Source organism: Brevundimonas sp. FV1ye4L (genome assembly GCF_058681255.1).
On the sequence record NZ_CM178734.1, the window covers coordinates 1914292 to 1970565 of the forward strand.

Here is a 56274-nt window from a genome sequence, read left to right on the forward strand (position 1 = left end):
ACATCCGTCTGACCGGCGACACCGACGAGATCGAGGCCAATGTCGACAAGGTGCGCGGCCTCGTCCTGCGCGTCGAGTTCGTGAAGAAGGCCTAACCGCCCCCTCTTTCCAAACGGGACGTCAGCCGCCATCTAGCGGCCTATGACCGACACCCTCGCCGCCCCCGTTTCGACCGCCGCAACTGGCAAGATCCCCGTCACCGTCCTGACCGGCTATCTCGGCGCGGGCAAGACCACCCTGCTGAACCGGATCCTGACCGAGGATCACGGCAAGCGGTACGCCGTCATCGTCAACGAGTTCGGCGAGATCGGCATCGACAACGACCTGGTGGTCGGCGCCGACGAGGACGTGTTCGAGATGAACAACGGCTGCGTCTGCTGCACGGTGCGCGGCGACCTGATCCGCGTGGTCGCCGGCCTGATGAAGCGCCAGCGCCCCGGCAAGCCCGCCTTCGACGCCATCATCGTCGAGACCACGGGCCTGGCCGATCCCGGTCCGGTGGCCCAGACCTTCTTCGTCGACGAGGACGTCAAGGCCAAGACCCAGCTGGACAGCGTCACCACCCTGGTCGACGCCAAACATGTGATGGCGCGGCTGGACGACTCAAAAGAGGCCCGCGAACAGGTGGCCTTCGCCGACCGCATCATCCTGAACAAGGTCGATCTGGCCACGCCCGAAGAGCTGGACGCGGTCGAGGCCCGGCTGCGGTCGCTGAACCCTCTGGCCCCCATCGTCCGGGCCGAACGCTCGAACGTGCCGCTGGACCAGGTGTTGGGGCTGCACGCCTTCGACCTGGATCGTATTCTGGAGGTCAAGCCGGACTTCGTGAACCCGCCCCACGGCGCCGATGGTCATGTCCACGACGAGCATTGCGGCCACGACCACCATCATCATGACCATGACCATGACCACGGGCATGACCATGATCATCACGACCACGCCCACGGCGCGCACACCCATGGCGCGCGCGGCCACGCCCACCAGGACGACATCAAGGGGATTTCCCTCTCGCTGGACCGGCCGCTGGACGGGGCGAAATTCACCGCCTGGCTGGACCGGCTGCTCGGCGAACAGGGTCAGAACATCTTGCGCGCCAAGGGCATCATCGACGTCCAGGGCGAGAACCGCCGCCTGGTCTTCCAGGCCGTCCACATGATCCTGGAGGGCGACCTGCAACGCGAATGGGGCGAGAGCGAACGCCGCTGGAGCCGCGCGGTCTTCATCGGCCGCGAGCTGGACGAGGCCGCGCTGCGAGCCGGGTTCGAGGCCTGCGCGGCCTGAGGATCACCGTCCGGGCCGCGAGGCCCGGACGGATCTCTCAGATTAGAACGGCAGCAGGTTGCGCTGGCGGCTGTAGCTCATGGTGCCGACATTGGCGCCCAGACGCAGGCCGACGCCGGTGCGGATCGGCGCCAGCACGATGCCGTCCGCCTGCTGATAGTTCACACCCAGGCCGGCGATCAGATAGGCCGTACCCTCAACGCCAGGGTAGCGGCGATAGATCATGTCGGGGTGGTACAGGCCATAGACCAGGGTGAAGACCCGGCTGGCGTTGCCGCCCCAGTCCCAACCCACCGAAGCCCCCTGCCAGAAGACCTCCTGCGAGGCCGACAGGTCCTTCATGTGCAGGGCGCCGCGGCCATAGCGCGCGCCCACCACGACCGCGCCCGAGCCCTCTTCGCCCGCGATATAGGCGGTCGGCCGGTCGCCCTGATCGGCGAAGATCCGTTCGATGGCGCCGCCCACGGCCTCGGCCGCGATCCCCAACTCCTTGGACCCCGCCGCGACCAGTTCGTCGAAGCTGTAGGACTGGGCCTGGTTGTCCGACTGGATCGGATAGTTGGGATTGGCGGGCGCGGTAGCGCAGGCGCCCATCGACGAGGCGCCGGCGGCGGTGGCCAGGCCGGAAAGGATCAGTTGGCGGCGATGCATGGGGGCGCTCCGAGAACGGCGAGAGGACAGCCGGCAGGTTCGCCGGGTTTGTAACAGAGTCCCCGACCTTTGCGGCAGCCTTGCGGCTTCAAGGTTAACGGGGGCTTACGGGGCGCTGTAGCGCTTCCTTCTCCCCTTGCGGGAGAAGGTGGCCGAGCGGAGCGAGGTCGGATGAGGGGTCGCTCCCCGCCGCCTGCGTGACCCCTCGCCCGACCGCGCCAGAACGACGGCTTCGCCGCCGTGCGCGGTCTCCCTCTCCCGCAAGGGGAGAGGGAGACTCAATCAGCCTCGCAGCTTGCCGCCCTGCTTCTCCACCGCCGCCACGATCTTGGCGGTCAGAGCCTCGATCTCGGCCTCGGCCAAGGTCGCCTCGCGGGGTTGGATCACCACTTCCAGGGCGACGGACTTGAAGCCCTCCTCCACGCCCTTGCCGCGATAGACGTCGAACACCCGGACATCGGCGATCAGGGCCTTGTCGGCGCCGGCGGCGGCGCGAACCAGATCGCCCACCGGCTTGGCGTCCTCGACCACGAAGGCGAAGTCGCGGGTCAGGGGCATGAAGGCCGACAGGTCGGCAGATCCCCGCGCCTTGCCCGACTTGCCGCGCGGCTCGGGCACAGCGTCCAGCACGATCTCGAAGCCCAGCATCGGACCGTCCGCGTCCAGGGCCTTCAGCACGCGCGGGTGCAGTTCGCCGAATTCGACCATCACATTCTTGGGGCCCAGTTGCAGCCGGGCCGAACGGCCGGGATGCCACCAGTCGCGGTTCTGACCCTGGGCCAGTTGCAGCGAGGCGACCGGGGCGCCGATCTCTTCCAGCAGGGTGGTCAGATCGGCCTTCAGGGCGAACAGGGCGTCCTCTCCGGCGCCGGCCCAGTGCCGGGCGGCATGGGGCGCGACCAGGCCGGCGATGACCGTCCGCTGATCCTTGGGACCGTCGCCCAGATAGATGGGGCCGATCTCGAACAGGGCGGCGTCGGCGAAACCGCGCGCGGCGTTGCGCGCCGCCGCCTGGATCAGGTTCGGCAGGGCCGAGGGCCGCATGCAGTCCAGATCAGCCGCGATGGGGTTCTCCAGCACCAGCCGGTCATCCCCGCCGCCGAACAGGGCCGCCGTGGATTGCTTGGTGAAGGACCAGGTGACGGCCTCGGCATAGCCCAGGGCGGCCAGGGCGCGACGCGCCGTGCGGACGCGGGCCTGGCGGGGGCTCAACACCCCGCCGGCGGGCCGGGCGACTTCGGGCAGGGGCGTGTCGGGCAGGTTGTCGAAGCCCTCGATCCGCGCCACTTCCTCGACCAAGTCCGCGCGCCCTTCGACGTCGCGCCGCCACGACGGCGGGGTCACGGTCCAGGGCTCGGCCTGATCGGCGGGGCCGGCGGTGACCTTGAAGCCGAGCTGGCCCAGTATGGTGCCGATCCGGTCGTCGTCCAGATCCATGCCGCTGAGACGTTTCACATAGGCGGGGTCGAAGGCGAAGGGCGCCGGGCTGGCCGGGGGTTCGCCGACGAAGACGATCTCGGACGGCTCGCCGCCGCACAGGTCCAGGATCAGGCGGGTGGCCAGTTCCAGCCCCGGCGTGACCGAGACCGGATCGACGCCGCGCGCGAACCGGTACTGGGCGTCGGAATGGATGCCGAGCGCGCGGCCGGTCTGGGCGATCACCAGCGGGTCGAACCAGGCGCTTTCGATAAAGACGTCGGTCGTGGTCTCGTCGCAGCCGGTCGACTCGCCGCCCATGACGCCGCCCAGGCCGATGGGACGCTCGCCCCCGGCGTCGGCGATGACGCAGTCGGTCACGGCGGCCGTATAGGTCTTGCCGTCCAGGGCGATCAGATGCTCATGCTCGCCGCCCTCGATATGGGCGGTCCCGGCCGAGACCTGTCCGCCGCGCACGACGATCTCGGTCCCGACCAGCTTGGCCACGTCATAGACGTGCAACGGCCGGGCGCGGTCGTAGGCGATCAGATTGGTCACATCGACCAGGCGGTTGATCGAGCGCAGGCCGATGGCGGTCAGGCGTTTTTGCAGCCAGGCCGGCGACGGGCCGTTCTTCACGCCCCGGATCACCCGACCGGCGAAGACCGGGCACATCTCGGGCGCCTCCAACCGCACGCTGATCGGCGACGGGAAGCCCCCGCGCACCACGGCGATGTCGAAATGCTTCAGCTTGCCGACGCTGGCGGCGGCGAGATCCCGCGCGATGCCGGCGACGCCCAGCCAGTCGGGCCGGTTCGGCGTGACTTCGAAATCGATCACAGGTTCCGCACCGAACAGACCGGCGACCGGCGTCCCCACCGGGATCTCGGGCGGCAGTTCCTGAATGCCATCGCTCTCATCCGCCAGCTCCAGCTCGGAGGCGGAGCACAGCATGCCGTTGGACACGACCCCGCGCACCGGCTTCTCGACCAGGGTCACGCCCAGGCCGGGCACATAGGCGCCGATGGGGGCGTAGATGGTGGTCAGGCCCGCCCGCGCATTCGGCGCGCCGCAGACGATCTCTTTCACGCCATCGACGGTCTCGACCTGGCAGACCTGAAGCCGGTCGGCGTTCGGGTGACGCTCGGCCGACAGGATCTTGGCCACGGTGAAGGGCGCCAGCTTGGCGGCGGGATCGAGAACCTCTTCGACCTCCAGCCCGGCCATGGTCATGGCCTCGGCGATCTGATGGACGTCGACCTCAGTCTCGAGATGATCCTTGAGCCAGGAAAGGGTGAACTTCATGCTGCGGCCCCGCCCAGCCCCGCAATCATCTCGTCAAGGAAGCTCTGCGGACCGGTAAAACCGACGCCCAGGAAGCGGCAGCGAATGAATTTGCAATCCTTGACCGTGACCGTACCGGTCACCCGCTCAGGGCCGACGGGCTTGAGCATCAGGCTGCGAGGGTCGCCCTGAGCGTCGCCCATATTGCAGCCGTCGAAATTGCAGCCCGACAGGGGCAGCAGGACCGCGGGGCCTTCGATCAGGCATTCTATGAAGGTGCGGCCCTCGATGTTCGCCTGGCCGACGCGGCGGGTTTCCAGAAACAGCTGCGGCAGCCAGATCGAACCGTTGCGATATTCCGGCCCGGGGCCGATGGCGTCGAGGGTGATCGGGGCGGCTTGGATGTCAGTCATGGTAATCCTCGAAGATCAGCTCAGGCCCGAGGCCGGATTGGGGGCCGCGAAGGCCGAGAAGCCGTAGTGCGCCAGCCAGCGCGTATCGGCGTCGAACATGGGGCGCAGGTCGGGCACGCCGTATTTCAGCATGGCCAGGCGATCCACCCCCATGCCGAAGGCGAAGCCCTGATATTCGTCCGGGTCGATGCCGCAGTTCTTCAGCACATTGGGATGCACCATCCCGCAGCCCAGGATCTCCAGCCAGTCGTCGCCGGTGTTGAACACCAGTTTCCCGCCTGACCGGTCACAGCGAATATCCATCTCCGCTGAGGGCTCGGTGAAGGGGAAGTGATGCGGACGGAACCGCGCCTGGACCTCGTCCAGCTCGAAGAAGCGGGCGATAAAGGTCTGAAGCGTCGTCTTCAGGTGGCCCATATGGATGTCGCGGTCGATCACCAGGCCTTCGATCTGGTGGAACATCGGCGTGTGGGTGGCGTCCGAATCCTTACGGAAGGTGCGGCCCGGCGCGATGATGCGGATCGGCGGCGTCTGGCTCATCATGGTGCGGACCTGCACCGGCGAGGTGTGGGTGCGCAGCACCTTGCGCTCGCCCGTCTCGGGATCGGGCTTCAGGAAGAAGGTGTCGTGCATCTCCCGCGCCGGATGCTTGGGCGGGAAGTTCAGGGCGGTGAAATTGTGGAAGTCGTCCTCGATGTCCGGACCTTCCGCCACGGCGAAGCCCATTTCGGCGAACAGGGCGATCATCTCGTCCATCACCTGCATGGTCGGGTGGACCCCGCCCTTCCTGCGCGGCCGGGCCGGCAGAGTCAGGTCGACGCGCTCGGCCTGAAGCCGCGCGTCCAGCTCGGCGGCCTCCAGCTCGGCCTTCTTGGTCGTGATGGCGGCGGCGACGCGGTCGCGCAGGCCGTTGATCATCGGCCCCTGTTCGCGGCGTTCGTCGGGGCTCATGGCCCCCATGCCCTTCAGCAGCCCGGAGACGGAGCCGGACTTGCCCAAGGCGGCGACGCGCACCTCTTCGAGGGCGGCGACGCTCTCTGCGCCGCCGACGGCGTTGATCAGTTCGAGTTCGAGTGTGGCGAGATCGGTCATTTGGCCCGTGCATTAGCGGGCCGGGGGCCGTTCGTCACCCTTGAAGGCGCGCGGCGGGATCGATCAGGGCGCGGAGGCGATGGCGGCAAGCTCCGTCGCCGGCGCCTTGTTCGCCGCGACGATCCAGGCGGGTGGTTCCGGCTCCCAGCGGATGGGCTTGCCCTCGGTGCTGTTCCAGCGGTGCAGCCACGAGATTCCGTTGGCCCGGACATAACGATCTTCATGCGCATAGATCGGGTCCGACAGGGCCTCTTCCAGCGTCACGAACCGATAGCCGCGCGCCAGATACAGGGCGTGGATCTGCGGATAATAGGCCTGGTTCAGGCTGTTGGCGTGCAGCAGCAGGACCTGTGCCGGCTCGCGCCCGCCGGTCAGTTCGGCGCTGTAGGGTTCGAAGAAGTCCAGCGCCGTGGTCATATGCGCCACATAGGCTTCGCCCACCCTGCGCTTCAGCGTCTCGTCGCCCAGTTGCTCGGCCTTGCGATAGACATCGGCGAACATCCAGTCGTTGTTGTCCAGAGTGACGGGCGCGACCGTATAGCCGCGCTGGGCCAGGCCGGCGGCGATGGCGTCATGCTTTTCCTGGGTCTCGCCGGTGAACAGATAGGGGTGGCGGAACCAGTGCAGGGTCCGCCCCCGCGCCTCCAGCGCCCCCCGCGTGATCGGCGCGCCCGCATCGACATCGGCCAGATAGGCCTCGGCCGTCGTGCGGTGGATATTGATGTGGCTGAAGCTGTGGTTGCCCAGATCCAGCCCGCCGTCCAGCCAGACGTTCAGAGCCGTCGGCAGGGTCGAACCCCGGGTCGGCTCGCACACCTTGCCCTCATTGACGAAGGCTGTGCCATGGGTATCCAGCGGCTCGAGCATGGCCACGAACTCCGTGGTCAGCCGCATCAGTTGGGCCGGATCGCACAAGGCCTCGTCCGCCGCCTGATACGGCAGGTCGTCGAACGTCACCGCGACCCGTCGCTCCTGCGCGAGCGCCGGCATGGTCAAGGCCAAAGCCAACATCAGGCCGAGGATTGGAACACGTTTCATCATGCACTCAGCCTAGCCCAAACTGCGGCTGGAGAACACCAAAGCAGCATTCCGTCTGAATGCGGACGACTTGTCCGAAACGCGCCGCGAAAGGTTCATGAACGGCAAAGCCGTTGTTAAATATCACCGGTTAAGCCCCCGTCGTGGACATTTAGGGGGGCCGAATGCCGCTGATTGGTGATTTCGTTGACTTGATCGCGCCGGTGGCGCCGTCCACCCCGTGCGCCGAGGTTTTTGAACGGTTCCAGACCGAACCCAACACCCTGGCCCTGGCCGTGGTGGCGGAAGACGGCCGCCCGGTCGGCATCATCGAGCGCAACGCCTTCACCCTGCGGATGGCGGCCGAGTTCGGACGGGCGCTCTACGCCAAGAAGCCGGCCGAAAGCCTGATGGACCGCAACGCCCCCATCGCCGAGGCGGCGACCAGCGCCGAGACCTTCTTCCAGGCCTATGGCGCGGCCGAACTGGGCGCCCTGCTGAGCGGCTTCGTCATCGTGCAGAACGGTCTCTATCGAGGCGTCGGCACCGCCCTGCAGATCGTCCAGGCTGGGGCCGCCCTGCACCGCCAGCGCGCCGAGGAAATGGGCGCCCTGGCCCGCGATCTGGCCTATGCCGAGGCCGAGGCCGTCGCCTCCAGCCGCGCCAAGTCCGAGTTCCTGGCCGTGATGAGCCACGAGATCCGCACCCCGCTGAACGGCGTCCTGGGCGTCGCCGCCTTGATGGACAAGAAGCTGGAGCAGGAAGAACTGCGCCCCTATGTCCGCACCGTCATCGATTCCGGCCAGAGCCTGCTGCGGTTGCTGACCGACGCCCTGGACATGTCGCGCGCCTCGGCCGGAATGCTGACCCTGGAGGAAGAGCCGCTGAACCTGTCGGCCGTGGCCTTCGACATCGACGCCCTGTGGCGGGCCCGCGCCGAGGAGAAGGCGCTGAGCCTGACCGTCCGCACCGACTTCGAGTCCAGCCCCTGGGTCCGGGCGGATGGGATGCGGATCAAGCAACTGCTGAACAATCTGGTCGGCAACGCCCTGAAGTTCACCCAGACCGGCGGCGTCATCGTCACCCTGGCCAGCCATATGACGCGCGACGGTCTCCGGGTCGAACTGACGGTGGATGACAGCGGCCCCGGCGTGCCCGAGGCTGCGGCGGCGACCATCTTCGACCCGTTCAACATCGGCAAGGCTGGACGCGAAGGCGCCGGCGCCGGTCTGGGCCTGGCCATCTGTCGCCAGATCGCCGAGCGCATGGATGGGACCATCGGTCTCAGCGTGTCCCCGCTGGGCGGAGCGCGCTTCCACGTCGTCCTGCCCTTGAACGCCTGCCCGGCCGACGAAGCGGGCGCCGCCCCGCTCATGGCCGAGCCGACGCCGCACGACACCCTCCATGTGCTGGTGGTCGACGACAATCCCACCAACCGCTTCGTCGCCGCCAAGCTGCTGGAGATGTTCGACTGCACCGCAGAAATGGCCGAGAACGGTCAGGAAGCCCTGGAGGCGGTTCAGACCCGGCGCTTTGACCTGGTGCTGATGGACATCAAGATGCCGGTCATGGACGGGGTCGCCGCCACCCGCGCCATCCGCGCCCTACCCGGCCCGGCCGCCCACCTGCCAATCCTAGCCCTGACCGCCAACGCCGACGAACGCGACGAGTTGGACTATATCGCCGCCGGCATGAACGGGGTGGCGCAAAAGCCGATCCAGCCCGACACACTGCTGAACGCCATGCGGCTCGTGCTGGCCGAGGCCGAGGCCGACCGCACGGTCGAGAGCGCGCCCGAAACCTCAGCGGCCTAGTCCCGCGCCCCAAAACGCAGAACGCCCGCCCCGGCGAACCAGGGCGGGCGTTGATCCTTGTCGCGACGGCCCCAGCTCAGGCCGCCACCCTTAGGCCAGAGCGGCGCGGACCTTGTCGGCGACGGCCTTGAAGCCGATCGAGTCGGCGGCGATCGAGGCCAGAACCTTGCGGTCCAGTTCGATGCCGGCCTTGTTCAGGCCGTTGATGAACTGGCTGTAGGTGAAGCCTTCGATACGGGCCGCAGCATTGATGCGCTGGATCCACAGGGCGCGGAAGTTGCGCTTCTTGGCGCGACGGTCGCGATAGGCGTATTGCCCGGCGCGGTCGACGGCGGCCTTGGCCGTGCGGATCGTATTCTTGCGGCGGCCGGAGAAGCCCTTGGCCTGCTCAAGAACCTTCTTGTGCTTGGCGTGCGAAGTTACGCCACGTTTAACGCGAGCCATGTCGCTATTCCTTCAAATTCTTTGGGTTGAGATCTATCGTACAGCGCGCGCCGATCAGGCGTACGGCATGTAGGACTTGATCTTCTTGGCGTCGGCGTCGGCCATGACCGAGGTGCCGCGGTTCTGGCGGATGTATTTCGAGTTGTGGCTGATCAAGCGGTGACGCTTGCCCGCAACCCCGGCCTTCACCTTGCCAGTGGCCGTGAATTTGAAGCGCTTCTTGGCGCCCGACTTCGTCTTCAGTTTCGGCATTTCAGTCTCCTTTTTGGAGGGCTACCGTCCTTCGGACTACTTGAGCCCGAGGGGATGACCTTCCAGAGTTTAAGAACCGCCTAGGCATGCCTGTTCGCCCGGCGGTTCGGTACGCGAAGGCGCGGCTTCTACGTGAAGACCGGCGCCATTGCAAGATGAGTCACGACGGGGCCTTGGCGTCGGCGCCGCCGTTGCGAATGACGCGGCCGGCGTTCAGCGCCATCACCGCCGCCGGGATGGTCAGAAGCGCCCCGATCAGGAAGGGCCAGTCGTGCCCCAAGCCCGAGAACAGCGCCCCGGCGACCATGGGTCCGAAGATCCGCGCCACCGAGCTGGAGGCCATGTTCAGCCCCAGCATCGCGCCCTGTCGGTCGGGCGGCGAGGCCCGGCTGATCATGGCCGAAATATTGGGCATGGCCAGCGACATGCCGCAGGCGCCCAGGGCCATGACCAGAGGAATTACCCACCCCTGGACCACCGGCAGGGACAAGCCGCCCAGCTCCAGCCGGGTCGCGGGAAACCAGGCGACCGGCGCCAGCACCTGCAGCACCAGCGATGCGCCGAACAGCAGCATGCCGGTCGCCAGCACCCGCGCCTCGCCGAACCGCCGCGCCAGCCGTCCGGCGAAGAACCCCTGGTTCAGGGTCGAGATCACCCCCACGATCATGAAGCTGAGGCCCACCTCGCGCGCGCCCCAGGCGTAGCGGCTCTCGGACCACAGGCCGAATACCGCCTCCATGGCCGAGAAGCCGGCCATATAGATCAGGGTGACGATCAGAACCCGCGACACCACTGGATTGCTCCGGGCGTCCTTCAGCCCCGCCAGGAAGGGCGGGCGCGCCGCCGTGGGATCGGCCTTGGCCCGGCTTTCGCGCAGGAAGACGATCACCCCGAGCGCCGCCAGGGCCGCGAGGGCCGCAGCGAGGAAGATCGGCAGCTGATAACCCAGCCGTCCCAGTTGCGGCTGGGTCAGCAGTCCGCCCAGCCCCGGCCCGACGATGAAACCCAGGCCAAAGGCCGCGCCGATCAGCCCCATCCGCCCTGCCCTCTGCTCCGGCGGCGTCACATCGGCGACATAGCCCTGGACGGTCGAGATATTGCCCGCCCCCAGTCCGGTGAACAGCCGCACCGCGATGGCCAGCCAGATATTGGGCACGAAGGCCAGCATCAGATAGCCCAGCGCATTGGCCACAAGCGTGACCAGCAGGACCGGCTTACGACCGATCCGGTCGGACAGCCGCCCCCAGAAGGGCTCGGCGAAGAACTGGCCCAGCGAATAGGCCGAAAACATCAGGGTGATCTGCCACGCCTCGGCCTTCAGGCTCTGGGCGAAGAAGGGCAGCAGCGGCACCACCAGCCCGAACCCGACCAGATTGATGAAGACCACCGAGAACAGCACCGCCAGGGCGGGCGCACGGACGGCGGGAGGCGGGGGCGTCTGGCTCATGCCCCACGCTTAGCGCGACGCTTGGCCTGCGAGAAGCGCCCTCGCGTCACCGCCACCTCGACCGCTCAATTCGGCCCGACGGGATTGTTCGCTTCCAAGAACCGCACCGTCTCGCGCAGCATCTGTTGGCGAGTGTCGGCGCGTGACAGCCAGTGGTCCTCGCCCGGCAGCTCTATGAACTCCACCGGTTTGCCGGCTCTGCGCATGGCGTCGGCCATGACCCGGCTCTGCTCGATGGGCACCACCGTGTCGTCCTTGCCGTGGATCAGCAGCAGAGGCCGGTCGACTGTTTCCGCGAGACGGGCCGGCGACAGCACATCCAGCGCCCGGTCGTTCAATCGCGCCGCCCCCATGAAGCGGTTCCAGTAGCGCACCGTCTGGCTGTCGTTGCGGCCCTCCTGCCGCGCCTCCCAGTTGACCATCCGGCGCAGGTCCGACACCCCGGCGACAGCCACTCCGCAACGATAGACGCCAGCGTCCAGCGTCAAGCCCGCCATGGCCGCATAGCCGCCGTAGCTGGCGCCGACGATACAGACCCGTTCGGGATCGATGATCCCCTCGGCCGCCAGCCAGCGCACCCCATCCGACAGATCGGTCTGCATCTTGCGGCCCCACTCGCCATAGCCAGCTTCCAGGAAGGCCAGGCCGTAGCCGGTGGAACCGCGGAAATTCGCCTGGAGCACCGCATAGCCGCGCGACGCGAGCGCCTGCGCCCACCAGTCAAAGCCGGCCACGTCCCGGGACGCCGGCCCGCCGTGGGCCAGCACCACCAACGGCAGGTTTTTCGGGGCATCGACGCCCGGCGGCAGGGTCAGATAGCCGGGAATGTCCAGGCCATCGGCCGCCGCATAATGGATCGGACGCATCTCGCCGACCTGAGCAGGCAGGATGGTCGGATAGGCCTCGGCCAGAACATCGGCGGCCCCACGCGAGAAATCGACCAACTGATACAGGCCCGAATCCCCGATGTCGTTGAACACCACCACCCGATCCTGCGCGTCGTTCCAGGACGTCAGCAGCGGCCTCTTTCCCGCAAAAGCCCGTTCTATGGCGCCCCAACGCCGCGCGGCAGCCGGATCGATGAACTCGTAGTGCGTGCCGTCCTCCTCCGTGCGGCCGCCGCCGATCAGCAGGCGCGTGCGCGGATGATGGACCAGAAAATCGGGGTGATGTTCGAACGGCAGCCGGCTCCACTCGCCCGTGTCCACATTGACTTCGAACAGGACGTCCGATGTCTCGGAATCCTCGTCCTCGGGCGCCAGATCGGGCCGGTCGGCTCCAATGATCACCGTGCGCGGCGTGCGCCCCATGCCGAGCAGGCTGGGCGTATCCACCGGCGCATCGACCACCCAATTCTCATGGAACCCGCCCCCCTTTGGCAGTCGCAGCGACCAGCGCCCCCCGCGTTCGACATAGCGGGCCATGGCGATCACCTGGCCTTCGCCGTCCAGAACATAGTCCTCGATCTCGCGGTCCATGGACTTGACCGCCCGCCCCCGGCCCGTGCGCAGGCTGATCCGGTGCAGGTCGATCTGGCCGCTGTTGATATTGACCCCACGAGCGAACAGCGTCGGACCTTCTTCGGTGCTGCGGATCGAGGCGGGACCGTACAAAACGGCCAGAACATCCGGCGTCCGGTCCAGCACCTGGACCAGCTTCTTTTTCTCCAGATCCAGAATCTGGCCGAAGAACAGCTCGGATCGAGGCACGCCCAGCATGGGGATGCCCTGCGTCTGCGAGGTCACGACCAGAACATGCCCCTCGCCGATCCAGCGCAGATCGCGGACCTTGATGGCGCCGACGTCCGCAGCGAACAGATGCTCGCCCGTGCTCATCCGAGTCACGGCGATGGCGCGAATCTCGTCCACCACGCTAATCCTGGCGACCAGATCGCCGCTGGGCGACAGCTCGATATATTCGATGGCCGGCGTAGCGCTATAGGCCTCCAGCGGCGGCGGCGCCTGAACCTCCGCCGCGGCGTTTCCCGCACACAGCCCCATTGCGATCGCCAAGGCGACCGCCTTCACCCCTGAACTCAACACCACGCACGTCCTCCCCCGAGTCGAACCTCCTTTTCAGCTGCCCCGCGTACAAGTTGCAAGAGGTCCACGCTCTGCGCGCGAAAAAGAAAAGCCCCGACCGGGTCCGGTCGGGGCTCTTCACATCAGCAATGGATCGTGTCGATCAGCGCGGGGCCAGGATCATGATCATCTGGCGGCCTTCCATCTTGGGCGAGAACTCGACCTTGGCGACTTCCTCGAAGTCGGCCTGGACCTTGTTCAACAGCTTCATGCCCAGTTCCGGGTGCGCCATTTCACGACCGCGGAAGCGCAGGGTGACCTTCACCTTGTCGCCCTCTTCGAAGAAGCGGTGCATGGCCTTGGCCTTCACCTCATAGTCGTGGGTGTCGATGTTCGGACGGAGCTTGATCTCCTTAAGCTCGACGACCTTCTGGCGCTTGCGCTGCTCGGCCTTCTTCTTCTGCTCCTGGAAACGGTGCTTGCCGTAATCGAGGATCTTGGCCACCGGCGGTTCGGAGGTGGAGACGATCTCGACCAGGTCCATCCCGGCTTCCTCGGCGGCTTCCAGAGCGGCGGAGGTGGGCATGACGCCCTGTTTCTCGCCATTCTGATCAATGAGCAGAACGCGAGGGGCGCGGATATCCTGGTTCATACGCGGCCCGTCTTTCACGGGTGGCGCTTGCATGGGACGGCGAATGGGCGTCGTTTCCTTATGTGGTCAAAGAAGGCGTGTGTCGTGATGAGCGAATGCACGCGGCTGTCGCCACGTTCCCCTCAAGCCCGCAATATGCGCCGGGAAGCCCGGTTTTTCAAGGCTTGGCGGGCGTTCCGGCGATATAGGCGTCATGAAGCGCCAGCACCGCGTCGAAGACGTGATCGACGCTCAGATCCTCGATGGGAGCGAACTGGCCGCGCGTCTCGTTCGAGGCCGCCGTGCGCGTCTTCGGTCCCCAGGGACCGTACAGCCACCACTCCGTCGGGCCGAACAGGCCCAGTGTCGGCCGCCCCAGGGCCGCCGACACGTGCATCAGGCCGGAGTCATTGCCGACGAACAGGTCGGCCCGGTCGATGGCGGCGGCCGAGGCCAGGATGTCGCCCTTGCCGACGAAGTCGATGCCGCGCGCTCCCGCAGCTTCCAAGGCCGGGGTCGCCGGCGGCCGGTCGCCCGGCCCGCCTACCGGCATGAACCGCCAGCCGTCGAAGCGCGGCTCGGCCTTCAGCTTCTCCACCAGGGTGCCCCACCGGTCGGCGGGCCAGCTCTTGCCCGGCTGGTGCGCGATGGGGGCCAGGGCGATGATGCGACCGGGACCGGCGCCGCCCGCCAGCTGCGGATCGATGACGGCGGCGGCCTCGGCCCGCGCCTGATCGTCCAGGAAGATTTCGGGGTCCAGCGGCGTCTGCGATCCCATCAGACGCGACACCATCTCGATCTTGCGCAGCCCCGTCTCCCAGGACCGATTGTAAACGATGCGCCGCTTGGCCGGGACCAGATAGCTCAGGGCCGAACCGCGGATGTCGATCACCAGGTCCCACCGCGTGCCGACCGCCTGTTTCCACAGATCGACCCAGTGTCCGGCCATCTTCTTCTTGTCGAGCACGATGGTGCGCACGACGCCGGGCGCCGAACGGAAGAAGGGCGCGGGCGGACGGCCGCAGGCGACGGTGATCTGCGCTCCCGGAACCTGACGCGCGATCTCGCGGATCACGCCCGAGGAGATGACGCAGTCGCCGATGCGGTTGGAGGTGACGAACAGGACTTGGGACATGTGGCCTTATCGACCGCCGTGACGGAAGATCAAGTCGCTATTGCTTGGTTTGCTTGAACTCGCCCGTCGCGTCGGAGGTCGGAGATTTCAGCTCTCGCGCCATCGTGTCCCGGATTTCGTCGAGCGCCGATGCGCTGCTTGTCTCCAGGCCCGCCGCCACCAGCGCGTCGCTCAGGTGACGCGCCATGTCAGCAAGCATCACTCCCCAAACCGTCGCTTCGCGCAATCCACTGTCTCGGTATGTCCCAACATTGAGGACACAATGGAGGCCACGGTTCGCCACCCAGAGCCGAGCCATTTCCACGGACATTTCGTCCTCCAGCGCAGCAGGCGGAATTCCAATTGATTTCATCAGCGTCTCTCACGACACGAGGAGGGAACAGGCAACTTCGGACGCTCCATGGAACACCTTACACGCCCCGATGGCGAGACACTCGCCTTCAAATGTGTCGATGGCTCCGGCCCGACCGTCGTCTGGATCGGCGGCTTCCGCTCGGACATGGAGGGGACCAAGGCCCTGGCCCTGGAGGCGGCGGCGCGCGAACGCGGCTGGACCTTCCTCCGTTACGACCATTTCGCGCACGGCCAGTCCTCCGGCGACTGGCGCCAGGCCACGATCGGCCGCTGGCGTGAGGACGCGGTCGCCTTGATCGACAGCCTGTCGGGCCCGATCATCCCGGTCGGCTCGTCGATGGGCGGCTGGGTCGCCCTGCTGGCGGCTCTGGCGCGGCCGGAACGGATCAAGGGTCTGGTCCTGGTCAACCCGGCCCAGGACTTCACCGAACGACTGATGTGGCCCGGCCTGGCCGATCACGAGCGCCAGGCCATCCTGCGCGAGGGCGAGACCCTGATCGTCGAGGAGGGCCTGGGCGAATACGTCCTGACCCGCCGGATGTTCGAAGAGGCGCGCGACTGGCTGCTGCTGGACGGCGTCATCGACATCGCCGCCCCAATCCACATCCTCCAGGGCCGCGCCGACGACGTGGTCCCCTGGCGCCACCAGGTCGAACTGGTCGAGCGTTTGAACGGCGGCCACGTCCGCCTGGACCTGATCGACGGAGGCGACCACCGGCTGTCCAAGCCGGCCGACCTCGATCGACTGGTCGCGGCGGTAGAGGGGATGCGGGGCTAGGCCCTACCCGCGGTCATCCGGTCATCCTGAAAGGCGTGGCCAGGCCGTCGACAGACGGCGTTGGGTGTCAGCGCATCGTCGGAATGACGAAGGAGCTGTCCGAGTGCTCCAGCGCCGAATCGGGCCAGCGGGCCGTCACGGTCTTGGTCTTGGTCCAGAAGCGGACGCCCTCCATGCCGTGCTGGTTGATGTCCCCGAAGGCCGAGCGCTTCCAGCCGCCGAAGGTGTGATAGGCGACCGGCACCGGGATCGGCACATTGATGCCGACCATGCCCACATTGACCCGGGCGGCGAAGTCGCGGGCCGCGCGACCGTTCTGGGTGAAGATGGCGACGCCGTTGCCGTACTGGTGGTTCGACGGCAGGGCCAGGGCCTCCTCGAAGGTCTCGGCGCGGACGATCTGAAGCACCGGGCCGAAGATCTCTTCCTGATAGGACGACATCTCGGGCTTCACATGGTCGAACAGCGACGGGCCGATGAAATAGCCCTTCTCATGCCCCTGCAGGCTGAAGTCGCGGCCGTCGACGACCAGTTCGGCGCCTTCCTGCACCCCCCTCTCGATCCAGCCGGCGACGCGGTCGCGGTGCTGGGCCGTAACGACGGGACCATAGTGAGCGCCGGCGTCGGTCGAGACGCCGACCCGCAGCGAGGGGATTTCGGCGACCATTCGCTCGCGCAGTTCGTCGGCGGTCTTCTTGCCGACCGGCACGACCACCGGCAGGGCCATGCAGCGCTCGCCGGCCGAGCCATAGGCCGCGCCCGCCAGATCCTTGATGACCTGATCCATATCGGCGTCCGGCAGGACGATGCCGTGGTTCTTGGCCCCGCCCATGGCCTGAACCCGTTTATGGTTGGCGGCGCCGGTCTGATAGACATAGTGGGCGATGTCGGACGAACCGACGAAGCTGACGGCGTGGACCAGCGGATGGGTCAGGATGGCGTCGACCGCCGTCTTGTCGCCATGCACCACGTTCAGCACCCCATTGGGCGCCCCGGCCTCCAGCATCAGCTCGGCCAGACGCACCGGCAGGGACGGATCCCGCTCCGACGGCTTCAGCACGAAGGTGTTGCCGACGGCGATGGCCACGCCGAACATCCACATCGGGATCATGCCGGGGAAGTTGAACGGGGTGATGCCCGCCACCACGCCCAAGGGCTGGCGCATCGAATAGACGTCTATGCCGGGGCCGGCCCCTTGGGTGTATTCGCCCTTCAGGGCATGAGGGATGCCGCAGGCGAACTCGATCACTTCGAGCCCGCGCTGGATGTCGCCCTTGGAGTCGGCGATGACCTTGCCGTGCTCGCTGGACAGCAGTTCTGCCAGCTCATCCATCCGCGCCTCGACCAGGCGCTTGAAGTCGAACATGACGCGGGCGCGGCGTTGCGGATTGGTGCTGGCCCAGCCGTCGAAGGCGTTTTGCGCCGCCTGGACCGCCCGATCGACCTCGCTGACGCTGGCCAGCTGGACGCGGGCCTGGACCTCGCCGGTATTGGGATTGAAGACGTCGCCGAAACGGCCGGACGCGCCTTCGAAAGCCGCACCGTCGATGAAATGGCGAATGTCGCGCACCATACCTGAGATTCCCTATGACGTTCTTGCTGTTACGACCGTCATAGCAGGCAAGATTGGTCTCTTGCAGCCCCAAGCAGCGGAAAACGCTCCCCACACTCAACGGCCGACGTGCGCGCTTTAAGATAACGACAACAGTTCTCAAACAACAGGGCCCGCTCCACCCTCATGGACGTAGGGTCATTTACGTACACAAGTGTAAAAATATTTCCGCTAATGATTGTCACGAAGCTTGACTGTCACCGTACTGAAATAGTTGTTCCAACTCCCTTCTAAGTTGATATAAAACCCTTCAATTCAACCACCGACGTTAACTCGCCCTCTAGCGGCGAAGCGTCGGTCGGGACTGGGCGGGAGGCCAGGACGTGGAGTCTTTTGCAGAAAGCATCCTCATGGATGCCCCTATGGCTATTGTCGCGATCAACGGGTGCGGCACGGTTCGCTGCGCCAATGCCACTGCTGAGCGATTTTTCGGTCGATCCTTGATCGCGCCTGCCGTCGATATTCGCGAGTTGCTCGAGGATTTCGACGTCGCTGCGCTGGCCTCGCCCTCGGCGGTCGAAGATATCAACGCCGCAAGCCGCAGCGCCGGAAAAGACCTGCACAGAAGGGCGAGGCGCGTCGATGGCGGGCAAGCCTTCGTCGACGTGCAGGCTGCGCGGTTCTCAATGGCGGGAGAAGACCTGGTCACCCTGTTCATCCAGGATATGACGGCCTCCGTCGCGGCCGAGGCGGCGCTTCAGGACGTCAAGCTGCAGATCATTCACAACTGGCGGCTGAACTCACTCGGAGAAGTGGCGTCAATGCTGGCCCATGAACTCAATCAACCGCTTGGCGCCGCTGTCAATTATCTTGCGGCTGCGGACTCAGCCCTAGGCCGGCGCGAGACTACCACCGAGGTGGCGGACATGATGCGAGCGGCCCGAGGTCAGGTCGAGCGTGCAACAGACATCATACGGCGCCTCCGGTCACTCCTGACCCACGACAAGGGATTCCAGACTCGAGAGAATGTCGCCGAGGTGATCAACGAGATCCTGCCGATCCTGCACGTTCATGCACGAGAAACAAAGGCCGAGATCACCGCCCGGATCGATCCGGGCGACTTCACCCGTTGCGACCGCGTCCAACTGCAGCAAGTCGTGTTGAATCTGGCCAGGAACGCCATGGACGCGCCGACCACAGGCGCGGCGCGCAAGGTAGAGATTTCGGGCCGGCCCACACCCCAGGGATACCTCATGGTGGTCAGCGACAATGGTCCGGGCGTGCCGTCGGAAATGGCCGAAAAGCTGTTTGAACCGCTCGTCAGCAGCAAGCCGGGCGGAATGGGACTTGGCCTTACGATCTGCCGAACCATTGTCGAAGCCCATGGCGGCGGCATTAATCTCGCACCAAGTCCACTCGGCGGCGCCGCGTTCGCCTTCACCCTCAACGCCAATGTGCATGATCTTCATCTTCCCGGCGACGCTCCCGAACGGGACGTCAACCAACACAAGTACAGGCAAGGCCCTGCAAAGGCCGCAGGAAGGCGCTCATGATCACGACTACAGTCGGCAAGCCTCTGTTTCGTCGCCAATTATCGACGCCGAGTAGGTACTTGCCACTATTGAACGCCGCATAGGCTAAACTAGAAATGGTGTATGGGATCACGTGGAATCATTGCCGCCGAACTCCTGCCGGCTGACGACAAGGCGGCCGCGACGCTGATCGCCTTCGACACCCTTATTCAGCAACTGGATCAGCTTCTCGACCATCGGTTCGTTGATGGAAACCTGAGTGAATCGACGGTCCAGGCCTTGAATATCGTCGAAAGGGCCGGCCGGCGCGGCCTCAGGCAGTGTACGCTGGTCGACGCCATGAACCTGCCCGCAGCGACCATCTCACGAATGGTCGATGGCCTCGTCAAGAACGACCTGATCAACCGCAGCGCCCATCCGACGGATCGGCGTGTCACGATGCTCTCCCTGACGGCGGTGGGCGAGCAACGTCTCGCGCGTCGTCGCGCCGACTACCGCGGCTTTGCTGCGGCTCTGCCTCCCGAGGCGGTCGAGGCCATGCGCACGATGTCGCCGATGTTGGACGACTTCATCCAGTCCCTTGCGACGACCGCTCGGGAAGAAGCCGCTTAGGACAAAGGTTGCACACAGCAACCTTTTCACACCTCAACTCAGATTAACCCTGACTTAGGCCTAACCGCACATCCTTTCCGGAGCATACGAAAGGGTGAGCATGTCTGCAGATATGGAACTTCAGAAGCGGTTGGATTTTCTGAAGTTGGACGCTCGCGCCAAAACGGCGCTTTCTCAAACGCGACCTGCGATTGAAGCTGCCCTGGGGCAGAGCCTGGACGCATTCTATGATCAGGTCCGCGCCACCCCTGAAGTCGCGAAGTTTTTCAACTCCGAAGACCATATCTCGGGCGCGAAAAATGCTCAATCCAAGCACTGGTCCCTTATCGCCTCGGGGGATTTCACGCCCGAGTATGTCGAGGGTGTGCGTCGAATCGGACTTACCCATGCCCGGATCGGGCTCGAGCCGCGCTGGTATATCGGTGGCTATGGACTGATCCTCAACGGTCTGATCAAGGCCATCGTCAAGGCGCACTCCAGCAAGCGCGGCCCGTTCGGCCGCAAGGACGACGGAGACGCTTTGGGCGAGGCCATCGCCAGCGTGGTCAAGGCCGCCATGCTGGACATGGACATCGTCATCTCCCTTTATCTTGAGGCGGCCGAAACCGCTCGGCGAGAGGCGGACGAGAAGCGCGCCCAGGCCGAGGCCGAACAGAACCGCGTGGTCGCCGCCACGGCGGACGCCCTGACTGCACTGGCCCAGGGCGATCTGACGGCGCGGATCCACACCGACTTCCCCGGCAGCTACGCGCGGCTGAAGGAAGACTTCAACGCGGCCATGGCCCAACTGGACGCCGCCATGGCGGAAATCTCGGGCAACACCCAGGCCATGCAGGCCGGGGCAAGCGAAATCAGCGAGGCCGCCGACGACCTGTCGCGACGCACCGAACAACAGGCCGCGACCCTGGAAGAAACGGCCGCCGCCCTCGACGAGATCACCGCCACGGTGAAGAAGACCGCAGAAGGGGCCCACCAGGCCGCGACGGTCGTGGAGACGTCGCGCGTCGCGGCGGAGAAGTCGCGGGAGATCGTGCATCGCGCCGTCGACGCCATGGGGGCGATCGAATCTTCAGCCGACAAGATCGGTCTGATCATTGGCGTCATCGACGAGATCGCCTTCCAGACCAATCTTCTGGCGCTAAACGCCGGCGTCGAAGCGGCCCGCGCGGGCGAGGCCGGTCGCGGCTTTGCCGTAGTCGCCTCCGAGGTCCGGGCCCTGGCTCAACGCTCGGCGGAAGCGGCACGAGAAATCAAGTCCCTGATCACGGCCTCATCCGTTCAGGTGAAGTCAGGCGTAAGTCTGGTCGGGGAGACGGGTGAAGCCCTGTCGGCCATCGTCGCGCGGGTGATGGAAATCGACCAGTTGATGTCCGAGATCACCGCCTCCACCCAGGAACAATCCACGGCGCTTCACGAGGTCAATACAGCGGTAAACCAGATGGATCAGGTGACGCAGCAGAACGCGGCCATGGTCGAGGAATCCACAGCCGCCAGCCACAATCTGACGCAGGAGGGCGCGCGTCTGGCCTCGCTCCTCGCACGGTTCCAGGTCACAAACCAAAACAGTGCGGGACAGGCCGGCAGGGCAACAGCAAAGCCTTCCCACAGCGCGCCGTCGCCGCGCTCCTCACGCCCGGCCCAACCGGCCATGCGGCAAATAGGGTCCGCAGCGCTCGCCGCAGCGCCCCAAACAAGCGATTGGGAAGAATTCTAACCCAGGCGCGTCACCACTCTATGGGCCTTCCGTCCCAGGCGAAAAAGCGGCCGCTATCAGACGGCTGCAGCCCATCGACGACCCGTAGAAGCGCCTGAGCCGCGTCAGTCGGCGACAACCGGCCGGCGACCGGCGAACGCGCGGGAAAGGGAGCGCTGAGGCGGGTTTCGACCGTTCCCGGATGTAGCGCGGCACAAATCCCCAGCGGATGGGTCCGTCGGTGTTCAACGGCTAGCGTGGCGATGAACATGTTAAGCGCGGCCTTGGAGGCCCTGTAGCCGTACCACCCCCCCAGCCGATTGTCCGAAATACTGCCCACGCGCGCGGACAGGGCCGCAAAGACACTGGGCCGGTCGCGGGGCGTCAATGGCAGAAAATGCTTCGCCACCAAGGCCGGTCCGACGGCGTTGACGAGAAACAACTGCTGGAGGGCAGAGGCGTCCAGAGCCCGCATCGTCTTCTCAGGCGTCAGGCCCTGACCTTGAAGCAAACCGGTCGCGACGATGACGCGCGACGGCAGTCCCTGGAGAGCGACGGCCTCTGCCGCGCGGGCGATCTGCGCCTCGTCGGTGATGTCCGTCTCGATGAAGCGCCAAGCCGCGTCGTCAGGCCAGTCGGACGGCCTGCTCCGCCCCAGCCCGATCATGCCGTCATAACGATTCTGCGCCGCCAGTCCTTGCAGCAAGGCGGCCCCGATACCGCCCCCGGCGCCGACCACAACGGCGAGATTTCCTGTCCCGGTCATCAGCCCCTCAGTCACTTTCAAATATGGCGTCGATCCGCCGCGCGAGAACCTTCATTTCGAAGGGCTTGGTCAGAATATGCATCCCCGGGTCGAGATCCCCGCCGCTCAAGACAGACGTCTCGGCATAGCCCGTGATGAACAGCACCTTCAGTCCAGGCCGACCGACCCGCGCTGCGTCAGCCAACTGCCTGCCGTTCATCCCACCGGGCAGTCCCACATCGGTAATGAGAAGATCGATGGCTCGCCCGGAGTTCAGGATGGCCAAGCCTTCACGACCATCCCCCGCTTCCAACAGCTTATAACCGTCGTCCGCTAGGCCCTCCGACAGCAGCATACGTATCGTGGCTTCGTCATCGACGATAAGCACCGTCCGCTGTCCCCGCGAGAGCGTAGATGCGGGCGCATCTTCGACGTCTTCGCCAAGGTCGAGTGCGCCGAGATATCGAGGCAGATAAAGGCAGATCGCGGCGCCCTCGCCCGGTCGGGAAAAGATCTGAACCTGCCCGCCTGACTGCTGGACGAAGCCATAGATCATCGACAGGCCGAGGCCGGTGCCCTGGCCGAGGGGCTTGGTGGTGAAGAAGGGATCAAAGGCGCGCACGATCACGTCGTCCGTCATGCCCACGCCCGTATCTGTCACGCAGATGCGCACATACTCGCCCGCCTCCAGATGAAAGCCGGCGTCCACGGACCTGTCCATCCAGCGGTTGGACATTTCAAGCGTCAACTGTCCGCCGTCCGGCATAGCGTCGCGCGCGTTGATGCAGAGGTTGAGGAGCGCGTTCTCCAGTTGGCCCGGATCGACCAGCACCGGCCAGAGACCGGTTTGATAGCCGGTTTCGAACTGGATGGCCGGCCCGATGGTCTGACGGATCAGGTCCTCCATGCTGCGCGCCAAGCTCTCAACGTCTATGCCCTTCGGCTCCAGCGTCTGGCGACGCGAGAAGGCGAGGAGACGATGCGTCAGCGCACTCGCTCGTTGCGCCGCCGCCTGGGCCGCAGAAATGAACCGGCCCGCCTCCGCCACTCGCCCCTCGGCGATCCGCTTGGCCAGAAGCTCGAGACTCCCCGAGATGCCGGTCAGCAAATTGTTGAAGTCGTGGGCGATGCCTCCGGTCAGTTGACCCACGGCCTCCATTTTCTGCGACTGGCGCAGGGCGGCCTCGCTGGCCATAAGTTTGGCGGTCCGCTCCTCAACCGTCCGTTCAAGGGACGCCGCCAACTTGGCCAGATGCCGTTCGGCCCGTCGGCGTTCGCGCGCCGCCAGGGTGCGCTCGCCGACGTCGCGAAGAAATCGAAGCTCGTCCTCTTGCCAGGCGCGCGGCGAAGCGTGGTTTAGATAGACCAACGCCACCATGCCCGCCTGGTCCCGCAGGGGCATGTTTACGACAGCGCGGGCCTTGATGGCTTCCAGCATCGGCGCGGTCGCCAAGGTGCGCGGGTCCTCCCGGGCATCAGAAAAGGAGACGGTTTCGCCCCGCTTCAGGTCTTCGATATAGGAGCCGTAGTCGCGGAAGTTCAGCACCCCCGCCAGGGTCTGCACGCCCGGCGCATTCCAGTCGCGTGTGATCGTGATCGTTTCCTCGTCTCGATCCACAATGCCGAATCCAACTCGGCTTAACTCCAGGGCGCGCCCCAGTATCTCTGATGCGGCATAGGTGATCTCCTCCGGATCCTCGAGATCACGCAAGACGTCCGAAAGCTCCACCATGGCCGTACGGAGGCGTTCGGCTCGTACACGCTCGGTGACGTCCGTGGTCACGCCCGCGATGCGACGAGGCCGATCTTCGGCGTCGAGCACCAGTATGCCTCTCGCCTCCATCCAGCGCACATCACCCGACGGAGTAATGACCCGGTGAATGATGTGATAATCGGCGCCGTCCCGAATGGTCGCCTCGCTTTGCGCGAGCACCGCGTCGCGGTCGTCGGGATGGATCATCTTCTGACGATCCTCGTAGGTGAAGGTCGTATCGACCGGCCAACCCATCAGTGTCTTGTAAGCGTCAGAGGCGACCAGGGTGCGTGTCTGCACATCGACGCTCCACGCGCCCAGACCACCGGCCCGCATCGCCAGATCCAACTCGCGATCCCGGTCGCGATCCGCCCGCAGCCTGTTTGTCAGTTCAGCCTCAAGCGCGGCCTTGTCGATCTGCAAACCGGCGAGGCGCTCGCGCTCAATAGTCACGTCGACCTGGCTGGCGAAGAAGTATGTGAGCGCTCCGTTCGCATCGAACACCGGCGCCATCAGCAGACGGTTCCAGAAGCCCTGCCCGTCCTTGCGATGATTGCGGATGTCGATCTCAATCGGTCGGACGGCGTCCACCGCTTGCCGGATCTGACGCACGGTTTCGGGGTCCGTCTCAGGCCCCTGCAGAAAGCGGCAGTTGCGCCCGACGATCTCCTCACGGGCGTAGCCTGTGAGCCGACAGAAGGAGTCGTTGGCGAACACCACGGGATTGTCGGCTTGCCGAGGGTTGGTGATGATCATCGGCATACGCGTCGCGCGCACCGCCGAAACGAAAGGGTCCGTGCCGCCGTCCAGGCCCAGAACCTCCGCCGCAATCCGCTCAGCTTCTCGCCTGAGGTGGTCTGCGCTTTTCGGATCATAAGGGTCGGACTCAGTCAATCGCCTTCACCTCCGCTGCGCATGGTCAAAGGGGCGCACGGGCATCAAAACACACGAAAAGCTCTACGGTTCATCACGCCCGTCGGATGTCGAGCTCGGGCATTTGGGGCACCTTGAAGACCCAGAACGCGCCTTTGACCGATTTCGTACACAAAATGCCCGCACCGCTCAGCTTAAACTACCGTAACCATTAAAGAAATCCCGAACATAGCGGAACCGACTCCGCGCCCGGCCATTAGTTTTGGCGGCCCGGCTTGGCGGGTCGGAGCACACATCATGAAGATCGCGCAGGTCACCCCGCTTTATGAGGCCGTTCCTCCGAAGCTATACGGCGGAACCGAGCGCGTCGTGGCGCATCTGACCGACGCCCTGGTGGATTTGGGGCACGACGTCACCCTGTTCGCCAGCGCGGACGCACAGACCCGGGCGCGGCTGGTTCCGGTTCGCGATCAGGCCATTCGCCTTGATCCAGCCCCCCTGAAATCTGACCTCGCCGCCCACATGTCGATGCTGGGAGAAGTGCTTGACCGCGTAGATCAGTTTGACGTCATCCACTTCCACACGGATATGATCCATTTCCCCGTGTTCAGACCCTATGCGGACAAGACGGTGACCACCCTTCACGGTCGTCTGGACATGAAGGATCTGCCGGGCGTCTATGCGCGGTGGACTGAATTCGGCCTCGTCTCCATTTCTGACGACCAGCGCAGGCCGCTGCCGCTCGCCAACTGGAAGGCCACCGTCCACCATGGCATGCCGGGAGAGCAATACCTGTTCTCCCCACAGTCGCAGGGCTATCTGGCCTTCCTCGGTCGGATATCCCCCGAGAAGCGCCCTGACCGCGCCATCGAGATCGCCACCAAACTGGGCAAGCGCCTTAAGATCGCGGCCAAGGTGGACGCCGCCGACAAGATCTATTGGGAGGAGACCATCCGTCCGCTGGTTGAGGGCAATCCGCTGATCGAGTTCGTTGGCGAGATCGGCGACCACCAGAAGTCGGCTTTCTTGGGCGGCGCCGACGCCCTGCTGTTTCCGATCGACTGGCCCGAGCCCTTCGGCCTGGTGATGATCGAGGCCATGGCTTGCGGCACGCCCGTAGTCGCTTTCCGTTGCGGCTCAACGCCAGAGATTATCGAGGACGGCGCCACCGGCTTCCTGGTCGACACCATGGAACAGGCTGTTGCGGCGGCTAGTCGCGTCCATCTGCTGGACCGCGAGGCCGTCAGGGCCCGGTTCGATTTGCGTTTCTCGGCCACCGCCATGGCCCGCCGCTATCTGGACGTCTATGGTGATCTGCTGGCGCGTCGGCCGTTCGCCGCAGCGGCCTTGGGCGCCGCGCCCCCCCTGAATAGCGGCGTCACCCCCATTCGCCCAATCACCGAAGACCGCACCTTCGCCGCAAGCGCCTAGCGTCGCCTTACCGGTTTCATGAAGAAAAACAGGCGGCGGAGGTGAACCCTCCGCCGCCTTCGCCATTTGATCACTCAAGCGGCTCCTGAGCGCCGCAATAGGGTGGATAGGCTCAGGACAGGCCTCAAACGACCGGGAGAGACCGCATGGACGACGCCTACACCACCCAATTAAGCGCAGGCGAAACCATCGAGGCCTCGGGTCTCGAACAGCTGATGGCGTTGAAGGAGGGCGACACCTTCCTCGTCGCCGACGGCTGGGGCGACATGACCGGCGGCGCCGACGGCCTGTTCGCCGGCGACACGCGCGTCCTGTCGCGATGGACAATGACAGTGGGGCTGCTGAAGCCGTCACGGCTGTCGTCAGGCGTCAGCCAGGACAACGTCTTCTTCTCCTGCCACACGACCAACCGGCCGCTGCCGCCCATGGGTGGACGATCAGCGCCGGCCGGCGTGCTGCACATCGAGCGGCGTCGGTTTCTGTGGGGGCGTCGGCTGTTCGAGCGCATTCAGATGGTCAACCACGGGGTGGAGGACATCCTGTTGCCCCTGGCCTTCGACTTCGGCGCGGACTTCTCCGACATTTTCCAGGTCCGCGGCACGCCCAGACCCAAGCGCGGAACGCTTCACGCTCCGACGACGGACGGTCGGCGCGTCACCTTCCGCTACACCGGACTGGACGGCGTAGACCGCGCCAGCTGTCTGGCCTTTTCCGAGCCCCCGGCGCGGCTGACGCATCACCGGGCCGAGTTCATGTTCAGCCTTCCCAAGGGCCGGTCCATGGACCTGTTCATTGAATGCGGCGTCGATTCCTGTGAGACGCCGGACGCCGGCCGGTGGCGTCAGAACGCCGTCCACGCCCGCCTGGCCATGCGCGCCAAACGTCGGCGCGGCGCCTCGGTGCGGGGGCCGCGCAGCCCGCGGTTCAATGACTGGCTGGATCAGTCGCGGGCCGACATGGCCCTGCTGACCACCGACCTGCCCACGGGCCCCTACCCCTATGCCGGCACGCCCTGGTTCTCGACCCCGTTCGGCCGCGACGGCATCATCGCCGCCTGGCAAATGCTGTGGCTGGACCCGTCGCTGGCCAAGGGAGTCCTGACCTATCTGGCCTCGCGCCAGGCGACCGAGACCTCGCTGTTCCAGGATAGCCAGCCCGGCAAGATCATGCACGAGACCCGCGGCGGCGAGATGAGCGCCCTGCACGAGGTGCCTTTCGGCCTCTACTACGGCGGGGTCGACACCACCTGCCTGTTCATCGCCCTGGCCGGCGCCTACGCCAGCCGGACCGGCGACCTGGATCTGATCCGTGAACTCTGGCCCAACCTGGTCGCCGCCGCCAACTGGATGCGCGACTATGGCGACTCCAACGGCGACGGCCTGATCGACTATCAGCGGGGCGCCGACACAGGCCTGTCCAACCAGGGCTGGAAGGACTCCGAGGACTCGATCTTCCACGCCGACGGTCGCTTCCCCAAGGGTCCGATCGCGCTTCTGGAGGTGCAGGGCTACGCCTTCGCTGCCTGGCGCGCCATGGGCGATCTGGGCGAGCGTCTGTACGACGACCGCACGCCTGAATGGCGTATGCGCGCCGAACAGGTCCGCGCCCTGGTCGAGGACAAATACTGGATGGAGGACGAGGGCTTCTACGCCGTCGCCCTGGACGGCGACGGCGAGCAGTGCCGCGCCATCGCCTCCAACGCCGGCCATCTGCTGTTCACCGGTCTGCCCTCGGTGGAGCGCGCGCGGCGGGTCACCAAACGCCTGCTGTCGGCCGAGTTTCGCACGGGGTGGGGCATCCGCACGCTCGAGCTGGGCCAGGCGCGGTTCAATCCGATGAGCTATCATAACGGCTCGGTCTGGCCGCACGACACCGCCATGGCGGCAGCGGGGATGGCCAACTATGGCGAGCGGCAGGCAGTCGCCGACATCCTGGCGGAGATCTACGCCGCCGCCGCCCATTTCCATCTTCGCCTGCCCGAATTGTTCTGCGGATTCCCGCGCGAACCGGGCGAGCCGCCCATCGCCTATCCGGTCGCCTGCCTGCCCCAGGCCTGGGCGGCGGGTTCGGTCTTTTTGATGCTCCAGGCGGCGCTTGGTCTGTCCATCGACGCCTGGACCGGAACGATCGACATGGCTGACCCCGTGCTGCCTGCGGGTCTGGAACGGTTGAAGATCACCGGGTTGACGATCGGAGACGCCGTGGTCGATCTTTCGATCCGGCACGTCGATGGCCGCGCCGTCGTTATACCGGACCATCGTCAGGGGCGGCTGGCGGTCAGAACGCTTCGTTGACTCTTCGATGACCCCTTCCGCCCTCGCCGCCTCGCGTCTCGAACGCAACTATCTCCGGGATCTCGGACGCGCGTTCGCCGGCGCGCTCGTGTTCAGCATTCCCCTTCTGATGACGATGGAGATGTGGGAGGCCGGGGTGGCGATGGACCGGTGGCGGCTGCTGCTGTTCGTCGGCGCCGGCCTGCCCCTGCTTTATGGCCTGGCCTATTACGCCGGGTTCTCGAACCGGCGCGGTCTATCTAATGACCTGCTCGATACATCTGTGGCCCTGGCGGTCGGCTTCATCACCACCTCCGTCCTGTTGCTCCTGTTCGGCGTCATCCAGTGGGACGCCTCTCCGCATGAAGCCGTGGGCATGGTCGCGCTACAGGCGATCCCCGGAGCAATGGGAGCCCTGCTGGCTCGCAAGCAGCTGAGCGGCGGCGGCAGGGGCGAAACGGACGAAGGCCAAGCCTCCTACCTGGGCGAACTGTTCCTGATGGCGGCGGGCGCCCTGTTCTTCGCCCTGAACGTGGCGCCGACAGAGGAAATGATCCTGATCGCCTACAAGACCACAGCCGTCCACGCGCTTGGAATGATCGCCCTTTCCATCCTGCTGCTGCACCTGATCGTCTTCAAGGCTGGCTTTGCGGGTCAGGAAGAAGCGGATCGTCCCGTCGAAGCCTTCCTGTATTTCACCTTGCCCGGCTACGTAATCGCCCTGGGGATCAGTCTCTTCGTCCTGTTCGTCTTCGGTCGCACGGACGGCCACTCGCTGGGCGGGGTGCTGCACACAATGATCGTCCTGGGTTTTCCAGCCGCCATCGGCGCGGCCGCAGCCCGTCTTCTGGTCTGAGCCATGAGTACGAAAAACAGCGCCGAGAAAAGACCTGTGCTGCAGTGGATCATGGCCGTCGTGGGCGCGTGTGTGACGGCGTCGGCCGTCGGCGTCATGGCGTGGGAGGGCGTGCGGCCCAGCGCACCGCCCATGCTCAGCGCGCGCATCGTCGAAGTCGAGACCACGGCCACAGGTCATATCGCCAAGATCAAGGTGAAGAACGACGGCGACGACACCGCCGCAGCGGTGAATATCGAAGCCGTGCTGGGTGATCAGACCGCCACGGCGACCCTGGACTATGTGCCCGGCCACGGCGACGCCGAGGCCTACGTCCGGTTCGACGCCGATCCCCGCCGCGCCGTCGTCAGGGTCGAGGGCTGGTCGGCCCCGTAAGACGTTCGACCTGGCTTGAGGAAACGCCGGGGCCTCTGCGGCGTTAGGGCAGAAAGGAGACGATCATGGCCGCACGACCCACCTGGCAGGGACATCTGAAACTGTCGCTGGTGACCTGCCCGGTCGCCCTCTACACGGCGACCTCGTCCACCGCCCATGTCAGTTTCCACCTGATCAATCCCGACACCAACAACCGTATCCGGATGGTGCCCACCGACCCGGACACCGGCCCCATCGAGCGCTCGGATCTGGTCAAGGGCTATGAGGTGTCGAAGGACGAATACGTCCTGTTCGACGATGCCGATTTCGACAAGGTGAAGCTGGAGACGACACGGACCATCTGTATCGACAGCTTTGTCGATGAAGACGAGATTGATCGGCTCTACTGGAACGACCCCTTCTACGTCGTGCCGGAAAAGGGCGTCGGGGCCGAAGCCTTCGCCGTCATCCGCGACGCCATGAAGAGCGCTGGAAAGATCGCCATCGGCACTCTGGTGCTGCGCGGCCGCGAGCGTCAGTTGGCGCTGGAGGTGCGGGGCAAGGGGTTGGTGGCCTATTCGCTGCGCGCGCATGACGAGGTGCGCGAGGCCGACGACTATTTCGACGATATTCCGACGGTGAAGGCCGACAAGGACATGGTCGATATCGCAAGCCGGATCATCGCCCAGAAGCAGACCGACTTCGACCCCGCGACCTTCAAGGACCGCTACGACGATGCCCTGCGCGAGATGATCAAGGCCAAGCAGAAGGGCGGCAAGGACGTGATCGAGGCGCCCGAGCCCGACGACACCAATGTGATCGACCTGATGGAAGCCCTGCGCAACAGCCTGAAGGGCGCGGCGACCGGCGCCAAGCCGGCAGCGAGGACGAAGACCGCCAAGGCTCCGGCAAAGAAGAAGCCGGCGTCTCGCAAGAAGGCCGCCTGAGGCGGAGCCTTGGTGAATAGTGTTAGTGAGCAAGAGGTGAGCGAGGCGGACGTGGGCAGCTCACCTCTTGCTCACTAACACTATTCACTGAAACCACGACAAAGCCGCCTACAGCCCCATCGCCTTCAGCACCGGGCGCAGACTGACTTCCCCCGCACGGAAATCCTTCCACGGGTCGGCCTTCTTCAGCAGGGCGGACGCGTCGTGCAGGGTGAAGGCCTTCGGGTCCAGCCCCGCCTTCACCTGACCCCACGACAGGGGGAAGGCGATCCCCGCACCCGGCCGCGCGCGCACCGACCAGGGCGCCACCGCCGTGGCCATGCGGCCATTGCGCAGATAGTCGATGAAGATCTTCCCGCCCCGCGCCTTCTTGGCCAGGGTGGTGGTGAACCGGTCGGGATCGGCGCGTCGCACCTCCTCCGAGATCGCCTTGGCGAAGGCCTTGCACTGGTCCCATTCGATGCGGCTGCGAGCATCGGAACGGATCGGGACGACGACATGAAGCCCCTTGCCGCCGGTCGTCTTGACGAAGGGATGCAGGCCCCGCTGTTCCAATTGCGCCTTCACCGTCTTGGCCGCCGCAATCACCGCCGCGAAATCCAGGCCTTCATCCGGGTCGAGGTCGAAGGTGATCTGTTCCGGCGTCTCGGGATCGCCCGGCCTGCAGCCCCAGGGGTGAAGCTCCAGTCCGCCCGACTGGGCGACGGCGACCAGGCCGCCGACATCGGTGACGGCGACATAGGGGTGGCGTTGATGGACGTCGATCAGCTTCAGGCGGGGGTTGGACCCCGGCATGGCGTGGCGCTGGAAGAAGGTCTCGCCCTCGATCCCGTCCGGCGCTCGGATGATCGAGACTGGCCGGTCGGCGACGTGGGGCAGAATCCGCTCCGCCGCCGCCTCGTAATAGCGCGCCAGATCGGCCTTGGTGACCGCCGGCCGACCGCCGACGGCGGGCCACAGGATCTTGTCGGGCTTGGACAGGGTGACCCCGGCGACGACGACCTTGCTGGATGCGGAGGTTGAAGCGGTCTTGGTCTTCCGGACGGCGGGCTTGGCGGCGACAGCCGCCTGCGGATCGTCGGTCACGTCCTGGGCCGGCTTGTCCTCGCGCAGGCCCTTGAAGGCCGCGTGCCGCAACGATCCGCCCTCGGTCAGGCCGCCATGTTCCAGCTCGGCGACCAGCACCGGCTTGACCCAATGAATGTCCTTGCCGCCCCGCGGCGCGCTCTTGCCGACAAAGGGCGAGGGTTCAGCCGCCGCATCCTTCAGGGCCGGCAACAGAGTCTTTAGCAGAGGAGCGGCATAGCCCGTGCCGACCCGGCCGAGGTAGCGCAGCCCGTCGTCCTCCGCCACGCCGACCAGCAGGGAGCGGAACCGCGTCCCGCCTTCGGACGACCAGCCGCCGATCACCACCTCGTCGCGCCCTCGGCATTTCGACTTGACCCAGGTCGAGGATCGACCCGCCCTATAGGGGGCGTCCAGCTTCTTGGAGATCACGCCTTCCAGATCCATACGGCAGGCGCCGTCCAGAACCGCCTGCCCGGTCGAGGCGAAATGATCCACATACCGCAGCCGTTTGCGCGCCTTGGCCGGAACGCGGTCGATATGGGCCTGCAGCCGCGCCTTTCGGTGCGACAGCGGCAGGTCCTGCAGATCGTCTTCGCCCTCGCGCAGCAGATCGAAGGCGAAATAGACCAGCTCGCTCGTCTTCTGATCTGCGATGGCCGCCTGCAGGGCTGAGAAATCCGGCGTGTGATCCTCGCTCATTGCGCACAGCTCGCCGTCCACCACCCCGTCGGGCCAGGCCGCCGCATCCGCCGCCAGTTCAGGAAAGCGATCGGTCCAGTCGTGACCGCGCCGGGTATAGAGCCGCGCCTCTCCGCCCCCGGTCGCCACCTGGATACGGTAGCCGTCGAACTTGATCTCATGCACCCAGCCCGCGCCGCCGGGCGGATGGTCGGCCACCTTGCACAGCTGGATGGGGACGAAGGCCGGCGGCTTGGCCAGGTTCGCCTCGCCCGACCTGGCCTTGGGCTTTGCCGGCCCCTTGCGCGCCACGGGGCGAGAGGCGGTCCATTGTTTCTTACCCTCGGCTATCTCCGCCAGGCTGCGGCCCGAGGCGACGGAGGCGTCGATCTCCATATTGGCGTCGCCCTCGCCCGGTACGGCCGCCTCGTCCTTTTCCTTGATCAGCAGCCAGTTGTTGCGCTTCGACGGCTTGCCCCGATCAGACTTGAGCCGGACCAGAGCCCAGCCGCCGCTGAGCCGTTCGCCGTGCAAGATCATCTTCAGCGAGCCCCGCTTCAGCGCCGCCTCGACGTCCGGCTCCTGGGGCTCCCACTCGCCCTGGTCCCACAGCTGGACCGTGCCGGCGCCATAGTTGCCGGAAGGGATGGTCCCCTCGAAGCTTCCATAGTCGAGCGGGTGATCCTCGACCTCCACCGCCAGCCGTTTGACGGCGGGATCACGCGACGGGGCCTTGGTCACGGCCCACGATTTCAGCACCCCGTCATGTTCGATGCGGAAGTCGTAGTGGAGCCGTGTCGCGGCATGGCGCTGGATCAGATAGGTCAGACGCCCCTTGCGGGACGCCTTCCCCTTGCCGGACGGTTCGGGCGTGCGGGTGAAGTCCCGTTTGGCCCGATAGGTGTCCAGTCCGTGCGCCATGCCGCCTCGCCCACCCGTTACTGACGCGGCGCGATACGCCAGACCGTGTTGGACAGGTCGTCGGCGACCAGCAGGATCCGTCGCTGCGGATCAAAGGTCACGCCGACCGGACGACCGCGCGCCTCGCCGTCCTTGATGAAGCCGGTGGCGAAATCGACCGGCGGACCGGCGGGACGACCGCCCGAGAAGGGCACCCAGACCACCTTGTATCCTGCCAGGTCCTGACGATTCCAACTGCCGTGTTCGCCGATGAAGGCGCCCTGGCTGAAGCCGCCGCCGAAGCCGCCATCCTGCGCGAAGCTGAGGCCCAGGGCGGCGACGTGCGAACCCAGGGCATAGTCCGGCTTGACGGCCTTCTGCACTAGATCAGGCTTCTGCGGATGGACGCGCGGATCGGTGTTCTGGCCCCAGTAGGAATAGGGCCAGCCATAGAAGGCGCCCTCACGCACCGACGTCAAATAGTCGGGGACCAGTTGCGGGCCCAATTCGTCTCGCTCGTTCACCACGGCCCACAGGGCGGCTGTGGTCGGCTCGATGGCCAGGGCGGTCGGGTTGCGGATGCCGGTGACGAAGGTGCGGTGGGCGCCGGTCTCGCGGTCGATGGCCCAGACCACCGCACGTTCCTCCTCCACCGCCATGCCGCGCTCGCCGATATTGCTGTTCGAGCCGATGCCGACATACAGGGTCTGGCCGTCGGCGCTGGCGGTCAGCGACTTGGTCCAGTGGTGATTGATCGCCGACGGCAGCTTGGTCAGCTCCTGTCCCTGCGCGGTGACCCGGGTCTGGCCCGGCTGGTAGGGGAAACGCAAAAGCGCGCCCTGTTCGGCGACATAGAGGGCGCCGTCCACGAAGGCCATGCCGTAGGGGGCGTCCAGATTGTCGATGAAGGTGGTGCGGACCTCGGGCTGTCCGTCGCCGTTGGCGTCGCGCAGCAAGGTGATGCGGTCGCCGCCCTTGACGGAAGTCTTGCCCTTGGCCTTGATGATGCCGGCGATGAAGTCCTTGGGCCGCAGCTTGGGGGCGTGGCCGCCCGAGCCTTCGGCGATCAGGATGTCGCCGTTGGGCAGGACCAGGATCTGACGCGGAATCTGCAGGTCGGTCGCCATCGGGGTGACGACGAAGCCGTCCGGCACGGTGGGCAGTTCGCCGTTCCAGCCGATCGGATTGGCGATCTTCATCGGCGGAACCAGGGTCTCGTTCAGGCCCGGAAGATCGGGATTGGCGCCCGTCTGTTTCAGATCAGGGTCGCTGCGGCTGCAACCCGCCAGGGCCAGGACCGCGACAGTGGTGCAAAGGAGGGTCTTGATCATCACGCGATCTCCCGCACGGTCGAGTTGGAATAGGCCAGCCAGCCCGCGATCAGGACCAGAAGGGTCGACAGGATCGACAGGGTCAGACCGAAGGCGCCGACCGAACTCCAGGCGTCCTGGCTGTGCTTGAAGGCGTTGATCAGGCCAAAGATCCAGGCCAGGGCCAGGGCGGCCAGATGGATAACGGCGGCCCGTCGCGCAGGTGTGCGCCAGGACAGAGCCAGATCGATGATGGCCCACAGGCCCGCGAGTCCACCGAAAACCAGGGCGCCGACGATCAGCCAGGCCGAAAAGTTCGACCACTGCATCTGGGCGGACTTCAGATAGGCGATGTCGCTGATGAGGGCGGAGGTGAACAGGGCGATGGGGAAGGCCATCAGGATTCCGCGTAGCGGATTCAGCCTCTCACGGAAGGCGGCGACAGCGGGCATGAGAGGGTTTCCTGCGGCGTCGCCACGATACGGCGACGTCGAACCCAACACGCGGCCCGGACTTTGGTTCATCCGGTCGAGCGCGACCGAACGCAGCAGAACGGGCCGCCGGCGAGACGCCGACGGCCCGTCACAGGCTTAGAAACGCTTGGTCAGTTGAACGCCGTAGGTGCGGGGTTCGTTGACGAAGGCGGTCAGGTTGTTGAAGTCGATGGCGCCGATGACGTTCTCTTCATCGGTGATGTTGCGAACATAGGCGGCCGCTTCCAGCCCCTTGTTCAGATCCCGCCAGCCGGCGCGCAGGCCGCCTTCGAACGCCGTGTCTTGCATGAACTCGACCGATTCATACAGGAACAGGTTGAAGTCCTTCTGCATGGCCCAGTCCGTCGAGGCGAAGAACTCGGTGTCGTCGCCCAGAGGCAGGACATAGTTCAGCGTCAGGTTGGCGGTGTATTCCGGCGCCTGAGGGAAGGGGTTGCCGTCGACGTTGGCGCGACGGGTCGTGCCCACAGTCACGATGGGGTCGGTGACGGTGCAGTTCGAGCCGCAGATAGCCACCAGCAGGCCGCTGTCCTTGATCTCGGTGTGGTTCCACGCCGCGCCGGCCGACAGGCTGAAGCCCGCGCCCAGATCGATGTCGCCGTCCAGCTCCAGGCCGTAGCCTTCGCCCTTGTCGGCGTTGATCAGGCGGTTGGAGTTGTCCGCGCCGCCGATGGCGGTGAACTGCATGTCGCTGACTTCATAGGCATAGGCCGTCCCGTTCAGGCGGGCGCGACCGTCCCACAGGCGGGCCTTGAAGCCGGTCTCGTAGGACATGACCGTCTCGGACTCGGCCGTGGTCAGGACCGGCAGGTTGCGGCCCTGGATCGACGGGCCGCGATAGCCCTTGGCCACGCGGGCGAACAGATTGAGGCTGTCATTGACCTCATACAGGGCGCTGACGTCCCAGCTGACCTGTTCGTCGCCGACCGAAACGGCGCCCTGGCCGCCCACCGGCGTGCCGGTGACGATACGGCCGAAATAGTCGCGGCTGTCGTCGGTGTAGCGCACGCCCGCCGTCACCTTCAGGGCCTCGGTCAGCTTGTAGCTGCCCTGGCCGAACACCGACCAGGAGTCGGACTTCTGGGTGATGTCGGTGACCTTGGTCGGCTGAAGACCGCCGACGCCGTTGAAGGTGCCCGAGACCAGGTTGATGCGCTCGTCCCAATAGAAGGCGCCGATCTGCCAGCCCAGGCGGGCGTCGTCGTTCGAGGCCAGCCGCAGTTCGTAGGTATTCTGCAGCAGGTCGCTGGACAGGGTGCCGGTCTCGGAGTTGAACGGCGTCTTGTAAGGAGCCGTCGCCGGGGCCGAAGCCACGCCGCCGTCGATGTCGCCGTCGCCCTGGGACCAGCCCTGGTACGAGCCGACGATCCCGGTCAGGGTGGCGGGGCCGAAATCATAGGCGACGCGCAGCGACTGCGAGGTCGTCTGCTGCTTCTGGAAGTTGTTGCGGCCGCCGTCGTAATAGACGGTGTCGCGGTCGAAATTGCCGTTCAGTTCGTTCGAACCCTTGGTCAGGGCGTTGGCGCGGTTCATCGTGCCCGTGCCGTCATAGTCGCGCGCCTGCAAGGTCAGCAGGGTCGAGAGCCGGTCGGTCGGGGTCCAGGCAACGTGGACGCGGGCGGCCAGATCGTCAAAGCCGCCCAGGTCGTCATCATTGGCGTCGGCGAAGGACGGGTTGTAGGCGTTGTTGACCCAATCATCGCGGTGGTTCCACAGGATGGCGCCGCGCACCTGAAGCGTGTCCGACGCCGGCAGGGTGACGGCGGCCTCGGTCCGGGTCGAACCCAGGTTGCCGTAGGTCAGCGAGCCGAAGCCCGTGAAGGCGTCCGACGGCTTGACGGTGTCGATCTTGACCACGCCGGCCGGGGTGTTGCGGCCAAACAGGGTGCCCTGCGGACCGCGCAGAACTTCCAGCTGCTGCACGTCGAACAGGGGGAAGCCCTTCAGATAGACGCTTTCCAGCACCACATCGTCCAGCACCACCGAAACCGGCTGGGAGGCGGTGAAGTCGAAGTCCACATTGCCCAAACCGCGGATATAGAAGCGCGGCGCATAACGGCCGTTCGAGCTTTCGACCTGAAGGCTGGGCACGCGCGCCGACAGCGACAGGATGTCGGCGCCGCCTGCAGAAATTTCTTGCAGCGTCTGGGTGTTCAGGGCGGTGACGGCGAACGGCACCTCGCGGATGTTCTCGCTGCGGCGTTGGGCGGTGACGACGATGTCGTCGACGCCGGCCGGCTCAGCATCGGTCTGGGCGAGGGCGGCGCCGGCGCTCAGCAGGGCGACGCCGCTGACGGTGGCGGCAAGCAGGGCTTGACGAAGCATGGGATTATTTCCTTGGCGACATGGGAAGCTGTCGCGCGTGCCCGTAAGGCCTCCGGAGACGAGTCGCCAGCCGAGACCGCACCGGAAATTTGAACCTTTGAAGACGCGGACACAGGGGTGCGACAATCGAACAGACATCAACAGGCGCGACGTCGCGCGATATTGTGCCGCTTGATTTCAGATGCGAAACTGGAGGCCTGCGTGGCCTGGTTCCGCATCCCTCCCGACATATTCAGGTTCGTGCATGTCCTTCGTCACGCCATCTCGCCGCCGGCTGCTTCAACTCGCCGGAGCGGCGGTCCTGACGCCCGGTCTGGCGGCGGCTCGGCGAAACCACGTGATCGGCCGCGTGCTGGCGGTCTCGGACATGCATTCCGCCTACGAACGGACCGGTCGGCTGCTGGCCGCGTTCGAGCGCGAAGTGAAGTCTCACGGCGTCCCCCATGTGATCGCGATCAACGGCGACATCTTCGAGCACGGCAACGCTGTGTCTGTCCGTTCGGGCGGCGCCGTCGACTGGGCCTTCCTGGCCGAGGCGGCCCAGCTAGCGCCCACCGTGGTCAACCTGGGCAATCACGACAATGATCTGACGCCGGATCTGGCCGAGGTCGTGGCCCGGATGCGAAGCCTGGGCGTGCTGGTCGTCAGCAACATCGTCGATACAAGGACCGGGGCGACCTACGCCGCGCCGAGCACGACCGCCCCGTTCGGGTCACGCAGACTGCGGATCGTCGGCCTGGCGACCAATGCCTTGAACACCTATCCGCAGGCGTCGCGCGCGCAGCTGTCCATCCCGGCGCCGGGCGAATGGGCGAGCGCCCATCTTGCCAAGCTGACGCAGGGCGCCGATCCGGTCCTGGTCCTGAGCCACGCCGGCGTCGTGGCCGATCGGACCATCCTGCCCCTGCTGCCGGACGGGGCGCTGATGATCGGCGGCCATGACCACCTGCTGTTCCAGCATAGCCAGGGGCGCAGCGCCTATGCGCACACCGGCTCCTGGACCAACGCCTACACAGTGGCGGACTTCCATGAAGACGGGTCAGTGACGGCCGAGTCTCGCGCGGTCATGGCCGACGCCCCGTCCTGGCCGCCGCTACAGGGCCTGATCGACGCGACCCTCGCGGCCCAGCTGACGGATGAGGACCGCGTGGTGCTGGGACGCCGGGCCCATGCCCTGTCGCTCGGCGACACCGGCCGCCGCATCGCCGCCGGTTTCGCAGAGGCGGCCGGCGCCGACGCCGGCTTCATCGGCCACACCACTTTGGGAACAGGCGCGCCGGCCGGACCCGTCACCCGGCACATGTTTGGTTCCATCGTGCGGTTCGACGGCCGGCTAATGGCGGCCGATGTGTCGTTCGCCCAGTTGGACGCCTTCATGGCCCGCGCCAATCAGGATCGGCCAATTCCGCTGAACCAACGAACCGGCGACTTCCTCTATGGCGCGACCTCACGCCAATGGTCGGGCGACACAGGAGGGGCCGGCGACACGCGCATCGTCACGACCGACTGGTGCGCCGCCAACCAGGCCGAATACTTCGGGACCACGACCCTCCGGTTCACAGAAATCCCGGACCGCAGGGTCAAGGCGGTCGCCGCCTCGGCGCTTTTCGAGGCCTGAGGAAGGCTTGGAAGCAGGCGCCCTGTCGCAGGGGCCGGTTGATCGTCACCACCGCGCGGGGCTCGAGGATTTCACCTGCAGCCGCTGACCCCTCGCCTAAGGCTTCAGGACCACCTTGGTCCATTCGTTCTGATTTTCCTTGAAGTTCTTGTAGCCTTCCGGCGCCTGTTCAAGAGGCAGGCGATGGCTGATCAGATCCGTGGTGTCGATCTTGCCGTCGAGCACCAGTTGGAGCAGTTGCGGCAGATAGCGCTGAACATGGGTCTGGCCCGTCTTCAACGTCAGCCCCTTCTCCATGAAGGCGCCCACGGGCCATTTGTCGGCGACCCCGCCATAGACGCCGGGGACCGAAACCGTGCCGCCCTTTCGCACCGCCATGATGGTCTCGCGCAATACATGCGGGCGATCCGTCCCGAGCCGGGTCTCCTGTTTGACCGCGTCGATGATGTTGTCCGGCGAGAAGCCATGGCTCTCCATGCCGACCGCATCGATACAGCTGTCAGGCCCCAGACCGGCGGTCATTTCCTGAAGGGCCTCGCGCACCTTCACCTCATGATAGTTGAGCACCTCGGCGCCATTGGCCTTGGCCAGGGCGAGACGGTTCGGGTGGCGGTCGATGGCGATGACGCGGCCGGCTCCTTGCAGGATGGCGCTCTTGATCGCGAACAGGCCCACCGGGCCGCAGCCCCAAATCGCCACCGTGTCGCCCGGCTGGATCTGCGCATTCTCGGCCGCCATCCAGCCGGTCGGATAGATGTCCGACAGGAACAGCACCTTCTCGTCTTCTATCCCGTGGGGGATCTTGATCGGCCCATAATCGGAATACGGCACGCGGGCGTACTCCGCCTGGCCTCCGGCAAACCCGCCCGTCAGGTGCGAATAGCCGAACAGGCCGGCGACGGGGTGACCATAGGCGATCTCGGTGGCGTCGGACTTGTCGGCGGGGTTTGAGTTGTCGCACGCCGCCGGTAGCGAACGCTCGCAGAAGAAGCATTGTCCGCAGGCGATGACGAAGGGCACCACCACCCGGTCGCCCTTTTTCAGGCTGGTGTTTCCCCGGCCGACTTCCACCACCTCGCCCATGAACTCGTGGCCCAGAATGTCGCCGTTCGACATGCCGGGGATCATGCTGTCGTAAAGGTGCAGGTCCGAGCCGCAGATGGCGGTGGCCGTGATCTTGATGATGGCGTCGCGCGGGTTGACGATCTGGGGATCAGGGACGGTGTCGACCTGAACATTGTGTTTGCCGTGCCAGGTGAGAGCGCGCATGGGCGGTTCCTTATCTAAGAATGGACTGGGATCAGAAGTGGCGCGAGGCGCGCGGCGCCGCGTCCGGCGCCTTCGAGGTCGAGATTTCGCCCGTCTCCATCAGCTGTTTGAAGCGGCGGAGTTCGCGCCGCGCCTGAACACGGGGTTCGCGCTGCATGACCTTGGCGACGACCTTGCCGACGACGCCGGCAGGCGGGTCGTAGCTGATGAAGACCCGGACCTCCGTGCCCCGGCCGAAGGCGTTTTCGCGGAACTCGACCCATCCCTCGTGATCGATGTCGGACCCTTCGGTGGAGGTCCAGGCGATCCGCTCGCCGGGAACGTCGTCGGTGATTTCAGACACCAGGTCGATGTCCGCCCCGGCCGGTCCTGCAATCGTCCACTGCGACCGTCGGTCCTCCAGCACCTGCACCGTCTTCACGTTTTCCATGAAGGCCGGCAGGTTTCTGAAGTCGCGCCAGAAGGCGTAGAGATCCTGTTTTGGGCGATTGATCAGCACCGCCTGAAGGCTGGAGGCGTCATGGTCGCCTTCCCTTCGATCGCTGTCGATGAAGGCGGTGGAACCGACATCGGCGTCGGTGGAAACTTCGCTATGAGACATGGGTTTGGCTCCGATCAGCTGAAACTCGTCAACCGCGCCGCACGCTCTTCGTTCCGTCGGGTTTTTGGTCGGAACAGCGCCCCGTTGCAGGAGTTCTCCAGCCAATATCCGCGGAGACTCCATGACCGACGCCCTCGACCAGACCGCCGCCGAAGCCGCTTGACCCCTTGCCGTCGTCACCGGCGCCTCGTCGGGAATCGGCTATGAATTAGCCAAGCTGTTCGCAGACGACGGCTACGATCTGGTGGTCGCGGCCGATACCCCCCTGGTCGAAGCGATTCAGGTGCTGGAAGGCCTCGGCGGGCGGGTCGATCCGGTCCGGCGCAGGCCGAACTCGCCTCGGAAGAGGCTTTGACCCGAGCGACGCCGACGATCCGTTTCTAGGTCCGCTTTGAGACAGAGGAACGCGGATGCGGGTTTTTGCGCTGTGAGGTCAAACCCCTGGAGGATTCATGTCCGTCATCGACAAGGCGCTGGCCGCCATCACCCCGCAACCGTCTGAAGAGCATCGCCGCGAGGCGACCGAGAAGGCCAGGGCCGCCGCCCAGTCCGGCAACTGGCTTTCGCTCGCCCTAGACCACCACGAGCTCATTCGTTCCGCCTTTGCCGAGGGTCGAACCGCGAAATCGGCGGCGGACCGCACGGCGGCGATGCAGAACCTGGCGCTGGTTCTGAACGGTCATTCCCTCGCCGAAGAGCTCGTCCTCTATCCGGCCATGGCGCAGCACAGGCACAAGCTCCAGGCGGGCGTCGCCTATTCCGAGCAGACCACGGCCAAGATGCAGATGGCCGAACTGGAGAATATCGCGCCCTCCTCCGACGCCTGGCTCGACAAATGGGAGCATATCGAGGGCGCGGTGCTGACTCACATGTTCGAGGAGGAGAACGGCTGGTTCATGCACCTGAAGGAACATGGCGAACACCAGGACCGACTGACCGCCCGCTACACCGAAGAGTACCAACGCTATGTCGGCTGAGCCCTCTGCCAGCCGCTCCGGCCTCGCCCAGGGCGGCCTCGGCGGACCGGAAGATCAACTGCTGGAGGCGGGGCAGGAAGAGGTCTTCTCCCGCGCCGAGGTCGAGAGCGGGCGTATCGAACATCACGCCGACACCCAGACCAAGCCGTCGTCCGACGAGGTGGAGCCCTCATCGCCCAACGCAGACGGGGATGGACAGGAAGGCGCCCCGATGGACAAGGCGGGCTGACAGCATGGCGCAGGGTCTGAACGCCGAAATCCCGGCCTCGGCGGTTCATCTCTGCGTCGATATGCAGAGGATGTTCGTCGAGGACACCGACTGGAAGACGCCCTGGGCTGAACGGGTTCTTCCGGTGATCGTTCGCCTGTGCGAGCAACGCGCCGACCGCACCTGTTTCACGCGATTCATCCCTGCTGCACGACCCGGGGAAGGTCGGGGGACCTGGCGCAAATACTGGGACCGCTGGCCCTCCATGACCCTCGAAGCCTTGGGAGAGCCCATGGTGGACCTGGCGCGAGATCTGCAGCCTTTCGCACCGCCGGGCTGGATCTTCGACAAGACCCTCTATTCGCCCTGGACCGGAACCGACCTGAACGCCGTACTGCGGCGCAGCAGCGTCGACACGCTGGTGGTCACGGGGGCTGAGACCGATGTCTGCGTGCTGGCGACTGTGCTGGGCGCGGTGGACCTCGGCTACCGCGTCGTGGTGGCGACCGACGCGCTATGCAGCTCGTCGGACGAGGACCATGACGGCCTGATCGCGCTTTATCACCGCCGCTATGGGCAGCAGATCGAGACCGCGGAGGTCGAGGATATCCTGTCGGCGTGGCGCTCGGCTTAAGCCGGAGGTCTAGTTAGGGCTGGGCCAACAGCCGGATCAGCCACCCGGCAAGAACGGTCGCGACCATAAGGGCGACGACGATGGCGACGCGCCCCCACCGAAACGTTCGCTCGATGCTCCGCGCAAGGATTTCGGGATCGGTTGGCGGCAAGGGGGCGCTTCGTTTTGCGAGTAAGGATCCGGCGGGCGCAGCGCTGACGCAGCCAACCGCCGGACAGGCTCTGAAAGCCCCTCAACCACGGGCGGTTGCTGCGTGTCGGGAACCCGACGCGACTTGCGCTTCAACGCAGGACAGGGTTGCCCAATGTCCGATTTTGATCGCATCAGACGTCGGCGGTGCAGTCACGGAACACACGCGGGCCACAGGGTTTTCTTGGTGACATCACCGGAGCAAGCCCATGAAAATCTTGAACCTAATCACACTTCTCCTCGTCATCGTCGGCGGCCTCAACTGGGGCCTGGTCGGCGCCTTCGATTTTGACCTCGTCGCCGCCATCTTCGGCCAGGGTTCAGCCCTGTCTCGGATCGTCTATGTTCTGGTCGGCCTGTCGGCCCTGTGGCAGATCGTGCCCTTCCTGGCCGCGATGAAGACGGACGAACCCCACGCAGAGGCCGGCGTGCGGTCCTCGACGGGTCGTGTCTGACGCAACCCCATGTCGGATCCCGAGCGCCAAAAGCCCCGCAACCTCAAAGATCGCCGTCGCCTCGGCCGCCTCGCGATCCTGCTGCTGATCGCCTTCGCCCTCCTCTATGTGGGCGTCGGCGCGACGGCCTTCTTCAGCACTCAGCCCCCGCCATTCTAGGCGCGGGGACTGAGGTCGTATCCGAGCCCTAAACATCGCAGAGATTAGAAGGGGAAGAATACCGGTATCGCCACCATGGCCGCGATCCAGGTCACCAGGTTCAACGGCAGACCAACGCGCACGAAGTCCATGTAGCTGTAGCCGCCCATGTTGAAGACCAGCACATTGGTCTGATAGCCGAAGGGGGTGGCGAAAGCGGCCGAGGCGGCCATCATGACGCAGACCAGGAAGGGCCGGGGATCGACGCCCAGGCTTTCAGCCAGGGCGACGGCGATGGGCGTAATGAGCACAGCGACGGTGGCGTTGGACAGAAGTTCGGTCGCAAACAGGGTCACGCCATAGAGCACGATCAACGCGCCCAGCGGCCCCATCGGCCGTATGATGTCGATCAGACGATCCGCGCCGGCCGAGGCCAGGCCGGTCACCTCTATGGCCGTGCCGACCACCACCATGCCGGCGATCAGCAACAGGATCTCAGGCCTCAGGCCGGCGTAGGCTTCTTCTGGCGTAATGACTCTCAGCAGGATCAACGCCACTGCGCCGGCGAAGGCCGAGGCGGCGATCGGCGCCCACCCCAGGGCGGCCGAGGCGATCACCAGGACGAAGATAGCCAGAGAAATCATCGCCGGACGCAGACGGAAGGGCCGATCCGCCGCTCCGTACAGATCGACGTCGCCCAGGTGCGCATCGCCTGAACCGTCCGACTGGTTGCGGGACTCGCCAAGACGCGGCAGGCCGAAGGGCAGTATGCGTTTGCGCCGCCCTGCGGCGTCGGTCTCGGCGCGCTGTCGCGCCTCTTCCATCTCAGCCAGGCGCGCGGCCTCGGCCTCGTCCATCGTGACGGACCGGCCCAGTTGCCGGGCGCCGACGAAATAGAGCCATAGTCCGCCGACGATCGCGATGAAGAGCCCCACGGGCGTGATCTCGAACAGGCCGAAGACGGGCTGGCCGGCGTTGCGCGCCATGTCGTTGACCAGAAGGTTGGTCGAGGTGCCGATCAGCGTCAGCAGTCCCCCCATGACGGTGACATGGCTCAGCGGCATCAGGAAACGCTTGGGCGAAAGCCTCAGGGATTTGGCCACGTCGCGGATCACCGGCGCGGCCAGCACCACGACGGGGGTGTTGTTGAGAAAACCGCCGACCGATCCACAAAGACCGATGACGATCCAGATCCCCCGCGCTCCGATACGGGCTGCCAGTTGCGTCGCCTGCCGGATAAGCAGGCCCAGCAGCCCTGACAGCTCGATGGCGTAGGCGATGACGAACAGGCCGGCCAGGGCGATGACGGCGGGACTGGCGAAGGCGCCTTGCACCTCGACAGGTCGGACCACGCCCAGAAGCAGAAGGGCGGCGGCGCCGGTCAGGGCGACGACGTCGGCGCGTAGCTTGCCGTGGATCAGCACGCCGATCACGCCAATGAGCACCGCCAGCGCAGCGATCTGGTCGAAGGTCATAAGCCCGTGCAGACCGCCCTCTATCGCTTTCGTCAACCTATTTCGGGAATCGCCCCCAAAACAGCGAACCCCGTGCTAGGATGGTTTCATGCTCGAACCGATCGCGTCGCCTCGCCCCTCGGTCGTCGCGCTTGCGGCGTCCGTTCTGATTTTCGGTCCCGTCCTTGCCGGCTGCCAGCGCGAGGACGCAGCGCCTGCGCCGACCACCGCTCCCGCTCAGACACAAACGCCAATCGTGGCTGTCGGGCCTGCGCCGACGCTGGACCGCGCCGGACTGCTCCAGGCCATGGATGTGGCCGCGTCCGCCTATGCGGCGGGGCGCGAGGTCGGGGGTCCCAGTCTGGTCGGACGACGGTTCGTGGTTCGTCAGGCCTTCGGCTGCGCGGGCGCAACGCCGCCCCCCGCAGACACGGCGACGGGCGACGGTCTCGCCGCTTGGTCCTGGGGGGAGCGGAGGCGGAGCCTGAAACTGAGCTTGGCGCCGGGCGACTGGACAGCGTCCCCCCTGGTCGCGGGCGGCGCCGAAACCTGGGAGAGCGTCGAGGGATTCTGGTTGCCGCGTCCCTGGCTGCGGGCGGACGGCTGCCCCGGGGCGCAGGGCGATCCCCTGGCCAGCGGACCGGCGGCGCCCTCGCCCCAGACGATGGGTCTCGCGGCCGTCTTCGAGGAAGACGGGCCCCGCACCGGACGTCGAAACGGCCGGGCCTATGATTTCATCGTGCGCGGCGAAGACGGGCAGCCGGCCGTGACGCCCAGTCGAGGCTATCGCCTGGTGCTGGAAGGCCGAATGGCGGCCTTTGCCGATGGTCGCGCCATTCGTTGCCGCGCCGCCAATCCCGATCAGCGCCCCGTCTGCATCGGCGCGGTTCAACTTGATCGCGTCGCCTTCGAGGACGCCGAAGGCAGGATGCTCAGCGAGTGGCGCGACGGCTGACGTCCAAGTCGATCCTGGCCGACAAGGAGAACTTTATGATTGCGGGAGCGGACTACGGCTCCACATCGCGATCATCCCTCTTTGACTGGCCGTTATCTTCGCTGAGAAGCCCTCCGTCCTTAGGCTCTCGCTTTACAAGAAGATGACCTGAGGCCGCACGTTCCTGCTGGTGGTGCAGGAATCGCGTTGTGGATTCAGCCTATTCACTGCGTCCCGGTAGCGGGACGTCTTCACCCAGTGTGTTGCGGACATAAAGCAGCTTGATCCAGACCAGTCCGACCACCAGCAGCGGCGAGGCGAATACGACGCCAAGCGGCCCGAACAGCGTGCCCATCCCGAGAACGCCGAACAAGGTTAGGACGGGCGGCAGATCGACCGCGCGCTTCTGGATTACCGGGTAGATCAGATTGCTCTCGATCTGCTGGACGATGAAATAGACCGCCACGGTGAGAAGGAATCTCCGGCCCCTGATCCAGCGCAAGAAGCATGGCCGGCACGACCGACACGAGAGGCCCCACGATGGGAACAAAGGCCGCCAGCCCGGCGAAGAGGCCCAGCGCGACGGGCGACGGCAGGCCGATCAGCGCCGTCCCTATCCCGGTTAGAACGCCGACGACCACCATGGATGCAAGCGTGCCGACCAGCCAGAGGCGAAGCGCGCGGCCGCTCTCGTCGGCGGCCTGGCGGAGCGGCTGGCGCGGCTTTTCCGGGATCAGCAACAGCAGACCGTCCCGCGCCCGCCCGGGTTGGGCGGCGAAGTACAGGCCTGCGAAAATGACCAGCAGCAGATTGGCGCCCGCGCCGGTCACCGCCATCACATAGCCGCCGACCTGGCTAACCATGTTCTGCAAATCCGGCGTGGCGGCGCCATTCAGACGACTGGCGATTTCCCGGCCAAACGGCAGGGCTTCCAGTAGGACCTCCAGTTCGACGAGTGAACGGGGAATGCGGTCGGCCAGGGCGTCGAGTTGGGAGACGATCGTGGCCCCAAAAAGCCAGCCGGATCCGACCAGCACGCCCATAATAATGGAGGAAGCCAAAGTCAGGCTGAACCCCGTGCCGAGGCCGGTGCGCGCCCGGATCGGGTCCGCCAGACTGCGCAAGAGCACGGCGATGATGACGGAGGCGAACGCTAGAAGCAGGATGCTCGCCAGCTTCCACGCAAACGCCAGGAAGATGATCAGGCCGGCGATGAACAACGCCTTGTGGACGAAGACGGGGTCCAGGCGCGGGGCTGGGCGGGCGGTCTCGCTCATGTATCAGCTTTCCAACTTATAGGGATCGGGGAACACGGCAGCGGCCGGTTGCGACGGTGATATGGTCACGCAGATCGGCATCGGCGCTCGAGACGAACCTAGGTGGACGATCGGCGTCTCGACCGGGTGGAAGCGGTTGCGGAACCCGAAAATCCACCAGGCGCCGATAGTCGTCGACGCGGATGCGGCCCGTACTCAGCGTTCGTCGCGTGTTCGAGCAGGCTACCCGGTCTGGAGCATGGAGATAAATGCGGTGATCGTTGGTCATCACGAGTTTGGCCGGCCCCATGCTCAGACATCCGGCTGATCCCGGCGCCGCCGAGCAATTTGCAGGAATAGCGTTGATCCGGTCATGGGGTCCGCCTCACCCCTCCATCAAAATCTCTTGAGACCTGTTAAAATTGCCGCCCAACAATGTTACCCGATCAACATGGGACGGCTGCTCGACAAGCTACGCAATGAATCCTGTGCCTGCAGGATTGTGCCCGAAGGCGAGGGTGTTCTTCTGGTGGCCCATAAAGGGTTGCGAGACGAGTTCAGCGATTTGGTTCGCGATCTGGTCCGGACATCGGGCGAAGACTACGTCGCTTTCCCAACCACAGATGGACATGCCGGCTACGAGCGTGTCTTCCTTCTGCCCCTCGATCCAGACTCCTGATCGGCAGGTTTCACTGCGCACCAGCGCCCCACAGCGGCTACCGATCTTTCCCAGCCGCCCGGACTGCCCGCGATCATGGTCAGGCCTTAGCACCATCCCTCCGCAGCCCGGCTTCCTAACGCAGCTCAAGCCTCTAGCGATGTGAATGAGCAGGTGCGTGTACCCAGTAGCCGACGCCCTCAATCTGTCGCCGGGGCTGGCTTTGGTGCGGCAGCCGCGCCCGGCGTGACATCCGAAAGCTCGGCCGCCTGCGAAAGCGCCGGCGGCCCGTCGGCCTGCTGGAGGCCATCGTCCTGTGCCGCCTCGATACCGACAATCCGTTCTCCCGATACCATCAGGGGCGCAGCCGCATCGGCGGCCTGGACGCCGGTCTGCGACGGAACCCGAACCTTTCGCTCCTCGCCGTCCCGCTCAAGCCGAACATCAAAGAATCGCGTGGTCATGGCAAAGCTCCTTCGTTGTCATAAGGAGGTCGCCTGCGAGTCGGTTCCGTACCGCCAATTATCGCCAATGCCGCCCTTGATCGGGCACAGCGTCATTCAGCGCCCCTCCCCTTCACATAGGTTGGGTCGGATCATCCCCGGCGCACAAAATGCATCGTCTGAGCACGGGCTTAACCTATGTGAATGCCTTGACCGTTCGCGGTAGGTCAGTGTTCGCACATGTACGCCGCCTCCTCTGATGCGAGAGCCAGTCTCCCTGAACCTGCCCGGATCGGTGACCACTCCCAAGCGGTTCTCGATCATCCTGTCCTGCGGCTGATGCCGGACAAGGTTCAGGACCTGATCCGCCAAAAGGGTCAGTCGCGCAGCCTGCGGGCGGGGGAAGGCGTCGATGGCCGCGCAGCCATTGGCTTTGTCACCGAGGGCGCCCTCGGCGCCTTTGATCGCAAGAATATCGCCTGCGTCGGCTTGCATGGTCGTGGCTCGATGTTCGGCTGGGAAGCGTCGCTGGCGTCAGCCTTCGTCCCGGTGCGTCTTTTGCCGATGCTCGACACGCGATGGATTGAGACGCCGGCCGAGGACTTGGCGGATCTGATGGGACAGACCTGGATCGAGCACGTCTTCGCGCGCCATGCGCTGGATCGGCTCGCGCGCATCCAGGCTGAGGCCGCCTGTAACGCCGTCCATCAAGTGCCGCATCGCACCGCCAACTGGGTTCTTCGACTCTACCAGATTCAGGGCGCCGAACTGCGCACCACCCAAGCCATTCTGGCGCAGGCCATGGGCGTACAGCGCACCAGCATTAACGCCGCGGTCAAGGCTTTGGAGCGCGACGGCGCGGTGCGGTTGTCGCGGGGGCGGCTGATCGTCACCGACCCCGCACGGCTCGAGGGTTTCGCCTGCGGTTGCTGACCGCATCAATGCGGCTTCAGGACAACCGTGGAAGGCGTCGGCGCCGGCTTCGGACGGCTGACCTTCAGACGGGCTCTTTCCAGAAACGCAGATAGAGCGGGTCGAACTCCGCGAGACGGACGAGGCGCGTCCAGTCATTGAGGGTCACCCGCCCCCCTCTCCAGTCCATGAGGCCCGCAGCGCGTAGGACCATCAAGGTGCGGTTGACGTGCACCGACGACAAGCCGAGCACATCCGCCAGCTCGGTCTGGTTGAGTGGAAAGCCGAAGCCGTCCTGGTCGGCCAGCCCCACCGCCTCAAGCCGGACCTGGGTTTCACAGAATAGGTGGGCCATACGAGCCTGCGCATCCTGTCGACCCAGCCCGACCAACCGCATGCGGTGAATGGCCGCGTCAACCACTGTCTCAAGCCAGAATAGACGCCCAAGATGCGGGTCGTCGGCCGTTAGATTTCGCAAGGCGTCGTGTGGGATGGCGGCCACGTCACAATCCGAGATCGCCATCACGCCGTGATCAAGACGCTTCATAATCAGGCCGTGCAGATCCATGAAATCGCCAGGTAATCCAAGCTCGGTGAACTGGCGGCCGCCGTTGTTCAACAGTGCAAATCGCCCCGCAAAACCGGTCACCAGAAGCAGACTGTCGGTTAGCAGCTCCCCTTCCCAGACCATCATATCGCCCGACCGAAAGCGCCGGGGCTCGACGGGCAGTCCGAGAATGGCGTCGCGTTGCGCGCTTGAGATATCGTCGCGGCGTTCCAGCTTGCGCGCTAGAATGTCCGTCATTGAACAGATCCTCGTCGGAGTGATCCAGTATTCCAACTTGCGCGTATTCGACGTCATGAGCGGATACAGACTCGAGCTGGGTGTCGCGGGCCTCGACGAGCGCCTCGAACTTGCGGCCGTCGATGACAACGCGGCTCGCCGTCAAGCGTTGCTGGCGATGGGAGATCTGCTGCGAGACCACGCCATCCAGGGCGTCTACGGAGCCACTGTGGATCTCGTTCTGTTTAATGCGGCCGGAGGCCGCATCTATGAAGTGCATGTCGCGGCGGCGTAGATGCGACCCAGCGCGCAAGCGATTCGCATCAGATCTCCAATGGCCGGACCGGACCGCCCGCCGTCCGCCAAATCTGAGCCCAGGCCTGGGCTGCACGGCCGTCCCCGTCGTCTGGAGGCGACGTCAGACGGCGGCGTCACCGGCGGATTGCCCCGGTTCAATCGGCACGCTTGAGGGGGCAAGGGCCTCAGGGGGGGCTGGACGTCGCCAGAATCTCCTGCACGATCTTGGCTATGATCGGTCGCATCGCGTCGCGCTGTGCCTCGGCGGCTGCAGGCGTGTCGCGGACCACCTCCACCCCCGCCGCGAGAGCGAGCAAAAGCCGGGCGCGCTCCTTTGCCCCCTCTCCGCCCAAGGCCCGGGCAAGCGGGGGAATGAGGCGACGCTCAAATATGCCGCAGATCAGGGCCCTCGCCGCTGGATCGGACGCCGACCGCACCGCAACCAGGACAAGATCATCGATCCGCTCCTGAGCGACGATGCCGTGCTCATCCAATATTTCCGCCCCGTCTTCACGACCGACAGGCTGGTCGAATATCTGACTGAAAAGGTCCGTCTTGGATTCGAAATGCCGGTAGACCAAGGCATGGTCGATGCCCGCTTCCACCGCGATCTCGCGCAGGCTGGCCCCGAAACCTCGCTGGATGAACAGTTTACGCCCAGCGAACAGGATGGCGCTTCGCGTGATCTGTTGACCAGGTCTATGCCGGCCGGAGCGTCGTCCGTGCTTTGGAGATTTCGAGCCATTCCCTTCGATGGGGCCGGGGACGGTCGGGCGTGTCATGAGATGCTCACGGCACGGACGACGTCCCCGGCGCAGATCACCGCAGCCCTCCGCCGAGCGTGCGATACAGCTCCACCAGATTGGTCCCGCGGCTGAGGCGGGTGTTCAGCAACTGCTGCTCGGCGCTGTACGCGGTTCGTTGTGCGTCCAGCGCCGTCAGGAAAGAGGAGACTCCGACGCGGTAGCGAGCCTCGGAAATCGTCGCGGCCGCCCGCGCAGACTCGGCCCGAGCCGTCTGGGCCGAGACCTGTTCAGTGATCGTGCCGCGCTGGGCCAGGGCGTTGGCGACTTCGCTGAAGGCCGTCTGGATGGCTTTTTCATAGGTCGCCACCGCCGCCTGGGCGTTTGCCTCGGCCAGGCGGACATTGCCCAGCCGGCGGCCTGCGTCGAAGATCGGCAGGCTGATGCCCGGTGTCACGGAATAGGCGTAGCTGCCGTCCGAGAAGAGGTCAGACAAGGCCGAACTGGCGCTGCCGTAGGAAGCCGTCAGCGAGATGGTCGGGAACAGGGCTGCGCGAGCCGCGCCAATGTCGGCGTTTTCCCCACGCAGCTGGCGCTCGGCTTGCAGCACGTCCGGGCGCGCCAACAGAACCTCCGACGAAACGCCTGTCGGCAACGCCGCCAGGGTCGCGCCAGCTTCGTTCAGACCTTCCGGCAGAAGATCAGCCGCGACCGGCGCACCGACCAGCAGTTCCAACGCATTGCGATCCTTGGCGACCGTGGTTTCCAGCACAGCGACGTCATTGCGCGCCGACTGATACTGGACGTCCGCCTGGCGGGCCTCCAGCTCCGACGCCGTGCCCAGCCGGAACTGCGCCTGGGTCAGGGACAGGGTCTCCGCATAGCTGTCGAGGGTCTGGCGAGACAGTCGGAGTTGGTCCTGGTCCGCTGCGAGCGTCAGCCAGGCGGTCGCGATTTCCGCGATCAGACTGATCCTGGTCGAGCGCTGGCCCTCCTCGGTCGCGAGATACTGCTGAAGCGCGGACTCGCTCAGATTACGGACCCGACCGAACAGATCGATCTCAAAGGCCGAGACGCCCAGATCGACCGAATAGGACTCCACGTCCGACCCGGGCGCGGCCCCGGCGGCCGCGACCTGGGACGCATTGTCGGTATAGGTCGCAGAGCCGCTGAGAGAGGCGGTCGGAAGCCGGTCGGCCCGGGTCACGCGGTACTGGGCGCGCGCGGCCAGGACATTGGCCGCCGCCACCCGGAGATCGCGATTGTTGTCCAGGCCCTGGGCGATGACCTGACGAAGACGGTCGTCGGTGAAGAAGTCCTTCCACGCTAGGTCAGCGACCGCCACGGGGTTGGCCGCCGCGTCTGGATAGACCCCGCCTTGCGGCAGCGACGCCGGAACGACGCCCGTCGGCTGGACGAAGGCGGGGGCGAGATTGCATCCCGACAGCAGCGCCGCCCCGGCCAACAGGATTGAGATCGACTTGATCATGGTTTGACGCTCTCGGCGGCTTCGCCGCTCTGAAAGGTGGGACTGGGTGGCGAGGCCGGCTTGCGCGACCTGAACAGGTTGGTCACGACGACGAAGAACATCGGCACGAAGAAGATGGCCAGGACGGTGGCGCTGAGCATGCCGCCGATCACCGACTGACCGATGGCGTTCTGTCCGCCGGCGCCGGCGCCGGTCGAAATCGCCAGCGGCAGGACGCCGAAGATGAAGGCCAGACTGGTCATCAGGATCGGCCGCAGCCGAAGCCGCGCCGCCTCGACGGCCGCCTCCATGGCGCCCATGCCTTGACGCACCCGCTCCTCGGCGAACTCGACGATCAGAATGGCGTTCTTGGCCGCCAGACCGATGGTCGTGATAATGCCGACTTGGAAATAGATGTCGTTCTGAAGACCTGTGAACTGCGCCGCGAGAACCGCGCCAAGAACACCCAACGGCACGACGAGCAACACCGCCACAGGCACGGTCCAGCTCTCATAAAGGGCCGCGAGGCACAGAAAGACGATCAGAAGCGACAGGGCGTACAGAGCCGGCGCCTGGCCGCTCGACATCTGCTCTTCATAGGACAGGCCGGTCCATTCCAACCCGGTCCCTGGAGGCGTCTTAGCGTGGATCGCCTCCATGGCGGCCATAGCCGCTCCGGAACTGACGCCTGCGGCCGGTCCTCCCTGGATCTGCATCGCGGGCTCGCCGTTGTAGCGAGTCAGTTGGACCGGCGCCTGCGTCCACGACTGGGTAGAGAAGGCGGTGAAGGGCGCCAGTTCTCCCGAAGCGCCGCGAACGTAGAAATCGCTCAGGGACTCGGGCTTCTGACGATAGGGCTGGTCGGCCTGGATGTAGACCTTCTTAACCCGGCCGCGGTCGATGAAGTCGTTGATATAGGTTCCGCCCCAAACCGTGGAGACGGTGCTGTTCACGGTGGCCAGGTCCAGTCCCAGGGCGGCGAGCCGGTCCTGGTCGATGTTGATCTTCAACTGGGCGGCGTCGTCCAGCGACAGCGGACGCACCTGGGACAGGCTCAGATCCTGAGCCGCCATGCCCAGCATCATGTTCCGCGTCTGCAGCAGGCTTTCATGGCCGGCGCCCGTGCGATCAACCAGCCACATGTCGAAGCCGGTGGCGTTGCCAAGCTCGGACACGGCCGGCGGCACCAAGGCGAAGATCATGGCGTCGCGATATTGCGAGAAGGCGCCCATGGCCCGACCGGCGACCGCTTGAGCCTTGTTGGCCGGGCCTTTGCGCTCCTCCCAGTCCTTAAGGCGGACGAAGGCGAGGCCGGCGTTCTGGCCCTGACCAGCGAAGGAGAAACCGCTGATGGTGAAGACGCCTTCGACATTGGCGGCCTCGTCCTTGAGGAAGTGATTCCGGACGACGTCCAGAGCCTTGTCGGTCCGGTTAAGCGACGCGCCGGACGGGCCCTGAACCATGGCGATCATCATGCCTTGGTCCTCTTCAGGCAAGAAGCCGCTCGGCAGGCGCATGAAGGCGAACGCCATGACGCCGCAGATCAGGAGATAGACCAGCCACGACCGTTTCCAGCCGTTGGCCGTCTTGCGGACTCCGCCCTCGTAGCTGACGGTGGCCCGGTCGAAACTGTCATTGAACCAGGCGAAGAAGCGGCCCAGCGGTCCGGTCCCGTGGCTCTTATGCGGATCGTGCGGCTTCAGGATAGTGGCGCACAGGGCCGGCGTCAGGATCATCGCGACCAGCACCGACAGGACCATGGCCGTGACGATGGTGATCGAGAACTGACGATAGATGACGCCCGTAGAGCCCCCGAAGAAGGCCATGGGCAGGAAGACCGCCGACAGGACCAGGGCGATGCCCACCAGGGCGCTGGTGATCTGGTCCATAGACTTGCGAGCGGCTTCCTTGGGGGACAGCCCCTCGGTCTGGATCAGTCGCTCGACGTTCTCGACCACGACGATGGCGTCATCGACCAGCAGGCCGATGGCCAGGACCATGCCGAACAGGGTCAGGGTGTTGATGGAGTAGCCGAACAGACTCATCACCGCGAACGTACCCAGCAGCACGACCGGTACAGCGATGGTCGGGATGAGGGTGGCGCGCCAGTTCTGCAGGAACAGGAACATGACGATGAAGACGAGGACCACGGCTTCGATCAGGGTGTGAACCACCTGTTCGACGGAGAGCCGCACGAAGGGCGTGGTGTCATAGGGATAGGTGACCTTGACCCCGGCCGGCAGGGTCTGGGCGATGCGCGCGACTTCGGCCTGAACGGCCTCGACCGTATCCAGAGCATTGGCGCCGGGCGCCAGCTTGATCCCGAAACCGCTCGCGGGCTTGCCGTTGTACTGGCTACGGAATCCATAGGATTCCGCGCCCATTTCGACGCGGGCGACATCACGCAGACGCACAATAGCGCCGTTGGTGTTGCTCTTCACCCGGATAGCGCCGAATTCTTCCGGAGTCTGAAGGCGTGACTGAACCGAGACCGTCGCGTTCAGCATCTGGTCTTCAGGCGCCGGCAGGGCGCCGATCTGGCCTGCAGAGACCTGCGCGTTCTGAGCTTCGACCGCGCTGGTGACGTCGGCGACAGTCACTCCGTATCCCGACATCTTCAACGGATCGAGCCAGATCCGCATGGCGTATTGCGAACCGAATACCTGGATCTCCCCCACGCCGTTGACCCGGCTGATCGGGTCCTGGAACTTGGAGACGACGAGATCGGACAGATCGACCTGGGTCTGGGAGCCGGTGTCGGAATACAGCCCGGTGATCAGCAGGAAGTTGCTCGACGATTTGGCGACCGTGACCCCGAGGCGTTGCACCTCGGTGGGCAGTTGCGAGGTGGCGGCCTGCAGCTTGTTCTGGACCTGCACCTGGGCGATGTCAGGATCCGTGCCCTGCTCGAAGGTCAGGGTGATGGTCGCATTCCCGGCCGACGACGAGGACGACGAGAAGTAGCGGAGGTTGTCGATCCCTTTCAGCTGCTGCTCGATCACCTGGGTCGTCGTGCGCTCCAGGGTTTCGGCGTCAGCGCCGGGATAGTTGGCCGTGATGGTCACGGCCGGCGGGGCGATGGTCGGAAACTGCGCGATAGGCAGGCTGCGAATCGCCAGCACGCCGGCCAGCATCAAGCCGATCGCCAGGACCCATGCGAAAATGGGCCGATCAATAAAGAAGCGGGCCATCGGTCAGTGCGCCTGAGCCGAAGGCTGTGTGGGCTTGGCGCCCGCCGCCGCGCCGCCGGCTTGATAAGGCGAAGCCTTGACCGGCGTGCCGGGCATCAGGTTCTGCGCGCCCTCGACGACGACCTTGTCGCCCGGCTGCAGGCCGGACGTCACCATCCAGTCCTGCCCGACGGTCCGGCTGGTCGTGATGGGGCGAGGTTGCAGCTTGCCGTCAGCCCCCACCACCATCACCGAGGCGCCACCCTTGGCGTCGCGGCTCACAGCGCGTTGCGGCGCGAGGATGGCGTTGGAGGCCGAACCTTCGACCAGGACCGCACGAGCGAACATGCCCGGCAGCAGCAGCCCGTCCGGATTGTTGAAGATGGCCCGAATGTTCTGGCTGCCGGTGTCGGCGTCCACGGTGACGTCAGCAAACTGAAGCGTTCCGTCCTGGCCGTAGGTCGACCCGTCTTCCAGCACCAACTTGACCCGGGCGCCGTTTGTATCGCGGGACAGGGCGCCGGACGCGATCTGCTGACGAAGCTTCAACAGGTCCGCGCTGGACTGCGGGATATCGACGTAAACGCGATCGATCCGCTGGATCGTCGCCAAGGGCGATGCCTGGGAGGCGGTGACCAAG

Annotated in this window: 52 protein-coding genes and 2 pseudogenes (2 of these 54 cut by a window edge); 24 read left to right on the forward strand and 30 right to left on the reverse strand. The window is 65.5% G+C overall.

Going from position 1 to position 56274, the window contains the following annotated elements; translation table 11 throughout:
• Together ACW17X_RS09200 and ACW17X_RS09205 are read left to right on the forward strand one after the other, a co-directional pair.
• Positions 1-95 carry the 3' portion of an alkylphosphonate utilization protein gene (locus ACW17X_RS09200; RefSeq protein WP_008263608.1) on the forward strand. The gene continues 130 nt to the left of window position 1, outside the view, so the window shows 95 of its 225 coding nt (coding positions 131-225); the start codon falls outside the window, past its left edge; it ends in the stop codon at positions 93-95.
• Positions 96-141: 46 nt separating this feature from the next.
• Positions 142-1281 carry a CobW family GTP-binding protein gene (locus ACW17X_RS09205; RefSeq protein WP_492096871.1) on the forward strand — a complete coding sequence of 380 codons (1140 nt, stop codon included), beginning with the start codon at positions 142-144 and terminating at the stop codon, positions 1279-1281.
• A gap of 42 nt (positions 1282-1323) precedes the next feature.
• On the opposite strand, the gene ACW17X_RS09210 is transcribed toward ACW17X_RS09205, so the two are convergent.
• From ACW17X_RS09210 to ACW17X_RS09230, 5 genes are all read right to left on the reverse strand, one after another.
• Complete coding sequence (locus ACW17X_RS09210) at positions 1324-1932, reverse strand: DUF1134 domain-containing protein (RefSeq protein ID WP_492096872.1); 609 nt, start codon at positions 1930-1932, stop codon at positions 1324-1326.
• Positions 1933-2214: 282 nt separating this feature from the next.
• Positions 2215-4653: a phenylalanine--tRNA ligase subunit beta gene (pheT, locus tag ACW17X_RS09215; protein ID WP_492096873.1), complete on the reverse strand. Its 2439-nt coding sequence runs from the start codon at positions 4651-4653 to the stop codon at positions 2215-2217.
• The gene (locus tag ACW17X_RS09220) at positions 4650-5045 is read right to left on the reverse strand and encodes a hypothetical protein (RefSeq protein WP_492096874.1); all 396 of its coding nucleotides are present in this window, start codon (positions 5043-5045) and stop codon (positions 4650-4652) included. Before ACW17X_RS09220 ends, pheT begins: the two co-directional genes overlap by 4 nt.
• A 15-nt stretch (positions 5046-5060) precedes the next feature.
• Positions 5061-6137 carry a phenylalanine--tRNA ligase subunit alpha gene (gene pheS, locus ACW17X_RS09225; protein WP_492096875.1) on the reverse strand — a complete coding sequence of 359 codons (1077 nt, stop codon included), beginning with the start codon at positions 6135-6137 and terminating at the stop codon, positions 5061-5063.
• Positions 6138-6200: 63 nt separating this feature from the next.
• Entirely contained in the window at positions 6201-7175 is a 975-nt protein-coding gene (locus tag ACW17X_RS09230; protein WP_492096876.1) for a polysaccharide deacetylase family protein, read from the reverse strand.
• 164 nt (positions 7176-7339) lie between these two features.
• Here ACW17X_RS09230 and ACW17X_RS09235 point away from each other — a divergent pair, with 164 nt between their 5' ends.
• Positions 7340-8968 (forward strand): response regulator, encoded by a 1629-nt coding sequence (locus ACW17X_RS09235; protein ID WP_492096877.1) that lies wholly within the window; start codon positions 7340-7342, stop codon positions 8966-8968.
• 90 nt (positions 8969-9058) lie between these two features.
• Here the strand turns inward: ACW17X_RS09235 and rplT are convergent, their stop codons facing one another.
• From rplT to ACW17X_RS09270, 7 genes are all read right to left on the reverse strand, one after another.
• Complete coding sequence (gene rplT, locus ACW17X_RS09240) at positions 9059-9412, reverse strand: 50S ribosomal protein L20 (RefSeq protein ID WP_492096878.1); 354 nt, start codon at positions 9410-9412, stop codon at positions 9059-9061.
• 54 nt (positions 9413-9466) lie between these two features.
• Positions 9467-9664 carry a 50S ribosomal protein L35 gene (gene rpmI / locus ACW17X_RS09245; protein ID WP_003166435.1) on the reverse strand — a complete coding sequence of 66 codons (198 nt, stop codon included), beginning with the start codon at positions 9662-9664 and terminating at the stop codon, positions 9467-9469.
• A gap of 160 nt (positions 9665-9824) precedes the next feature.
• Positions 9825-11111, reverse strand: a complete 1287-nt coding sequence (locus ACW17X_RS09250) for an MFS transporter (protein WP_492096879.1) — start codon at positions 11109-11111, stop codon at positions 9825-9827.
• Positions 11112-11176: 65 nt separating this feature from the next.
• Complete coding sequence (locus ACW17X_RS09255) at positions 11177-13123, reverse strand: alpha/beta hydrolase family protein (protein ID WP_492096880.1); 1947 nt, start codon at positions 13121-13123, stop codon at positions 11177-11179.
• Between the two features lie 172 nt (positions 13124-13295).
• Entirely contained in the window at positions 13296-13817 is a 522-nt protein-coding gene (infC, locus tag ACW17X_RS09260) for a translation initiation factor IF-3 (protein WP_492088037.1), read from the reverse strand.
• A gap of 124 nt (positions 13818-13941) precedes the next feature.
• A complete protein-coding gene (locus tag ACW17X_RS09265; RefSeq protein ID WP_492096881.1) occupies positions 13942-14898 on the reverse strand; it encodes a glycosyltransferase family 9 protein in 957 nt (318 codons plus the stop codon).
• A gap of 37 nt (positions 14899-14935) precedes the next feature.
• Complete coding sequence (locus ACW17X_RS09270) at positions 14936-15250, reverse strand: DUF5076 domain-containing protein (RefSeq protein WP_492096882.1); 315 nt, start codon at positions 15248-15250, stop codon at positions 14936-14938.
• A gap of 48 nt (positions 15251-15298) precedes the next feature.
• Between ACW17X_RS09270 and ACW17X_RS09275 the strand changes: the two genes are divergently transcribed.
• Complete coding sequence (locus ACW17X_RS09275; RefSeq protein ID WP_492096883.1) at positions 15299-16030, forward strand: alpha/beta fold hydrolase; 732 nt, start codon at positions 15299-15301, stop codon at positions 16028-16030.
• Between the two features lie 67 nt (positions 16031-16097).
• Here ACW17X_RS09275 and ACW17X_RS09280 read toward each other — a convergent pair whose 3' ends face one another.
• Positions 16098-17603 carry a CoA-acylating methylmalonate-semialdehyde dehydrogenase gene (locus ACW17X_RS09280; RefSeq protein WP_492096884.1) on the reverse strand — a complete coding sequence of 502 codons (1506 nt, stop codon included), beginning with the start codon at positions 17601-17603 and terminating at the stop codon, positions 16098-16100.
• A 401-nt stretch (positions 17604-18004) separates the two neighbouring features.
• Here ACW17X_RS09280 and ACW17X_RS09285 point away from each other — a divergent pair, with 401 nt between their 5' ends.
• From ACW17X_RS09285 to ACW17X_RS09295, 3 genes are all read left to right on the forward strand, one after another.
• Positions 18005-19135 (forward strand): sensor histidine kinase, encoded by a 1131-nt coding sequence (locus tag ACW17X_RS09285; RefSeq protein ID WP_492096885.1) that lies wholly within the window; start codon positions 18005-18007, stop codon positions 19133-19135.
• 102 nt (positions 19136-19237) lie between these two features.
• Positions 19238-19726 carry a MarR family winged helix-turn-helix transcriptional regulator gene (locus ACW17X_RS09290; protein ID WP_492096886.1) on the forward strand — a complete coding sequence of 163 codons (489 nt, stop codon included), beginning with the start codon at positions 19238-19240 and terminating at the stop codon, positions 19724-19726.
• A gap of 100 nt (positions 19727-19826) precedes the next feature.
• The gene (locus ACW17X_RS09295; RefSeq protein ID WP_492096887.1) at positions 19827-21440 is read left to right on the forward strand and encodes a methyl-accepting chemotaxis protein; all 1614 of its coding nucleotides are present in this window, start codon (positions 19827-19829) and stop codon (positions 21438-21440) included.
• A 10-nt stretch (positions 21441-21450) separates the two neighbouring features.
• Here the strand turns inward: ACW17X_RS09295 and ACW17X_RS09300 are convergent, their stop codons facing one another.
• Both ACW17X_RS09300 and ACW17X_RS09305 read right to left on the reverse strand, forming a co-directional pair.
• Entirely contained in the window at positions 21451-22185 is a 735-nt protein-coding gene (locus ACW17X_RS09300; protein ID WP_492096888.1) for an SDR family NAD(P)-dependent oxidoreductase, read from the reverse strand.
• A 7-nt stretch (positions 22186-22192) separates the two neighbouring features.
• On the reverse strand, positions 22193-24811 hold the full coding sequence (locus ACW17X_RS09305; RefSeq protein WP_492096889.1) for a PAS domain-containing protein: 2619 nt from the start codon (positions 24809-24811) through the stop codon (positions 22193-22195).
• Between the two features lie 276 nt (positions 24812-25087).
• Between ACW17X_RS09305 and ACW17X_RS09310 the strand changes: the two genes are divergently transcribed.
• The 5 genes from ACW17X_RS09310 to ku all read left to right on the forward strand — a co-directional run bounded on the left by ACW17X_RS09310 (position 25088) and on the right by ku (position 30651).
• Complete coding sequence (locus ACW17X_RS09310) at positions 25088-26221, forward strand: glycosyltransferase family 4 protein (protein ID WP_492096890.1); 1134 nt, start codon at positions 25088-25090, stop codon at positions 26219-26221.
• Between the two features lie 146 nt (positions 26222-26367).
• Entirely contained in the window at positions 26368-28515 is a 2148-nt protein-coding gene (locus ACW17X_RS09315; protein WP_492096891.1) for an amylo-alpha-1,6-glucosidase, read from the forward strand.
• Between the two features lie 7 nt (positions 28516-28522).
• The gene (locus ACW17X_RS09320; protein ID WP_492096892.1) at positions 28523-29350 is read left to right on the forward strand and encodes a TIGR02587 family membrane protein; all 828 of its coding nucleotides are present in this window, start codon (positions 28523-28525) and stop codon (positions 29348-29350) included.
• A 3-nt stretch (positions 29351-29353) separates the two neighbouring features.
• A complete protein-coding gene (locus tag ACW17X_RS09325) occupies positions 29354-29725 on the forward strand; it encodes a hypothetical protein (protein WP_492096893.1) in 372 nt (123 codons plus the stop codon).
• A 65-nt stretch (positions 29726-29790) separates the two neighbouring features.
• Positions 29791-30651 carry a non-homologous end joining protein Ku gene (gene ku, locus ACW17X_RS09330; protein ID WP_492096894.1) on the forward strand — a complete coding sequence of 287 codons (861 nt, stop codon included), beginning with the start codon at positions 29791-29793 and terminating at the stop codon, positions 30649-30651.
• Positions 30652-30759: 108 nt separating this feature from the next.
• Here the strand turns inward: ku and ligD are convergent, their stop codons facing one another.
• From ligD to ACW17X_RS09350, 4 genes are all read right to left on the reverse strand, one after another.
• Positions 30760-33318, reverse strand: a complete 2559-nt coding sequence (ligD, locus tag ACW17X_RS09335) for a DNA ligase D (protein ID WP_492096895.1) — start codon at positions 33316-33318, stop codon at positions 30760-30762.
• Between the two features lie 17 nt (positions 33319-33335).
• Positions 33336-34628 (reverse strand): PQQ-dependent sugar dehydrogenase, encoded by a 1293-nt coding sequence (locus tag ACW17X_RS09340; protein ID WP_492096896.1) that lies wholly within the window; start codon positions 34626-34628, stop codon positions 33336-33338.
• Complete coding sequence (locus ACW17X_RS09345; RefSeq protein ID WP_492096897.1) at positions 34628-35059, reverse strand: DUF2231 domain-containing protein; 432 nt, start codon at positions 35057-35059, stop codon at positions 34628-34630. The genes ACW17X_RS09340 and ACW17X_RS09345 overlap by 1 nt, the downstream gene beginning before the upstream one ends.
• Before the next feature lie 138 nt (positions 35060-35197).
• Complete coding sequence (locus ACW17X_RS09350; protein WP_492096898.1) at positions 35198-37426, reverse strand: TonB-dependent receptor; 2229 nt, start codon at positions 37424-37426, stop codon at positions 35198-35200.
• Positions 37427-37670: 244 nt separating this feature from the next.
• Between ACW17X_RS09350 and ACW17X_RS09355 the strand changes: the two genes are divergently transcribed.
• Entirely contained in the window at positions 37671-39044 is a 1374-nt protein-coding gene (locus tag ACW17X_RS09355; protein ID WP_492096899.1) for a metallophosphoesterase, read from the forward strand.
• A 96-nt stretch (positions 39045-39140) separates the two neighbouring features.
• Here the strand turns inward: ACW17X_RS09355 and ACW17X_RS09360 are convergent, their stop codons facing one another.
• Positions 39141-40313 carry a zinc-dependent alcohol dehydrogenase gene (locus ACW17X_RS09360; RefSeq protein ID WP_492096900.1) on the reverse strand — a complete coding sequence of 391 codons (1173 nt, stop codon included), beginning with the start codon at positions 40311-40313 and terminating at the stop codon, positions 39141-39143.
• 31 nt (positions 40314-40344) lie between these two features.
• Positions 40345-40914, reverse strand: a complete 570-nt coding sequence (locus tag ACW17X_RS09365) for an SRPBCC family protein (protein WP_492096901.1) — start codon at positions 40912-40914, stop codon at positions 40345-40347.
• Between the two features lie 181 nt (positions 40915-41095).
• Between ACW17X_RS09365 and ACW17X_RS09370 the strand changes: the two are divergent.
• The 6 genes and pseudogenes from ACW17X_RS09370 to ACW17X_RS09395 form a co-directional block, all read left to right on the forward strand.
• Positions 41096-41269 (forward strand): annotated as a pseudogene (locus ACW17X_RS09370) (hypothetical protein); the annotation flags it as partial.
• A 97-nt stretch (positions 41270-41366) separates the two neighbouring features.
• Positions 41367-41891 carry a hemerythrin domain-containing protein gene (locus ACW17X_RS09375; RefSeq protein ID WP_492096902.1) on the forward strand — a complete coding sequence of 175 codons (525 nt, stop codon included), beginning with the start codon at positions 41367-41369 and terminating at the stop codon, positions 41889-41891.
• The gene (locus tag ACW17X_RS09380) at positions 41881-42120 is read left to right on the forward strand and encodes a hypothetical protein (protein ID WP_492096903.1); all 240 of its coding nucleotides are present in this window, start codon (positions 41881-41883) and stop codon (positions 42118-42120) included. The genes ACW17X_RS09375 and ACW17X_RS09380 overlap by 11 nt, the downstream gene beginning before the upstream one ends.
• Before the next feature lie 4 nt (positions 42121-42124).
• The gene (locus tag ACW17X_RS09385; RefSeq protein ID WP_492096904.1) at positions 42125-42733 is read left to right on the forward strand and encodes a cysteine hydrolase family protein; all 609 of its coding nucleotides are present in this window, start codon (positions 42125-42127) and stop codon (positions 42731-42733) included.
• Between the two features lie 398 nt (positions 42734-43131).
• A complete protein-coding gene (locus ACW17X_RS09390) occupies positions 43132-43377 on the forward strand; it encodes a DUF378 domain-containing protein (RefSeq protein WP_492096905.1) in 246 nt (81 codons plus the stop codon).
• A 9-nt stretch (positions 43378-43386) separates the two neighbouring features.
• Complete coding sequence (locus ACW17X_RS09395; protein WP_492096906.1) at positions 43387-43536, forward strand: hypothetical protein; 150 nt, start codon at positions 43387-43389, stop codon at positions 43534-43536.
• 44 nt (positions 43537-43580) lie between these two features.
• Here ACW17X_RS09395 and ACW17X_RS09400 read toward each other — a convergent pair whose 3' ends face one another.
• On the reverse strand, positions 43581-45026 hold the full coding sequence (locus ACW17X_RS09400) for an SLC13 family permease (protein ID WP_492096907.1): 1446 nt from the start codon (positions 45024-45026) through the stop codon (positions 43581-43583).
• A 52-nt stretch (positions 45027-45078) separates the two neighbouring features.
• On the opposite strand from ACW17X_RS09400, the gene ACW17X_RS09405 reads away from it, so the two are divergent.
• Positions 45079-45924: a hypothetical protein gene (locus ACW17X_RS09405; RefSeq protein WP_492096908.1), complete on the forward strand. Its 846-nt coding sequence runs from the start codon at positions 45079-45081 to the stop codon at positions 45922-45924.
• A 199-nt stretch (positions 45925-46123) separates the two neighbouring features.
• Here ACW17X_RS09405 and ACW17X_RS09410 read toward each other — a convergent pair whose 3' ends face one another.
• The gene (locus ACW17X_RS09410) at positions 46124-46369 is read right to left on the reverse strand and encodes an AI-2E family transporter (RefSeq protein WP_492096909.1); all 246 of its coding nucleotides are present in this window, start codon (positions 46367-46369) and stop codon (positions 46124-46126) included.
• A 37-nt stretch (positions 46370-46406) separates the two neighbouring features.
• Positions 46407-47180: pseudogene (locus tag ACW17X_RS09415) on the reverse strand (AI-2E family transporter); the annotation flags it as partial.
• 61 nt (positions 47181-47241) lie between these two features.
• Between ACW17X_RS09415 and ACW17X_RS09420 the strand changes: the two are divergent.
• Together ACW17X_RS09420 and ACW17X_RS09425 are read left to right on the forward strand one after the other, a co-directional pair.
• Positions 47242-47487: a hypothetical protein gene (locus tag ACW17X_RS09420; RefSeq protein ID WP_492096910.1), complete on the forward strand. Its 246-nt coding sequence runs from the start codon at positions 47242-47244 to the stop codon at positions 47485-47487.
• Positions 47488-47532: 45 nt separating this feature from the next.
• Positions 47533-47838, forward strand: a complete 306-nt coding sequence (locus ACW17X_RS09425; RefSeq protein WP_492096911.1) for a hypothetical protein — start codon at positions 47533-47535, stop codon at positions 47836-47838.
• A 179-nt stretch (positions 47839-48017) separates the two neighbouring features.
• Here ACW17X_RS09425 and ACW17X_RS09430 read toward each other — a convergent pair whose 3' ends face one another.
• Positions 48018-48281 (reverse strand): hypothetical protein, encoded by a 264-nt coding sequence (locus ACW17X_RS09430; RefSeq protein ID WP_492096912.1) that lies wholly within the window; start codon positions 48279-48281, stop codon positions 48018-48020.
• A 219-nt stretch (positions 48282-48500) separates the two neighbouring features.
• Between ACW17X_RS09430 and ACW17X_RS09435 the strand changes: the two genes are divergently transcribed.
• On the forward strand, positions 48501-49193 hold the full coding sequence (locus tag ACW17X_RS09435; protein ID WP_492096913.1) for a Crp/Fnr family transcriptional regulator: 693 nt from the start codon (positions 48501-48503) through the stop codon (positions 49191-49193).
• A gap of 64 nt (positions 49194-49257) precedes the next feature.
• On the opposite strand, the gene ACW17X_RS09440 is transcribed toward ACW17X_RS09435, so the two are convergent.
• Positions 49258-49977, reverse strand: a complete 720-nt coding sequence (locus ACW17X_RS09440; RefSeq protein ID WP_492096914.1) for a Crp/Fnr family transcriptional regulator — start codon at positions 49975-49977, stop codon at positions 49258-49260.
• Here ACW17X_RS09440 and ACW17X_RS09445 point away from each other — a divergent pair.
• Positions 49967-50251, forward strand: a complete 285-nt coding sequence (locus tag ACW17X_RS09445; protein WP_492096915.1) for a hypothetical protein — start codon at positions 49967-49969, stop codon at positions 50249-50251. The two genes, ACW17X_RS09440 and ACW17X_RS09445, sit on opposite strands and share 11 nt — an antisense overlap.
• A gap of 187 nt (positions 50252-50438) precedes the next feature.
• Here the strand turns inward: ACW17X_RS09445 and ACW17X_RS09450 are convergent, their stop codons facing one another.
• The 4 genes in view from ACW17X_RS09450 to ACW17X_RS09465 are tightly spaced (at most 37 nt apart) and all read right to left on the reverse strand, a layout consistent with a single transcriptional unit that may run on beyond the window.
• On the reverse strand, positions 50439-51035 hold the full coding sequence (locus ACW17X_RS09450; RefSeq protein ID WP_492096916.1) for a TetR/AcrR family transcriptional regulator: 597 nt from the start codon (positions 51033-51035) through the stop codon (positions 50439-50441).
• A gap of 37 nt (positions 51036-51072) precedes the next feature.
• Positions 51073-52485: an efflux transporter outer membrane subunit gene (locus ACW17X_RS09455; protein WP_492096917.1), complete on the reverse strand. Its 1413-nt coding sequence runs from the start codon at positions 52483-52485 to the stop codon at positions 51073-51075.
• Positions 52482-55655, reverse strand: a complete 3174-nt coding sequence (locus ACW17X_RS09460; RefSeq protein ID WP_492096918.1) for an efflux RND transporter permease subunit — start codon at positions 55653-55655, stop codon at positions 52482-52484. Before ACW17X_RS09460 ends, ACW17X_RS09455 begins: the two co-directional genes overlap by 4 nt.
• 3 nt (positions 55656-55658) lie before the next feature.
• A protein-coding gene (locus ACW17X_RS09465) for an efflux RND transporter periplasmic adaptor subunit (RefSeq protein WP_492096919.1) crosses the window boundary here: on the reverse strand, positions 55659-56274 show its 3' portion. The gene runs 551 nt beyond the window's last position; only the last 616 of its 1167 coding nucleotides appear in the window; its start codon lies off the right edge, out of view; the stop codon is at positions 55659-55661.

Excerpts from the sequence above, each read along its gene's own strand:
- ACW17X_RS09205 (WP_492096871.1), top strand. The coding sequence starts at position 142 with ATGACCGACACCCTCGCCGCCCCCGTTTCGACCGCCGCAACTGGCAAG.
- ACW17X_RS09210 (WP_492096872.1), bottom strand. The coding sequence starts at position 1,932 with ATGCATCGCCGCCAACTGATCCTTTCCGGCCTGGCCACCGCCGCCGGC.
- pheT (WP_492096873.1), bottom strand. The coding sequence starts at position 4,653 with ATGAAGTTCACCCTTTCCTGGCTCAAGGATCATCTCGAGACTGAGGTC.
- ACW17X_RS09220 (WP_492096874.1), bottom strand. The coding sequence starts at position 5,045 with ATGACTGACATCCAAGCCGCCCCGATCACCCTCGACGCCATCGGCCCC.
- pheS (WP_492096875.1), bottom strand. The coding sequence starts at position 6,137 with ATGACCGATCTCGCCACACTCGAACTCGAACTGATCAACGCCGTCGGC.
- ACW17X_RS09230 (WP_492096876.1), bottom strand. The coding sequence starts at position 7,175 with ATGAAACGTGTTCCAATCCTCGGCCTGATGTTGGCTTTGGCCTTGACC.
- ACW17X_RS09235 (WP_492096877.1), top strand. The coding sequence starts at position 7,340 with ATGCCGCTGATTGGTGATTTCGTTGACTTGATCGCGCCGGTGGCGCCG.
- rplT (WP_492096878.1), bottom strand. The coding sequence starts at position 9,412 with ATGGCTCGCGTTAAACGTGGCGTAACTTCGCACGCCAAGCACAAGAAG.
- rpmI (WP_003166435.1), bottom strand. The coding sequence starts at position 9,664 with ATGCCGAAACTGAAGACGAAGTCGGGCGCCAAGAAGCGCTTCAAATTC.
- ACW17X_RS09250 (WP_492096879.1), bottom strand. The coding sequence starts at position 11,111 with ATGAGCCAGACGCCCCCGCCTCCCGCCGTCCGTGCGCCCGCCCTGGCG.
- infC (WP_492088037.1), bottom strand. The coding sequence starts at position 13,817 with ATGCAAGCGCCACCCGTGAAAGACGGGCCGCGTATGAACCAGGATATC.
- ACW17X_RS09265 (WP_492096881.1), bottom strand. The coding sequence starts at position 14,898 with ATGTCCCAAGTCCTGTTCGTCACCTCCAACCGCATCGGCGACTGCGTC.
- ACW17X_RS09270 (WP_492096882.1), bottom strand. The coding sequence starts at position 15,250 with ATGAAATCAATTGGAATTCCGCCTGCTGCGCTGGAGGACGAAATGTCC.
- ACW17X_RS09275 (WP_492096883.1), top strand. The coding sequence starts at position 15,299 with ATGGAACACCTTACACGCCCCGATGGCGAGACACTCGCCTTCAAATGT.
- ACW17X_RS09280 (WP_492096884.1), bottom strand. The coding sequence starts at position 17,603 with ATGGTGCGCGACATTCGCCATTTCATCGACGGTGCGGCTTTCGAAGGC.
- ACW17X_RS09285 (WP_492096885.1), top strand. The coding sequence starts at position 18,005 with ATGGCTATTGTCGCGATCAACGGGTGCGGCACGGTTCGCTGCGCCAAT.
- ACW17X_RS09290 (WP_492096886.1), top strand. The coding sequence starts at position 19,238 with ATGGGATCACGTGGAATCATTGCCGCCGAACTCCTGCCGGCTGACGAC.
- ACW17X_RS09295 (WP_492096887.1), top strand. The coding sequence starts at position 19,827 with ATGTCTGCAGATATGGAACTTCAGAAGCGGTTGGATTTTCTGAAGTTG.
- ACW17X_RS09300 (WP_492096888.1), bottom strand. The coding sequence starts at position 22,185 with ATGACCGGGACAGGAAATCTCGCCGTTGTGGTCGGCGCCGGGGGCGGT.
- ACW17X_RS09310 (WP_492096890.1), top strand. The coding sequence starts at position 25,088 with ATGAAGATCGCGCAGGTCACCCCGCTTTATGAGGCCGTTCCTCCGAAG.
- ACW17X_RS09315 (WP_492096891.1), top strand. The coding sequence starts at position 26,368 with ATGGACGACGCCTACACCACCCAATTAAGCGCAGGCGAAACCATCGAG.
- ACW17X_RS09320 (WP_492096892.1), top strand. The coding sequence starts at position 28,523 with ATGACCCCTTCCGCCCTCGCCGCCTCGCGTCTCGAACGCAACTATCTC.
- ACW17X_RS09325 (WP_492096893.1), top strand. The coding sequence starts at position 29,354 with ATGAGTACGAAAAACAGCGCCGAGAAAAGACCTGTGCTGCAGTGGATC.
- ku (WP_492096894.1), top strand. The coding sequence starts at position 29,791 with ATGGCCGCACGACCCACCTGGCAGGGACATCTGAAACTGTCGCTGGTG.
- ligD (WP_492096895.1), bottom strand. The coding sequence starts at position 33,318 with ATGGCGCACGGACTGGACACCTATCGGGCCAAACGGGACTTCACCCGC.
- ACW17X_RS09340 (WP_492096896.1), bottom strand. The coding sequence starts at position 34,628 with ATGATCAAGACCCTCCTTTGCACCACTGTCGCGGTCCTGGCCCTGGCG.
- ACW17X_RS09345 (WP_492096897.1), bottom strand. The coding sequence starts at position 35,059 with ATGCCCGCTGTCGCCGCCTTCCGTGAGAGGCTGAATCCGCTACGCGGA.
- ACW17X_RS09350 (WP_492096898.1), bottom strand. The coding sequence starts at position 37,426 with ATGCTTCGTCAAGCCCTGCTTGCCGCCACCGTCAGCGGCGTCGCCCTG.
- ACW17X_RS09355 (WP_492096899.1), top strand. The coding sequence starts at position 37,671 with ATGTCCTTCGTCACGCCATCTCGCCGCCGGCTGCTTCAACTCGCCGGA.
- ACW17X_RS09360 (WP_492096900.1), bottom strand. The coding sequence starts at position 40,313 with ATGCGCGCTCTCACCTGGCACGGCAAACACAATGTTCAGGTCGACACC.
- ACW17X_RS09365 (WP_492096901.1), bottom strand. The coding sequence starts at position 40,914 with ATGTCTCATAGCGAAGTTTCCACCGACGCCGATGTCGGTTCCACCGCC.
- ACW17X_RS09375 (WP_492096902.1), top strand. The coding sequence starts at position 41,367 with ATGTCCGTCATCGACAAGGCGCTGGCCGCCATCACCCCGCAACCGTCT.
- ACW17X_RS09380 (WP_492096903.1), top strand. The coding sequence starts at position 41,881 with ATGTCGGCTGAGCCCTCTGCCAGCCGCTCCGGCCTCGCCCAGGGCGGC.
- ACW17X_RS09385 (WP_492096904.1), top strand. The coding sequence starts at position 42,125 with ATGGCGCAGGGTCTGAACGCCGAAATCCCGGCCTCGGCGGTTCATCTC.
- ACW17X_RS09390 (WP_492096905.1), top strand. The coding sequence starts at position 43,132 with ATGAAAATCTTGAACCTAATCACACTTCTCCTCGTCATCGTCGGCGGC.
- ACW17X_RS09395 (WP_492096906.1), top strand. The coding sequence starts at position 43,387 with ATGTCGGATCCCGAGCGCCAAAAGCCCCGCAACCTCAAAGATCGCCGT.
- ACW17X_RS09405 (WP_492096908.1), top strand. The coding sequence starts at position 45,079 with ATGCTCGAACCGATCGCGTCGCCTCGCCCCTCGGTCGTCGCGCTTGCG.
- ACW17X_RS09420 (WP_492096910.1), top strand. The coding sequence starts at position 47,242 with ATGGTCACGCAGATCGGCATCGGCGCTCGAGACGAACCTAGGTGGACG.
- ACW17X_RS09425 (WP_492096911.1), top strand. The coding sequence starts at position 47,533 with ATGGGGTCCGCCTCACCCCTCCATCAAAATCTCTTGAGACCTGTTAAA.
- ACW17X_RS09430 (WP_492096912.1), bottom strand. The coding sequence starts at position 48,281 with ATGACCACGCGATTCTTTGATGTTCGGCTTGAGCGGGACGGCGAGGAG.
- ACW17X_RS09435 (WP_492096913.1), top strand. The coding sequence starts at position 48,501 with ATGTACGCCGCCTCCTCTGATGCGAGAGCCAGTCTCCCTGAACCTGCC.
- ACW17X_RS09445 (WP_492096915.1), top strand. The coding sequence starts at position 49,967 with ATGTCCGTCATTGAACAGATCCTCGTCGGAGTGATCCAGTATTCCAAC.
- ACW17X_RS09440 (WP_492096914.1), bottom strand. The coding sequence starts at position 49,977 with ATGACGGACATTCTAGCGCGCAAGCTGGAACGCCGCGACGATATCTCA.
- ACW17X_RS09450 (WP_492096916.1), bottom strand. The coding sequence starts at position 51,035 with ATGACACGCCCGACCGTCCCCGGCCCCATCGAAGGGAATGGCTCGAAA.
- ACW17X_RS09455 (WP_492096917.1), bottom strand. The coding sequence starts at position 52,485 with ATGATCAAGTCGATCTCAATCCTGTTGGCCGGGGCGGCGCTGCTGTCG.
- ACW17X_RS09460 (WP_492096918.1), bottom strand. The coding sequence starts at position 55,655 with ATGGCCCGCTTCTTTATTGATCGGCCCATTTTCGCATGGGTCCTGGCG.